Source organism: Methylobacterium sp. Leaf91 (assembly GCF_001422815.1).
Classification (GTDB): Bacteria; Pseudomonadota; Alphaproteobacteria; order Rhizobiales; family Beijerinckiaceae; genus Methylobacterium.
Map to the genome: position 1 here is coordinate 171117 of NZ_LMMP01000023.1, position 55961 is coordinate 227077.

The 55961-nt window shown below is 65.3% G+C and carries 56 protein-coding genes, 1 tRNA gene and 1 pseudogene (1 of these 58 only partly in view); 38 read left to right on the plus strand and 20 right to left on the minus strand.

From position 1 onward, the window contains the following. Positions 1-23: 23 nt before the first annotated feature. The 11 genes from ASF32_RS25450 (at position 24) to ASF32_RS15515 (ending at position 11592) form a co-directional block, all read left to right on the plus strand. The gene (locus ASF32_RS25450) at positions 24-197 is read left to right on the plus strand and encodes a hypothetical protein (RefSeq protein ID WP_156467843.1); all 174 of its coding nucleotides are present in this window, start codon (positions 24-26) and stop codon (positions 195-197) included. A 109-nt stretch (positions 198-306) separates the two neighbouring features. Further along, positions 307-1515, plus strand: a complete 1209-nt coding sequence (locus ASF32_RS15470) for an aminotransferase class V-fold PLP-dependent enzyme (RefSeq protein WP_056430067.1) — start codon at positions 307-309, stop codon at positions 1513-1515. Positions 1516-1623: 108 nt separating this feature from the next. Next, positions 1624-2568, plus strand: a complete 945-nt coding sequence (locus ASF32_RS15475) for a D-2-hydroxyacid dehydrogenase (protein ID WP_056430070.1) — start codon at positions 1624-1626, stop codon at positions 2566-2568. A gap of 230 nt (positions 2569-2798) precedes the next feature. Beyond that, positions 2799-3662, plus strand: coding sequence for an NADP-dependent methylenetetrahydromethanopterin/methylenetetrahydrofolate dehydrogenase (locus ASF32_RS15480; RefSeq protein WP_056430072.1), 864 nt, complete (start codon positions 2799-2801; stop codon positions 3660-3662). 3 nt (positions 3663-3665) lie between these two features. Continuing rightward, complete coding sequence (gene fchA / locus ASF32_RS15485) at positions 3666-4307, plus strand: methenyltetrahydrofolate cyclohydrolase (RefSeq protein ID WP_056430075.1); 642 nt, start codon at positions 3666-3668, stop codon at positions 4305-4307. 180 nt (positions 4308-4487) lie between these two features. Then, the gene (locus ASF32_RS15490) at positions 4488-5666 is read left to right on the plus strand and encodes a malate--CoA ligase subunit beta (protein ID WP_056430078.1); all 1179 of its coding nucleotides are present in this window, start codon (positions 4488-4490) and stop codon (positions 5664-5666) included. 19 nt (positions 5667-5685) lie between these two features. Then, positions 5686-6579 carry a succinate--CoA ligase subunit alpha gene (sucD, locus tag ASF32_RS15495; protein ID WP_056430080.1) on the plus strand — a complete coding sequence of 298 codons (894 nt, stop codon included), beginning with the start codon at positions 5686-5688 and terminating at the stop codon, positions 6577-6579. Positions 6580-6805: 226 nt separating this feature from the next. Further along, entirely contained in the window at positions 6806-9565 is a 2760-nt protein-coding gene (locus ASF32_RS15500) for a phosphoenolpyruvate carboxylase (protein ID WP_056430083.1), read from the plus strand. Positions 9566-9700: 135 nt separating this feature from the next. Further along, entirely contained in the window at positions 9701-10675 is a 975-nt protein-coding gene (locus ASF32_RS15505; RefSeq protein ID WP_018042403.1) for a CoA ester lyase, read from the plus strand. A 191-nt stretch (positions 10676-10866) separates the two neighbouring features. Further along, entirely contained in the window at positions 10867-11301 is a 435-nt protein-coding gene (locus ASF32_RS15510; protein ID WP_018042404.1) for a heme-binding protein, read from the plus strand. 111 nt (positions 11302-11412) lie between these two features. Further along, entirely contained in the window at positions 11413-11592 is a 180-nt protein-coding gene (locus tag ASF32_RS15515; protein WP_056430086.1) for a hypothetical protein, read from the plus strand. Between the two features lie 27 nt (positions 11593-11619). On the opposite strand, the gene ASF32_RS25455 is transcribed toward ASF32_RS15515, so the two are convergent. The 3 genes from ASF32_RS25455 to ASF32_RS15530 form a co-directional block, all read right to left on the minus strand. After that, entirely contained in the window at positions 11620-12135 is a 516-nt protein-coding gene (locus tag ASF32_RS25455) for a hypothetical protein (RefSeq protein ID WP_156467844.1), read from the minus strand. A 155-nt stretch (positions 12136-12290) separates the two neighbouring features. Beyond that, positions 12291-13148: a formate/nitrite transporter family protein gene (locus ASF32_RS15525; RefSeq protein WP_056430092.1), complete on the minus strand. Its 858-nt coding sequence runs from the start codon at positions 13146-13148 to the stop codon at positions 12291-12293. A gap of 57 nt (positions 13149-13205) precedes the next feature. Next, positions 13206-13961 (minus strand): molybdopterin-binding protein, encoded by a 756-nt coding sequence (locus tag ASF32_RS15530; RefSeq protein ID WP_056430095.1) that lies wholly within the window; start codon positions 13959-13961, stop codon positions 13206-13208. 156 nt (positions 13962-14117) lie between these two features. Here ASF32_RS15530 and sfsA point away from each other — a divergent pair, with 156 nt between their 5' ends. Together sfsA and ASF32_RS26900 are read left to right on the plus strand one after the other, a co-directional pair. Beyond that, on the plus strand, positions 14118-14843 hold the full coding sequence (gene sfsA / locus ASF32_RS15535; protein WP_056430097.1) for a DNA/RNA nuclease SfsA: 726 nt from the start codon (positions 14118-14120) through the stop codon (positions 14841-14843). An 88-nt stretch (positions 14844-14931) separates the two neighbouring features. Next, positions 14932-15054: a hypothetical protein gene (locus tag ASF32_RS26900; RefSeq protein WP_280136565.1), complete on the plus strand. Its 123-nt coding sequence runs from the start codon at positions 14932-14934 to the stop codon at positions 15052-15054. A 23-nt stretch (positions 15055-15077) separates the two neighbouring features. Here ASF32_RS26900 and ASF32_RS15540 read toward each other — a convergent pair whose 3' ends face one another. The 3 genes from ASF32_RS15540 to ASF32_RS15550 all read right to left on the minus strand — a co-directional run bounded on the left by ASF32_RS15540 (position 15078) and on the right by ASF32_RS15550 (position 18102). After that, a complete protein-coding gene (locus ASF32_RS15540) occupies positions 15078-16019 on the minus strand; it encodes a metallophosphoesterase (protein WP_056430098.1) in 942 nt (313 codons plus the stop codon). 160 nt (positions 16020-16179) lie between these two features. Beyond that, positions 16180-16395, minus strand: a complete 216-nt coding sequence (locus tag ASF32_RS15545) for a hypothetical protein (protein WP_056453941.1) — start codon at positions 16393-16395, stop codon at positions 16180-16182. A gap of 321 nt (positions 16396-16716) precedes the next feature. Next, positions 16717-18102 (minus strand): aminotransferase, encoded by a 1386-nt coding sequence (locus tag ASF32_RS15550; RefSeq protein ID WP_056430104.1) that lies wholly within the window; start codon positions 18100-18102, stop codon positions 16717-16719. A 137-nt stretch (positions 18103-18239) separates the two neighbouring features. Between ASF32_RS15550 and ASF32_RS15555 the strand changes: the two genes are divergently transcribed. The 3 genes from ASF32_RS15555 to ASF32_RS15565 all read left to right on the plus strand — a co-directional run bounded on the left by ASF32_RS15555 (position 18240) and on the right by ASF32_RS15565 (position 21247). Then, complete coding sequence (locus ASF32_RS15555) at positions 18240-18767, plus strand: hypothetical protein (protein WP_056430109.1); 528 nt, start codon at positions 18240-18242, stop codon at positions 18765-18767. Beyond that, positions 18764-19537 (plus strand): HAD family hydrolase, encoded by a 774-nt coding sequence (locus tag ASF32_RS15560; RefSeq protein ID WP_056430112.1) that lies wholly within the window; start codon positions 18764-18766, stop codon positions 19535-19537. Before ASF32_RS15555 ends, ASF32_RS15560 begins: the two co-directional genes overlap by 4 nt. Positions 19538-19738: 201 nt before the next feature. Further along, positions 19739-21247, plus strand: coding sequence for an NAD(P)/FAD-dependent oxidoreductase (locus ASF32_RS15565; protein WP_056430115.1), 1509 nt, complete (start codon positions 19739-19741; stop codon positions 21245-21247). A gap of 20 nt (positions 21248-21267) precedes the next feature. Here the strand turns inward: ASF32_RS15565 and ASF32_RS15570 are convergent, their stop codons facing one another. Further along, positions 21268-21747, minus strand: a complete 480-nt coding sequence (locus tag ASF32_RS15570; RefSeq protein ID WP_056430517.1) for a MarR family transcriptional regulator — start codon at positions 21745-21747, stop codon at positions 21268-21270. A gap of 157 nt (positions 21748-21904) precedes the next feature. Here ASF32_RS15570 and ASF32_RS15575 point away from each other — a divergent pair, with 157 nt between their 5' ends. Then, positions 21905-22684: a DUF1499 domain-containing protein gene (locus tag ASF32_RS15575; RefSeq protein WP_056430118.1), complete on the plus strand. Its 780-nt coding sequence runs from the start codon at positions 21905-21907 to the stop codon at positions 22682-22684. 4 nt (positions 22685-22688) lie between these two features. On the opposite strand, the gene ASF32_RS15580 is transcribed toward ASF32_RS15575, so the two are convergent. After that, complete coding sequence (locus tag ASF32_RS15580; protein ID WP_056430121.1) at positions 22689-23624, minus strand: MBL fold metallo-hydrolase; 936 nt, start codon at positions 23622-23624, stop codon at positions 22689-22691. 89 nt (positions 23625-23713) lie between these two features. Next, the gene (locus ASF32_RS15585) at positions 23714-24670 is read right to left on the minus strand and encodes a DUF2865 domain-containing protein (RefSeq protein ID WP_056430124.1); all 957 of its coding nucleotides are present in this window, start codon (positions 24668-24670) and stop codon (positions 23714-23716) included. A 373-nt stretch (positions 24671-25043) separates the two neighbouring features. Between ASF32_RS15585 and ASF32_RS15590 the strand changes: the two genes are divergently transcribed. From ASF32_RS15590 to ASF32_RS24655, 3 genes are all read left to right on the plus strand, one after another. Next, positions 25044-26390, plus strand: a complete 1347-nt coding sequence (locus ASF32_RS15590) for an Nramp family divalent metal transporter (RefSeq protein WP_056430127.1) — start codon at positions 25044-25046, stop codon at positions 26388-26390. Positions 26391-26754: 364 nt separating this feature from the next. Continuing rightward, positions 26755-27960 carry a carbohydrate porin gene (locus ASF32_RS15595; RefSeq protein ID WP_244478094.1) on the plus strand — a complete coding sequence of 402 codons (1206 nt, stop codon included), beginning with the start codon at positions 26755-26757 and terminating at the stop codon, positions 27958-27960. 518 nt (positions 27961-28478) lie between these two features. Continuing rightward, entirely contained in the window at positions 28479-28655 is a 177-nt protein-coding gene (locus tag ASF32_RS24655) for a DUF1328 domain-containing protein (RefSeq protein WP_003599466.1), read from the plus strand. 147 nt (positions 28656-28802) lie between these two features. Here the strand turns inward: ASF32_RS24655 and ASF32_RS26590 are convergent, their stop codons facing one another. Further along, on the minus strand, positions 28803-29039 hold the full coding sequence (locus ASF32_RS26590) for a NepR family anti-sigma factor (RefSeq protein WP_082470391.1): 237 nt from the start codon (positions 29037-29039) through the stop codon (positions 28803-28805). 180 nt (positions 29040-29219) lie between these two features. On the opposite strand from ASF32_RS26590, the gene ASF32_RS15605 reads away from it, so the two are divergent. After that, positions 29220-30020 (plus strand): response regulator, encoded by an 801-nt coding sequence (locus tag ASF32_RS15605; protein WP_056430130.1) that lies wholly within the window; start codon positions 29220-29222, stop codon positions 30018-30020. Positions 30021-30984: 964 nt separating this feature from the next. Here the strand turns inward: ASF32_RS15605 and ASF32_RS24660 are convergent. Then, on the minus strand, positions 30985-31179 hold the full coding sequence (locus ASF32_RS24660; RefSeq protein ID WP_082470393.1) for a KGG domain-containing protein: 195 nt from the start codon (positions 31177-31179) through the stop codon (positions 30985-30987). 326 nt (positions 31180-31505) lie between these two features. Here ASF32_RS24660 and ASF32_RS15615 point away from each other — a divergent pair, with 326 nt between their 5' ends. After that, complete coding sequence (locus tag ASF32_RS15615; RefSeq protein WP_056430138.1) at positions 31506-31949, plus strand: cyclic nucleotide-binding domain-containing protein; 444 nt, start codon at positions 31506-31508, stop codon at positions 31947-31949. A 10-nt stretch (positions 31950-31959) separates the two neighbouring features. Here ASF32_RS15615 and ASF32_RS15620 read toward each other — a convergent pair whose 3' ends face one another. Beyond that, entirely contained in the window at positions 31960-32403 is a 444-nt protein-coding gene (locus ASF32_RS15620) for a VOC family protein (protein ID WP_056430142.1), read from the minus strand. 639 nt (positions 32404-33042) lie between these two features. Between ASF32_RS15620 and ASF32_RS15625 the strand changes: the two genes are divergently transcribed. The 7 genes from ASF32_RS15625 (at position 33043) to greA (ending at position 40832) form a co-directional block, all read left to right on the plus strand. Next, the gene (locus ASF32_RS15625) at positions 33043-33720 is read left to right on the plus strand and encodes a L,D-transpeptidase (RefSeq protein WP_056430145.1); all 678 of its coding nucleotides are present in this window, start codon (positions 33043-33045) and stop codon (positions 33718-33720) included. 355 nt (positions 33721-34075) lie between these two features. Then, positions 34076-36754 (plus strand): pyruvate, phosphate dikinase, encoded by a 2679-nt coding sequence (gene ppdK, locus ASF32_RS15630; RefSeq protein ID WP_056430148.1) that lies wholly within the window; start codon positions 34076-34078, stop codon positions 36752-36754. A gap of 209 nt (positions 36755-36963) precedes the next feature. Next, positions 36964-37221: a hypothetical protein gene (locus ASF32_RS15635; protein WP_156467845.1), complete on the plus strand. Its 258-nt coding sequence runs from the start codon at positions 36964-36966 to the stop codon at positions 37219-37221. Between the two features lie 223 nt (positions 37222-37444). Next, positions 37445-38416 carry a cell wall hydrolase gene (locus tag ASF32_RS15640; RefSeq protein ID WP_200919155.1) on the plus strand — a complete coding sequence of 324 codons (972 nt, stop codon included), beginning with the start codon at positions 37445-37447 and terminating at the stop codon, positions 38414-38416. A 207-nt stretch (positions 38417-38623) separates the two neighbouring features. Beyond that, the gene (locus ASF32_RS15645; protein ID WP_056430154.1) at positions 38624-39229 is read left to right on the plus strand and encodes a hypothetical protein; all 606 of its coding nucleotides are present in this window, start codon (positions 38624-38626) and stop codon (positions 39227-39229) included. A 112-nt stretch (positions 39230-39341) separates the two neighbouring features. Then, on the plus strand, positions 39342-40328 hold the full coding sequence (locus ASF32_RS15650) for an MDR family oxidoreductase (RefSeq protein ID WP_056430160.1): 987 nt from the start codon (positions 39342-39344) through the stop codon (positions 40326-40328). Between the two features lie 42 nt (positions 40329-40370). Further along, positions 40371-40832: a transcription elongation factor GreA gene (gene greA, locus ASF32_RS15655; protein WP_056430530.1), complete on the plus strand. Its 462-nt coding sequence runs from the start codon at positions 40371-40373 to the stop codon at positions 40830-40832. 1 nt (position 40833) lies between these two features. Here the strand turns inward: greA and ASF32_RS15660 are convergent, their stop codons facing one another. Next, the gene (locus ASF32_RS15660; protein WP_082470395.1) at positions 40834-41706 is read right to left on the minus strand and encodes a LysR family transcriptional regulator; all 873 of its coding nucleotides are present in this window, start codon (positions 41704-41706) and stop codon (positions 40834-40836) included. Positions 41707-41850: 144 nt separating this feature from the next. Between ASF32_RS15660 and wrbA the strand changes: the two genes are divergently transcribed. Then, positions 41851-42450: an NAD(P)H:quinone oxidoreductase gene (wrbA, locus tag ASF32_RS15665; protein WP_056430536.1), complete on the plus strand. Its 600-nt coding sequence runs from the start codon at positions 41851-41853 to the stop codon at positions 42448-42450. A gap of 192 nt (positions 42451-42642) precedes the next feature. Here wrbA and ASF32_RS15670 read toward each other — a convergent pair whose 3' ends face one another. After that, positions 42643-43635, minus strand: a complete 993-nt coding sequence (locus ASF32_RS15670) for an L-threonylcarbamoyladenylate synthase (RefSeq protein WP_056430164.1) — start codon at positions 43633-43635, stop codon at positions 42643-42645. Positions 43636-43822: 187 nt separating this feature from the next. Here ASF32_RS15670 and ASF32_RS15675 point away from each other — a divergent pair, with 187 nt between their 5' ends. The 6 genes and pseudogenes from ASF32_RS15675 to ASF32_RS15700 all read left to right on the plus strand — a co-directional run bounded on the left by ASF32_RS15675 (position 43823) and on the right by ASF32_RS15700 (position 50011). Continuing rightward, a complete protein-coding gene (locus ASF32_RS15675; RefSeq protein WP_056430167.1) occupies positions 43823-45589 on the plus strand; it encodes an acyl-CoA dehydrogenase in 1767 nt (588 codons plus the stop codon). An 80-nt stretch (positions 45590-45669) separates the two neighbouring features. Further along, positions 45670-46428 carry an enoyl-CoA hydratase-related protein gene (locus tag ASF32_RS15680; protein WP_056430170.1) on the plus strand — a complete coding sequence of 253 codons (759 nt, stop codon included), beginning with the start codon at positions 45670-45672 and terminating at the stop codon, positions 46426-46428. A gap of 38 nt (positions 46429-46466) precedes the next feature. After that, complete coding sequence (locus ASF32_RS15685) at positions 46467-47276, plus strand: SDR family NAD(P)-dependent oxidoreductase (protein ID WP_056430538.1); 810 nt, start codon at positions 46467-46469, stop codon at positions 47274-47276. Between the two features lie 10 nt (positions 47277-47286). Next, positions 47287-48153 carry an NAD(P)-dependent oxidoreductase gene (locus tag ASF32_RS15690; protein ID WP_056430174.1) on the plus strand — a complete coding sequence of 289 codons (867 nt, stop codon included), beginning with the start codon at positions 47287-47289 and terminating at the stop codon, positions 48151-48153. A 10-nt stretch (positions 48154-48163) separates the two neighbouring features. Further along, positions 48164-49168 (plus strand): magnesium transporter CorA family protein, encoded by a 1005-nt coding sequence (locus ASF32_RS15695; protein ID WP_056430177.1) that lies wholly within the window; start codon positions 48164-48166, stop codon positions 49166-49168. An 85-nt stretch (positions 49169-49253) separates the two neighbouring features. After that, positions 49254-50011: pseudogene (locus tag ASF32_RS15700) on the plus strand (SOS response-associated peptidase). A gap of 17 nt (positions 50012-50028) precedes the next feature. Here the strand turns inward: ASF32_RS15700 and ASF32_RS25985 are convergent. From ASF32_RS25985 to ASF32_RS15710, 3 genes are all read right to left on the minus strand, one after another. Continuing rightward, a complete protein-coding gene (locus tag ASF32_RS25985) occupies positions 50029-50184 on the minus strand; it encodes a hypothetical protein (protein ID WP_200919147.1) in 156 nt (51 codons plus the stop codon). 173 nt (positions 50185-50357) lie between these two features. Continuing rightward, entirely contained in the window at positions 50358-51623 is a 1266-nt protein-coding gene (locus tag ASF32_RS15705; protein WP_056430180.1) for a methyltransferase, read from the minus strand. An 11-nt stretch (positions 51624-51634) separates the two neighbouring features. Further along, a complete protein-coding gene (locus ASF32_RS15710; RefSeq protein ID WP_056430183.1) occupies positions 51635-52381 on the minus strand; it encodes a TlyA family RNA methyltransferase in 747 nt (248 codons plus the stop codon). 209 nt (positions 52382-52590) lie between these two features. Here ASF32_RS15710 and ASF32_RS15715 point away from each other — a divergent pair, with 209 nt between their 5' ends. Next, positions 52591-54138 (plus strand): CYTH and CHAD domain-containing protein, encoded by a 1548-nt coding sequence (locus tag ASF32_RS15715; protein ID WP_056430186.1) that lies wholly within the window; start codon positions 52591-52593, stop codon positions 54136-54138. Between the two features lie 10 nt (positions 54139-54148). Here ASF32_RS15715 and rlmB read toward each other — a convergent pair whose 3' ends face one another. Next, on the minus strand, positions 54149-54964 hold the full coding sequence (gene rlmB, locus ASF32_RS15720) for a 23S rRNA (guanosine(2251)-2'-O)-methyltransferase RlmB (protein WP_056430189.1): 816 nt from the start codon (positions 54962-54964) through the stop codon (positions 54149-54151). A gap of 155 nt (positions 54965-55119) precedes the next feature. Here rlmB and ASF32_RS15725 point away from each other — a divergent pair. Then, a tRNA-Glu gene (locus tag ASF32_RS15725) sits at positions 55120-55194 on the plus strand. A gap of 148 nt (positions 55195-55342) precedes the next feature. On the opposite strand, the gene ASF32_RS15730 is transcribed toward ASF32_RS15725, so the two are convergent. After that, on the minus strand, positions 55343-55567 hold the full coding sequence (locus ASF32_RS15730; RefSeq protein ID WP_056430194.1) for a hypothetical protein: 225 nt from the start codon (positions 55565-55567) through the stop codon (positions 55343-55345). A gap of 212 nt (positions 55568-55779) precedes the next feature. Continuing rightward, positions 55780-55961: the 3' end of a sigma-70 family RNA polymerase sigma factor gene (locus tag ASF32_RS15735; RefSeq protein WP_244478095.1), read on the minus strand. 583 nt of this gene lie beyond the right edge of the window; 182 of the gene's 765 nt are visible here — the last part of the coding sequence; its start codon lies off the right edge, out of view; the stop codon is at positions 55780-55782.

The following is a 55961-nucleotide window of genomic DNA, read 5'->3' on the forward strand; positions in this document are numbered from 1 at the left end:
CGCCCCGGCCAACGGAGAGAGGCTTGATTCAGTCGAAGGCGGTTGCGTCGAGCATTCCGGACCTCGCGGGCATCGAAGATGCCTCGGGGCTGGCCTCACGCCACCCGTCGATTGACGCGGACCATGCCATCGCATCCGGCCGGAAAAACGTGAGCCGGGCGTTCGGCAACGTTGTCGTATCCTCATCCAAAGCTTAGGAACCGCACTGGCGTCGACCCAAGCCGGATCGCGACCTTAGACTACCGTATTCGAACCCAGCGTCGTGCGCTGCGTGCACGCGAACCAAAGAAGAACCGGAGACACAACATGGCGGCAACGAGACGACCGGGTCGGAATCATCTGTTCGTTCCGGGCCCGACGAACATTCCTGACCGCGTTCAGCGGGCGATGATCGTCCCCTCGGAAGATCACCGTTCGGTCGACTTCCCGACGCTGACCAAGCCCCTGTTCGAAGAGACCAAGGCGGTCTTCGGCTCCACCGAAGGCACCATCTTCCTGTTCCCCGCGTCCGGCACCGGCATCTGGGAATCCGCGCTGACGAACACGCTGCACCGTGGCGACAAGGTTCTGACCTCGCGCTTCGGCCAGTTCAGCCACCTCTGGATCGACATGGCCCAGCGCCTCGGCCTGAACGTGATCGTTCAGGAAGAAGAGTGGGGCACGGGTGCGAACCCGCAGCGGATCGAGGAGGCGCTGCGCGCCGACACGAACCACGAGATCAAGGCCGTCATGACGGTCCATAACGAGACCGCCACCGGCGTCACCAGCGACATCGGTGCCGTGCGTAAGGCGATCGACGCGGCCGGCCACCCGGCGCTTCTCTTCGTCGATGGCGTGTCCTCGATCGGCTCGCTGCCGTTCTACGCCGACGAGTGGAAGGTCGATTGCGCCATCGCGGGCTCGCAGAAGGGCCTGATGCTCCCCGCCGGCCTCGGCGTGATCTGCGTCAGCCAGAAGGCTTTGAAGGCTGCCGAGTCGTCGTCGGGTCCGAACGATCGCCTCGCGCATGTCTACTTCGACTGGGCCGACCACCAGAAGCAGAACGGCGCCGGCTACTTCCCCTACACCCCCGCTTTGCCGCTTCTCTACGGCCTGCGCGAGGCACTCGCCTGCCTGCGGGAAGAAGGTCTCGAGAACGTCTACCACCGCCATGCCGTGCTCGCCGAGGCGACCCGTCAGGCCGTGGCGGCCTGGGGTCTCAAGACCTGCGCCAAGGAAGCCAAGTGGAACTCCGACACGGTGACCGCGATCCTCGTTCCCGAAGGCGTCGATGCCGCCGCGATCATCAAGCACGCCTTCGTGCGCTACAACCTCGCCCTCGGCGCTGGTCTGAGCCAGGTGGCCGGCAAGGTGTTCCGTATCGGCCACGTGGGTGACCTGAACGAGCTCTCGCTCCTCGGCGCCATCGCGGGCGCGGAAATGGCCATGCTCGACAACGGCGTGAAGGTGCAGCCAGGCTCCGGCGTCGCCGCTGCCTCCAGCTACCTGCGCGAAAACCCGCTCGCGAAGTCCTGATCACCGTGATTTCCCGGGGCCGGCCTCTCGCCGGCCTCGGGGCATCGTCTATAGAAGTGTGTATCGCGTAACGTCGCGCTTGGCGCGGAACGTCGCTTGAGGGTTCCAATGGCGCACAAAATCGTCTTCCTCGACCGTGAATCCCTCGATGCCAAGGTGCGCGAATTCAATTTTCCGCATGAATATACCGAATACGAGTCGACTTGGACGCCGGAAGAGATCGTCGAGCGCCTGAAGGGTGCCGAGATCGCACTGATCAACAAGGTGCCGATGCGCGCCGACACGTTGAAGCAGCTGCCCGATCTCAAACTCATCGCTGTCGCCGCCACCGGCACCGACGTCGTCGACAAGAAGGCCGCCAAGGAACTCGGCATCACTGTCGTCAACATCCGTAATTACGCTTTCAACACCGTCCCCGAGCACGTGATCGGCCTGATGTTCGCCCTGCGGCGCGCCATCGTGCCCTATGCGAATTCGGTGCGCCGGGGCGATTGGGCGAAGTCCACCCAGTTCTGCTACTTCGATTATCCGATCCACGACATCGCCGGCTCGACGCTGGGCATCGTCGGCTACGGGGCTCTGGGCAAGTCGATCGCCAAGCGCGCGGAAGCGCTCGGCATGAAGGTCATTGCCTACGATGTGTTCCCGCAGGAAGGCCTCGTGGATTTCGAGACGATCCTCACCGAATCCGACGTCATCACCCTGCATGCGCCGCTGACGCCGGAGACCCGGAACATGATCGGCGCCGAGCAGCTGGCCAAGATGAAGAAGCACGCCATCCTGATCAACACGGCGCGTGGCGGCCTCGTCGACGAGGAAGCTCTCGCCGAGGCGCTCAAGGCCGGAACGATCGGTGGCGCCGGATTCGACGTGGTGATGACCGAGCCGCCCAAGAACGGCAACATCCTGTGCGAGCTCGACCTGCCGAACCTCATCGTCACGCCGCACGTGGCCTGGGCGAGCAAGGAAGCGATGCAGATCCTGGCCGACCAGCTCGTGGATAATGTCGAGGCCTATGTTGCGGGCAAACCGCAGAACGTGGTCGAAGGCTGAACGCGACGACGAGTCGGCTCCCCGGAGCCGTAATCATTCGGGGGTCGCAAGGCGATACCCCGGACACCATGAATGCGGACGCCGATCGAGTCCGCACCGAGGGCGAGCCGGAATTACGGTCTCGCCGGCGGCGCCCCACGACGATGGGGACGGTCCATCGCGCGATATGACGAGACGCGCCAATGACAACGATACGTCAGCCGCGCAGCGACGCGGGCAGAGGAAACGACATGACCAAGAAGCTGCTGTTCCAATTCGATACCGATACCGTTCCGAGCGTGTTCGACGTGGTCGTCGGCTACGATGGTGGCGCCGATCGCATCACCGGTTACGGCAACGTGACGCCCGACAATGTCGGCGCCTTGGTGGACGGGACCATCTACACCCGCGGCGGTTCCGAGAAGAAGTCCACGGCGATCTTCGTGGGCGGCGGCAGCATGGCGGCTGGCGAGGCCGTGTTCGAGGCGGTGAAGAAGCGCTTCTTCGGCCCCTTCCGCGTTTCGATCATGCTCGATTCGAACGGCTCGAACACTACGGCCGCCGCAGGCGTCGCTCTGGTTCAGAAGGCTGCCGGCTCGCTTCAGGGGAAGAAGGCCGTCGTTCTGGCCGGCACCGGTCCGGTGGGCATGCGCTCGGCCGCACTCCTGGCTCAGGAAGGCGCCACCGTGGTTCTCTGCGGTCGCTCTCTCGATAAGGCTCAGGCTGCCGCCGATTCCATCAACAAGCGCTTCAAGGTCCAGATCAGCGCCGCCGCCACGCCGGACGCCGCGTCTCGCGCCGCCATCGTCAAGGGCCAGAACCTGGTCTTCTCCGCCGGCGCCATTGGGCTCGAACTTCTGGCCGAAGCCGACTGGAAGGACGAGGCCAGCATCGAGTTCATCGCCGATTACAACGCCCAGCCGCCCCTCGGTTTCGGCGGCATCGACGCCATGGACAAGGGCAAGGAGCGCCACGGCAAGAAGGTGTTCGGCGCCCTCGGCATCGGCGGCCTGAAGCTGAAGCTTCACCGCGCCTGCGTCGGCCAGCTCTTCGACAGCGCCGAGAAGGTCTTCGACGCCGAGGAGATCTACGCCCTCGCCAAGACGATGGCCTGACCCATGAGCGAGAAGACCTCACCTGCCAACGAAACCATCCAGAGCTTCCTCGACGGGCTGGCAAGCTCGGCCCCGACTCCCGGAGGCGGCGGAGCCGCCGCCATCTCCGGTGCCATGGGTGCCGCGCTTCTCAGCATGGTGTGCAACCTCACCATCGGGAAGAAGAAATACGTCGAGGTCGAAGGCGAGCTGAAGGAGATCCTCGGCAAATCGGAGGCGCTCCGGGCCGAACTCACCGGCATGATCGCCGATGACGTCGAGGCTTTCGATGCCGTGATGGGGGCCTACGGCTTGCCCAAGGGCACCGACGAGGAGAAGGCGGCTCGCGCCGCAAGGATCCAAGAGGCCCTCAAGGTCGCCACCGACGTGCCGCTCGCCTGCTGCCGCGCCTGCCGCGAGGTCATCGACCTCGCCGAGGCCGTGGCTGAGAAAGGCAATCTCAACGTCATCTCCGATGCCGGGGTCGCAGTTCTCTCCGCTCATGCCGGCCTGCGCAGCGCCGCGCTCAACGTCTATGTCAACGCCAAGGGCCTGGACGATCGCGGATTTGCCGACGAGCGCCTGAAGCAACTCGAAGAATTGCTCGGGCCGGCAGGACCACTGAACGAAAAGATCTACGAGGTCGTAAAGGCCAAGGTGAACTAAGATCAACGACAGGCCGGCGAGAACAAACTCAGCCGGCCTTTTTGTCTACAAAATACATTCCAGCCGCCATTAAAGGCGGACTGAAAGAGAATGTAAAAAAATATTACAGCAGAAGCTCTTTCCGTGAAGTGAAATTTACGAGAGTGTCTGTCCCAGGGAAAAACGCCGAGGAGAACGCACATGGACGTGCATGAGTATCAAGCCAAGGAGCTGCTCGCCGGATTCGGCGTTGCGGTTCCGAAGGGCGCGGTGGCCTTCAGCCCCGACCAGGCGGTTTACGCCGCCACCGAACTCGGTGGCTCGTTCTGGGCGGTGAAGGCACAGATCCATGCCGGTGCGCGCGGCAAGGCCGGCGGCATCAAGCTGTGCCGGACCTACAACGAGGTCCGCGATGCCGCCAAGGACCTCCTCGGCAAGCGCCTCGTGACGCTCCAGACCGGCCCCGAGGGTAAGCCGGTTCAGCGCGTCTATATCGAGACCGCCGATCCATTCGAGCGCGAACTTTATCTCGGTTACGTCCTCGACCGTAAGGCCGAGCGCGTCCGCGTCATCGCCTCGCAGCGCGGCGGCATGGATATCGAAGAGATCGCCGCCAACGAGCCCGAAGCCCTGATCCAGGTCGTGGTCGAGCCGGCTGTCGGTCTGCAGCAGTTCCAGGCCCGCGAGATCGCGTTCCAGCTCGGCCTGAACATCAAGCAGGTCTCGGCGGCCGTGAAGACGATCATGAACGCCTACCGGGCGTTCCGCGATTGCGACGGCACCATGCTGGAGATCAACCCTCTCGTCGTCACCAAGGACGACCGCGTCCTGGCGCTCGACGCCAAGATGTCCTTCGACGACAACGCCATGTTCCGCCGGCGCAACATCGCCGACATGCACGATCCCTCGCAGGGCGATCCGCGTGAGGCCCAGGCCGCCGAGCACAACCTCAGCTATATCGGCCTCGAGGGTGAAATCGGCTGCATCGTCAACGGCGCCGGCCTCGCCATGGCGACCATGGACATGATCAAGCATGCGGGCGGCGAGCCCGCCAACTTCCTCGATGTCGGCGGCGGCGCCAGCCCCGACCGCGTGGCCACGGCCTTCCGCCTCGTTCTCTCGGACCGCAACGTCAAGGCGATCCTGGTGAACATCTTCGCCGGCATCAACCGCTGCGACTGGGTCGCCCAGGGCGTGATCCAGGCGGCGAAGGAAGTGAAGATCGACGTGCCGCTCATCGTCCGGCTCGCCGGCACGAATGTCGAGGCGGGCAAGAAGATCCTGGCCGAGAGCGGCCTCGACCTCATTACCGCCGACAGCCTGTCGGACGCCGCCACCAAGGCCGTCGCCGCCTGCGACGCCGCCAAGCGCAGCCACTGAGACGAGGGGAGGATACGTCATGAGCATTCTGATCGACGAGAAGACCCCGATCATCGTCCAGGGCATCACCGGCGATAAGGGTACGTTCCACGCCAAGGAGATGTTGGATTACGGTTCCAACGTCGTCGGTGGCGTCACCCCCGGAAAGGGCGGCAAGACCCATCTCGGCGTGCCGGTGTTCAACACCGTCAAGGAGGCCGTGGAGGCCACTGGAGCCACGACCTCGATCACCTTCGTCGCTCCGCCCTTCGCGGCCGATGCGATCATGGAAGGGGCCGATGCCGGCCTCGCGCTGATCTGCTCGATCACCGACGGCATCCCGGCGCAGGACATGATGCGGGTGAAGCGGTATCTGCGCCGCTACCCCAAGGACAAGCGCACCATGGTGGTGGGCCCGAACTGCGCCGGCATCATCTCGCCGGGCAAGTCGATGCTCGGCATCATGCCCGGCCACATCTACCTCAAGGGCAATGTCGGCGTGATCTCGCGCTCCGGCACCCTCGGCTACGAGGCCGCCGCTCAGATGAAGGAGCGGGGCATCGGCATCACGACCTCGGTGGGTATCGGCGGTGACCCGATCAACGGCTCGTCCTTCCTCGACCATCTCGCCCTGTTCGAGCAGGACCCCGAGACCAAGGCCGTGCTGATGATCGGCGAGATCGGCGGTCCGCAGGAGGCCGAGGCCTCGGCCTGGATCAAGGAGAACATGACGAAGCCCGTCATCGGCTTTGTCGCCGGCCTCACCGCCCCGAAGGGTCGCCGCATGGGCCATGCCGGCGCGATCATCTCCGCCACCGGCGACAGCGCCGCTGAAAAGGCCGAGATCATGCGCTCCTACGGCCTGACCGTCGCCCCGAGCCCCGGCGATTTCGGTTCGACGGTCGAACAGGTGATGCGCAAGATCGCGGCGTGAGCCGACGAACCCTCCCCCTCAGCGGGGGAGGGTGGTGACTGAGCGAGCGGAAGTGAGGGGCAGCGCCACCACTTCCGGTAAAGCGTTGCTCGCCTCGCCCAACCCGCTAGACCACCCCCTTGATCGCTCCGGCGCTGCGTTCCATGCTGCCGAAGCGGCTGCTCTTCACCGTTGCCCGCACGATGTCGGCGGCCATCGGCTCAACTCTGTTCGAGGTGGCCATCCGATGACCGATACTCTCCACGCCCCGGTCGGATCGCTCGACCACCCCTTCGCGCCGCCGGTCATCACCGGCACCTCGTCGAAGGAAGCGCTCGACATACTCTTCCACGCCCTGCTCGAAGTCGCCCGCCGCCACGAGCCGGAACTCGAAGCCGTCCTCCTCGGCACGGCCAACATCTCGGATTTCTCGCCAGAGCTTCTTGCCCGCGCGCTTCAGGTCCAGGGCATCTGGTTCCAGCTCCTCTCCATCGCCGAGCAAAATGCCGCCATGCGCCGGCGTCGCCATGTGGAGCGCAGCAAGGGGCGGGCGGAACTCTCCGGCAGCTTCAGCGCGGTCCTGGCGGATGCGGTCAAGAACGGCATCAAGGCGCCCGAGATCCACGCCCTTCTGAAAGACCTGCGCATTCGCCCGACCATCACGGCGCACCCCACCGAGGGAAAGCGCGTGACGGTGCTGGAGAAGTTCCGCCGCATCTATCTCGTCCTGCGCGAGCTCGAACTGCCGCGCTGGACCGAGCGTGAGCGCAACGGCCTGATGAACGAGCTTCGGGACCAGATCGAGCTCGTCTGGATGACGGGCGAACTCCATTTGGAGAAGGCCACCGTCGAGCGCGAGGTGGCCTGGGGCCTGCACTTCTTCGACGAGACCCTGTTCGAGATGCTGCCGGAAGTCCTCTACTCGCTGGAGGAATCCCTGGCCGAGTATTACCCGGACGAGAAGTTCGAGGTGCCGGCCTTCTTCCAGTTCGGCTCGTGGATCGGCGGCGACCGCGACGGCAACCCCTACGTCACATCGTCGGTGACGCGCGCCACACTTCAACGCAACGCGCTCGCCTCCCTCCGGCGCTATCGCGATGGCGTCACCGCACTCGGCCGCACGCTCTCCCTCACCGAGCGCTCGCTCCCCGTGCCGGCATCGTTCAAGTCGGAACTCGCCCAGCTGCTCACCGAGAGCGGCGACGGGCGCGCCATCGCCAGCCGCAATCCCGGCGAGGCCTATCGCCAGTTTCTCACCTGCATCCTGCGCAAGATCGAGGCGACGATCGCGCGCAACAAAGGCTTACGCTCGACCGGCCCGGATTATCCCAGCGCCGATGGTCTCATCAACGACCTGCGCCACCTCGAGGCCGGGCTCGCCGACGCCAATTGCCCGTCGCTGGCCACAGACCTCGTGCGCCCGGTGCGCCGCATGGTGGAAATTTTCCGATTCTCCACGGTGCGCCTCGACCTGCGCGAGAACACCACGCGCACCACGAAGACCCTGCACGCGCTCTGGCACCAGGCCAACGGCCAGAACAAGACGCCGCCCGCCCTCGATTCGGCGGAGTGGAAGAACTGGCTGCTGGCCGAGCTGGCGAGGCCGATGCACGGCGAGCGCTCGTTCGAGAGCCTGCCTGACGACGCCCGCGAGACGCTGGAGACTTTCGCCCTCGTCGGCGAGATGCGCGAGCAGCTCGACCGCGAGGCCTTCGGCTCCTTCATCCTGTCGATGACCCGTTCGGTCCCCGACATCCTCGGTGCGTACCTCCTCGCCAAGGAAGCCGGCAACTTCCTCGATGCCACCGGCACCGAAATCTGCTGCCTGCCGATCGTTCCGCTGTTCGAGACCATCGACGATCTTCGCGCCGCGCCCGCGATCATGAAGGAGCTGTTCTCGATCCCGGTGGTCCGCCGCTCCACCCGCTGGCAGGGCGGCGTGCAGGAGGTGATGATCGGCTACTCGGATTCGAACAAGGATGGCGGCTTCGTCGCCTCGAATTGGGAGCTCTACAAGGCGCAGGACAAGCTGACCCAACTCGGGAAGTCGTCCGGCGTGCCGATCGCGTTCTTCCACGGCCGCGGCGGTTCCGTGAGCCGAGGCGGTGCGCCGACGGCACGAGCCATCGCCGCCCAGCCGCCGGGCTCGATCAACGGGCGTTTCCGCACCACGGAACAGGGCGAAGTCGTCTCGTTCAAATACGCCAACCGGGGCACGGCGGCCTACCAGATGGAGCTTCTCGCGTCGTCGGTGTTCGACCACGCGCTGAAATCCGAGCGGGAAGCCATCAAGGTCCCGCGCAACGAGTTCGACGACTCGCTGGAAGCCCTGTCCGGCGCGTCGCGCGCGGCCTATGTCAACCTGATCCAGCATCCCGACCTCGTGACCTATTTCCAGGCCGCGAGCCCGCTGGACGAGATCGCGCTCCTCAACATCGGCTCACGCCCTGCGCGGCGGTTCGGCGCCCGGTCCCTGGCGGACCTGCGCGCGATCCCATGGGTCTTCGCATGGTCGCAGAACCGGCACGTCATCACCGGGTGGTACGGTGTCGGGTCCGGCCTGAAGAGCTTCCTCGACGTGCGTGGCGCGCAGGGCGAGGAACAGCTGAAGCGGCTTTTCGCCGAATCGAAGCCGTTCCGCCTCATCCTCGACGAGGTCGAGAAGACGCTGCTGATGGTCGATCTCGAGATCGCCCGCGACTATGCCGGTCTCGTAGCCGACGAGAAGGCTCGCGCCAGCATCTTCCCGCTGATCCAGGCCGAGTATGAGTTGACCCGCGAGATGGCGCTTCGCGTCAGCGGCGGCACCGAACTCGCGGAACGCTTTCCCCTGTTCCGAGATCGCCTCAACGGCCGCCTGCCCACGATCAACCAGGTCAGCCGCGAACAGGTGGAGCTGCTTCGCCGCTTCCGCGCCGAAGAGGATGAGGACAAGCGCGAGGCGGTGAAATCCGCCCTGCTGCTCTCGATCAACTGCATCGCCGTCGGCTTCGGTGCGACGGGCTGACGGTTTTGTAAGGATACCGAGGGCCGGGCACGGCCCTGGGACAGGCGCGAAAGCGTATCCCGACCGGTATGGTGGACCGCGTTTTGCGGTCTCTCACCAACGACCAGAACACGAACCCAGAGGAAGGATTCCCCAATGAGCTTTACCCTGATCCAGCAGGCCACCCCGCGCCTGCACCGCTCGGAACTCGCCGTTCCCGGGTCCAACCCGACCTTCATGGAGAAGTCCGCTTCCTCCAAGGCCGACGTGATCTTCCTCGACCTCGAAGACGCCGTCGCTCCCGATGACAAGGAGCAGGCCCGCAAGAACATCATCCAGGCGCTCAACGACCTGGATTGGGGCACCAAGACCATGATGATTCGCATCAACGGTCTCGACACCCACTACATGTACCGCGACGTGGTCGACATCGTCGAAGCCTGTCCGCGCCTCGACATGATCCTGATCCCCAAGGTCGGCGTGCCGGCCGACGTCTACGCCATCGACGTGCTGACGACCCAGATCGAGCAGGCCAAGAAGCGCGAGAAGAAGATCGGCTTCGAGGTGCTGATCGAGACCGCTCTGGGCATGGCCAACGTGGAGGCGATCGCCACGTCGTCGAAGCGCCTGGAAGCCATGTCTTTCGGTGTCGCCGACTACGCCGCCTCGACCCGCGCCCGCTCCACCGTCATCGGCGGCGTCAACAAGGACTTCTCGGTGCTCACCGACAAGGACGAGGCCGGCAACCGCGAGACCCATTGGCAGGATCCCTGGCTGTTCGCCCAGAACCGCATGCTGATCGCCTGCCGCGCCTACGGCCTGCGTCCGATCGACGGCCCGTTCGGCGACTTCTCCGATCCGGATGGCTACACCTCCGCTGCGCGCCGCTGCGCCGCTCTCGGCTTCGAGGGCAAGTGGGCGATCCACCCCTCGCAGATCGATCTCGCCAACGAAGTGTTCACCCCGTCGGAAGCCGAAGTCACCAAGGCCCGCCGCATCCTCGAAGCCATGGAAGAGGCCGCCAAGGCCGGCAAGGGCGCCGTGTCGCTGGACGGCCGCCTCATCGACATCGCCTCGATCCGCATGGCCGAGGCACTGATCGAGAAGGCCAACGCGATGTCGGCCAGCTGATCGGGTCGCTTCGTAGACATCGCTAAGCAGGACGGCCGCTTCCGAAAGGGGCGGCCGTCCTCGCTTTAGGCCCGAAATGTCCTATCGTCCGCAGCGTATCGCCGGGAGAACAGGCGCCGGGGCTACGTCTTCCCCCTTGGGCAGGACAGCCAAACGGCTCCGATCTCGTCGATCGACAGGGAGAAACCACCATGCATGTGACCATCGAAGACGCTCACAAGGCCATCGAGGCCGCCCGCGCCAAGGCAGTGGAGCTCGACACCCAGATGTGTATCGCCGTCGTCGATTCCGGCGGTAACCTCAAAGCGTTCTACCGGATGGACGGGGCCTGGGTCGGCTCCATCGACATCGCCCAGAAGAAGGCCAAGACCTCGGTTTTCTTCGGCATGATGACCGGTCAGATCGGCCAGTTGTCACAGCCCGGCGGCCCGCTCTTCGGCATCGAGCATTCCAATGAAGGCCTGATCACCTTCCCCGGCGGCATCCCGATCGTCGACAAGGACGGCGAGATGTCCGGCGCCATCGGCGTCAGCGGTTCGAGCGTCGAAAACGACCACGCGGTGGCTCTGGCCGGCGCCAGCGCCGTCGGCGCGACCGAGCTGCCCGCCCACCCCTGGCGGACCTGAACCGGCGAAACCGACGACGCGCATCGGGTGCAGCGCACGCGATGAATACCGTCGGTTAAGCATGCGCGCCCTATCACGGTCGCATCACCCCGAGCCGTGACAGGAGCGCCGATGACCCGGGACCAACTCGCCGCCGAACTGAAGCGCATGGCCAATGCGCAGGTCGCCGACATCGAGCGTGCGGTCAAGGACGGCCACCGGACCATCGCCCTCAACGAACTGGCGGATCTGAACCGCCAGTTGAAGGCCTTGGCCGCAGCCGTGAAGGCCCGGCCCGTCGTACGGGCCTGACACGATGGCGTCGGACGCGAGACCGCTTCAGTAGCGCGGATCGCGTCCACGTCCCTCCAAGGGCGGCTCTTCGGACAGTCGCTCCTCGCCGGCGAGACCCTCCGCAGGGGGCTCGCCGCCGACGTAACCACGCTGATCCGGACGAGCCTCGTCGGCAAACGGAACTTCCCGAGGTGGAATCGGAGGCCGCCGGTAAGGCCTCGGCTCACCGTATCCCCCCTCCGGCTCGCGCTCCGATCTGAAGCGGTCCGAATGCTCCTCGCAGATCGTCACCCGCTTGATGATTTCCTCTCCCTCCGGTGTGATCCGGCGTCGGATGACGGTCCGGCACGGCTCCGCGAGGCGAGACGGTTCGCGTCCGGGGCGGAAATCCTCGACCGGGGGAGGGGGTCGGCGCTCTCCCGGGAATTCGCGCGGCGCTCCATAGGGCTCCGGGAAATCGGCGGCGAGCGCAGGGACACCGCAGAGCGCCAGGGCCAGGAGACCGCTGAAGATAGGCGGCCTACGGCGCGTAGCGACGGACAGGAACGGGTTTGCAGCCACGGAACGTCTCCGGAGAGATGACCGCCCCCGCCATGGGTATGCGGCACCGGATCATCCTGCAGCCGAGCCGCTGAACCAGAGCAGACGCCACCACTCGGAAAGTATTCATCTGGACGCGCGCCGCGATGGCGCCAACGACCGGCTTGCCTCGACGCTCAACTTTCGCCGTCGGCGGCTTTCTGCTTCTCCACCTCGGGCGCGACCTGCCCGAAGTTGAGGACGGCGACCAGGGCGGTCCCGCCAAACACGTTGCCGAGAAGAGTCGGAATGAAGAAGCGCGAGACGTAATCGCCCATCGAGGCATGGCCGCTGAAGACGAGATAGAACGTGTCGACGGATCCGGCCACGATATGGGCGAGGCTGCACATCGACACGAGCCAGGTCATCAGGATGACGATGAACGGCGCCGCCGAGCCGGTGGCAGGCAGCATCCACACCATCAGGGCGATGAGCCAGCCCGCGAACACAGCTTTGATCAGAGTCGTCCAGAACGCCGACTCGATCGTATGGTGGCTGATCGCGGCGAAGGCGGTGTGGATCTCGGATGCGAACGCATCCGAATAGGCTAGGACCGCAGCGATGGCAGCGGTGGCGACCATGTTGCCGGCCAGAACGATGCCCCACAGGCGCAGGACGCGCATGAGGGTGGCGACGCTCCGGTCATGAAGCAGAGGCAGAATCGGCGTCAGCGTGTTTTCGGTGAAGAGTTGCTGGCGGCCGAGGACGACGATGAGGAAACCGGTCGCGTATCCCAAGCTGGTGATGAGTCCGGCCCATTGAGCCTCCGGGAGATGAGCCTTCAGCACGCCGGGGACGATGAGCGAGAAGCCCATGGTCAATCCCGCGGCGAAAGCCGAGAGGAACAGCGCCCCGCCCGTGCGCCGAAGCTCCTCGTCACCCTCCCGGCGGATCACCTCGTGTAGGATGAAGGCGTCGGGCCGCAGGCCTTCCGCTACGGATTCCTCCCGCTCGACTGCCTCATCCCGCGTGGAGCCTTCGTCTCGCTGCCCCATTCGAGGGACCTCCTGAAAACGGGCTCTATTCCCGCCTTCGACAAGGAAGCCATGGACTCAGGCGACGGTTCCGTCCTTGAGCCGGGCGACGAGGGAATGGACATCTGCCTTCGCCCTCGCCACCGCTTCGGCATCTTTTCCGCGCACTACGATGCGATTGGCGAATCCCTGCTGCGTCATCGACGGATAGGAGCCGATGGATACGCCGTCATGGACCTTGGCGATCTCGGCCAGGGCCGAAGCGTAATTGCCTTCGGGCAGGTTGCCGGCCTCGATCGTCTCCGACAGCACGCGCGCGCCGGTCTCGAGGGTAGGGCCGATCTCGTCGAGCATGGCCTGCATGATCGCCGGCACGCCGGCCATGACGAACACGTTGCCGATGCGAAAGCCCGGCGCCTTCGAAATCGGGTTGGCGATGAGATCGGCACCCGCCGGAATGCGCGCCATGCGCAGCCGGGCCTCGTTGAGATCTTCGGGCTTGTGGCGCTCAAGCAGCATTGCCTTCGCGCGCGGATCGACATCGATGGTCACGCCGAAGGCGGCGGCCATGCAATCGGCGGTGATGTCGTCATGGGTCGGGCCGATCCCGCCGGTGGTGAAGAGGTAGGTGTAGCGGGTCCGAAGGGTATTGACCGCGTCGACGATCTCTTCCGCCTCGTCCGGGACGATACGGACCTGCCGCAGGTCGATGCCGACGGCCGTACAATAATCGGCAATGGTGCCGATATTCCGGTCTTTGGTGCGGCCGGACAGGATCTCGTCGCCGATCACCAGAATGGCGGCGGTGATGGTAGGGGAAGTGGGGGAAGTCATCGTGGTCCGTGGCGAGCGCGAGGCGGTGATACCCCTGACCTAGCGCGACGATGCCGAACTGACCATGGCGGGCTCCCTGGCCTGCGTCGGCGCCAGCTGATAGGCGCACGGCGTCGTAGCCGTTTCGCGTGCCATTCCCGTCAGGAGGTCCTGCCGATGAGATTCCCCGGTCCGCTGATCGAGGGCCGGCTGGTCCGCCGTTACAAGCGTTTTCTCGCTGATATCGAAGTGGCGGATGGCAGCCTCGTCACGGCGCATTGCGCCAATCCCGGCGCGATGCTCGGCCTCAACCAACCCGGTTCGCGCGTCCTCCTTTCGGCTTCGACAAACCCGGCGCGTAAGCTCGGCTTTTCGTGGGAACTGGTGGAAGCCGACTTGCCCGGCGGCCTGCAATGGGTCGGCATCAATACGATGCGTCCGAACGCGCTGGTCGCGGAGGCCTTCGCCGAAGGTCGCCTCGCACCACTTTCGGAATACGCTTCCCTGCGCCCCGAGGTGCGTTACGGACGCGCCAGCCGGGTCGATTTCCTGGCGACCGGGGAGGGCGTGCCACCCTGTCATGTGGAGGTGAAGAACTGCCACCTCCTGCGCCAACCGGGCCTCGCCGAATTTCCCGACTGCGTGGCCGCCCGCAGCGCGCGGCATATGGACGATCTCACGGAGGTCGTCGCTCAGGGCGGGCGCGCGATGCTGATCGTCGTGGTGCAGATGCAGGCAGACAGGTTCGATGTGGCCCGCGATCTCGATCCGGCCTTCGACCGTGCCTTTGCCGCCGCCATGGCGGGCGGAGTCGAAATCCATGCCTATCGCTGCCGGATCGACCCGACCGAGGTCACCATCGCGGAAGCGATTCCCGTGGTTTCGCGGCTATCCGGCGGGTGATCGATCGGCGCGTCGGTGGGGCGCGCGATTTCATGGGGCCATCGGCGGATTTCGTGCCATGCTCCCAGCCCTACGACCCAAGGAGACGATGATGGCGACTGAGAAACCACGCGGTGGCCGCGAAGCGAAGAAGCCGAAGAAGCCCGTCGTCAAGACGATCGCCGCTGCCCCCTCTACCAAGGGCACCGTAAGCATCGGCGCCAAGAAGTAGGACCCACAGCCCCGTCAGGCCGGCTATACGCCGCCTGGCGTGGCTTTCGGGCCGGGATCTGGCAAGGTTCGGCCAAGTTCGAGAAGTACGATTTCCGGCGGCACTCCGATACGGATCGGGACGCGGCTCACGCCGAACCCGCCGGACACGATCATGTGTCGTCCCTCATCGACCACATGGCCGTAGGAAAGGTCCTTGCCACGCACGAAGGGTACGAGCGGCGAGGCACCGAAAAACCGGATCTGGCCGCCATGGGTATGGCCGGCCAGGGTCAGGGAGACACGCTCGGGTACACGGGGGAAGATGTAGGGCTCGTGCGCCATCAGGATGACCGGCGCATCGTCCGTGACCTGAGCCAGCGTGCCGGGGAGATCGTCCCGTCCTCGGCGATCGCCGCGCAGTAGGAACGGCTCTTGGTCCCCAAGCCCTGCGATCCAGAACGGATAGCCATCCTTTTCCAGCCGCCGAGCGATGTTCTCCATGACCGGGATGCCGCGAGCTTCCAGCACGCGCTGGGATTCGACCGGCCCGCGCCGCGTCGTTTGGGCGATGGTGTCGTCCCACCAATCGTGATTTCCAAGAATGGCGTAAACGCCGAGCGGCGCCCGCAGGCCGTCCACGACGCGGGCGAACTCGACCAGCGGCACCTTGCGTGTCGTCACGCTGGGACCGGATGGATAATCGCCGAGCAGCAGGATGAGATCGGGTTCGAGCCGGTTTGTCGCATCGACGATCTCGGCGATCCGGTCGAGCGGCATGGTCGGCTCGCCGACATGGAAATCGGCGAGGACAGCGACTTTCAGGCTCAACCCATGTGTCCAGCCAGGCAGAACCGGAGCGTATCGCGTCACAACGAGACGGTGGCGCGGCTCGATCACGAAGCCATAGGCGCCCGCCGAGGCCACCAGGGCCGTGCTCGCACCGATCCCGGTTAGGAGCTGCCGTCTTGTCGGCAGAATCAGCATGTCATCGTCCCCGGCGGCAGAGTCGATGCGGATCCATCGTCCCGGGGCGACTACACATCCAGCGCAGCCAAGTTCCGATGGTTCGACGTCGGTGACCAAGCCCGTGAAGGCTTGGTCGCAATGTTTGGCCGGACGGCGTTCGTCTTAAGAAGGATTGGCCTCAGACGAGGGGCGCATCCTCGTGCTGGAAGCGGGAGAGCTGCCGACGAGCGGCAATCTTCCGGGCCGCCTCTTTGGCAGCGGATGCCGAGACGTGAACCGCTGCGGCGAGGGCGGGCAGTGCCACGGGGCGGAAACCTTCGCGATCCGTTACCAGACCGGACGCACGGGGCGTCGACGAAATGGCTGCGCGCTGGTTCTGTTCGGGGCGGGACATGGGAACGGGTCCTGTTTCACGGTGTCGGAACGCCACCAGATCCTCGTTTGTCTGGTTGGCGATCACGCCGGTCTCTCGGGCACCCTCAAGAGGTTCGACCCGGACCGACGCTGTGCGGCACGAGATCCATATGCGGCGAAGGATCATGAACGGGAGCTTAAGGCTAGCCAGAGATGAGCAGGATAGAGTTGTCCAACATCGTCGCTGAGTGACTTTCGACACAGTCAAAGAATAGTGGAAATATAAAAAATTCAATTCCGCAGTGCAATCTAATCTCGCACGCACTGCGAAAGATCTAGACTTTTCTGTGGCGAAGCCGCCCTAAACCACGGGCCTCAGACCTTCCGACGCGATCCAGGCCTCGGTTCGATCCAGGGCACGGGCGAGGCGGTCGAACAACGTGTCGATCTCCTCGTGCGAGATGACCAGGGGAGGGCAGACCGCGACCCGGTCACCGGCGAGGAATCGCACGATCAGGCCCTCGGCCTGCGCGAACGCGACGCAGCGGGCCGCGACTCCGGCCTTCGGCTCGTACTGACGCTTGGATGCCTTGTCGGCGACGATCTCCAGCCCACCGATGAGACCGATCCCTCGCGCTTCTCCGACAATGGGGTGGTCGGCCAAGGCCGAGAGCCGGGCCTGGAAATGAGGGGCCTTCTCGGCAACGCCTTCGACGATGCGGTCGCGTTTGTAGATTTCGATGGTCTTCAGCGCGACGGCGCAGGCGACGGGGTGACCGGAATAGGTGGTGCCGTGGCCGAACGTGCCGAGCTTGGCGCTCTGCGTCACCAGCGCCTTGTAGAGCGGCTCGTCGATGCTGATGCCGCCGAGCGGCATGTAGCCCGAGGTCACCGCCTTGGCGAAAGACAGGCTGTCGGGGCGCATTCCCAGGGCTTCGGAACCGAACCAAGTGCCGAGCCGGCCGAAGCCGCAGATCACCTCGTCGGCGATGAAGCGCACGTCGTAGCGGTCGAGGACGGCCTGGATCTTGGTGAAATAACCGGCGGGCGGGGCGATGGCGCCCCCCGCTCCCATGACCGGCTCGGCCACGAAGGCCGCGACGGTATCCGGCCCCTCGCGCAGGATCAGGGCTTCGAGTTCGTCGGCGAGGCGCTGCGAGAATGCCTCCTCGGTCTCACCGGCCTCGGCGAAACGATAGTGGTGCGGGCATCCCACATGCAGGAACCCTGGCAGCGGCAGGTCCCAATCGGCATGGTTGGCGGTGAGGCCGGTCATGGAGGCGGTCGCGACCGTGACGCCGTGGTAGCCCTTGATCCGCGAGACGATCTTCTTCTTGGCCGGGCGGCCGAGGGCGTTGTTGAGATACCAAGTCAGCTTCACCTGGGTGTCGTTGGCCTCCGACCCGGACGAGGTGAAGAAGATCTTCGAGGTCGGGATCGGCATCAACTCCTTGAGCGTCTCCGCGAGCTCGATCGCCGGATCGTGGCTACGCCCCGAGAACAGATGGGTGAAGGGCAGGCGCGACATCTGCTCGCTCGCCGCTTCCACCAATTCCTCGTTCGAATAGCCGAGCGCTGTGCACCACAGGCCGGCCATGCCTTCGAGATAGGGCCGACCGTCGCTGTCATAAACCCAGACACCGTGGCCGCGCTCCAGCACCAGCGGGCCGGTCTCGCGAAAGGTGGAAAGGTTGGTGTAGGGATGGATCAGCGTTTCGACGTCGCGGGTCGCGAGGTTCGAGAGCATGGGCCTGCCGTTACCTGTGGAAGCGGGCCGGTTCGGCCCCGTGTTCATGCGATGCCACACTAGCGACCCGGACCGTCGGTAGAAACCCGTCCGCACAATGCATCGTCGCCCCGTCTTTCGCACCGATTGTCCCGCGCATGCTCGATCCCGCTACTTTCGTGGCCCATCCGGCGCCAGGCCGCGTTTGCGGAACCTGCACCCTGTGCTGCAAGGTCTACGATGTTCCCGCCGTGGGGAGCGTCGCCGGCCAATGGTGCCGGCACACCAAGCAGGGGAGGGGCTGCGCCATCCATCCGACGCGGCCGGACCATTGCCGCGCCTTCCATTGTCTCTGGATGACCGAAGCCTGGCTCGGCGCCGAGTGGAAGCCGGAGAAGGCCAAGATGGTGCTGGCGCTCGATCCGGTGACGAAGAACATGAACGTCCAGGTCGATCCCGGCCAACCGAATGCGTGGCGGCGCGAGCCGTATTACGGGCAGCTGCGGCGCTGGGCCGCCGCATCGCTGGCGCAGGACCGCCTCGTCCTCGTCCATCTCAACAAATCCACCACCGTCATCCTGCCGGATCGTGACGTCCCACTCGGCGTGTTCGAGCCCGGCGACAGGATCGTGCGGCGGGATCGCGCCGGAACCTTCGACGTCGAGAAGGTGGGAGCCAGCGCGTGAGCGCGACGCGTCCACGCCGTCTCGCCGGCATCCTGTTCGACAAGGACGGCACGCTCATCGATTTCGACAGGACCTGGGGGCCAGCGGCCCATGCGGTCATGGATTGCCTGTCCGGGGGCGACCGTACCCGCTTGGAAGACCTGATGGCGGTGAGCCATTACATCGAGGAGGAGCGACGCTTCCTGCCGACCTCGCCCCTCATCGCCGGCTCGTCCGCAGCCTATGGGCCGCTCTGGGCGAAGGTTCTCGGCCGGCCTGCCGGACCTGATCTCTACGGGGAGATGGACCGGCTGTTTCGCCGCGAAGGGTTGGCGCATCTATGCCCGATCGGTGATCCGGCCGGGATGGCACGCCATCTCGTCGGTGCCGGTTACGCGCTCGGCATCGCCACCAACGATGCCGAAGCCTCGGCGCGGGCGCAGGCTGATGCCCTCGGCCTCACACCCCATCTCTCCTACGTCGCGGGCTACGATTCGGGGCATGGGTCCAAGCCGGAACCCGGCATGGTCAGCGCCTTCGCCGCGCATCTCGCCGTCGCCCCGAGCCGCATCGTCATGATCGGCGATTCGCCTTACGACCTCGTCGCCGGGCGCGCGGCCGGTGCCATGACCATCGCGGTTCTGACCGGGCCCATGGGGGATGCAGCCCGCGAGATCATGACGCCGCTCGCAGACCATGTGGTCGCCTCGATCGCCGATCTCGCCGACTTGCTCGATGGGATCGCCGATCACGCGCGAGGGAGCGAAGCCGGGGCGCAACCAGGACGCTGAGTGAGGTCTCCCCCCCCGATCCGGCTGCCGCTGATGAAGGGAAATATTTACCCGGAAACGTCACAACTACCCGCGTCGTTTCCCGACGACAGGCCCGGCCGATCCGGCCCCTCCGGCGATGGCGGCAAAACGATTTCGCGCTGGCATGTCTCGCCCGCGCGTCCTCCCCGATCATTGCCTCGACTGCGTGAGTTTCTGACGATGCCTCCTCACGACCGCGCCGGCCTCGATAGCGGCAGGCCGAACGCTCCGACGAAGCGTGACATTCTCCGTGGCGCCGTCGGCTCGGCCTTCACCGCCGCGTTCCCGTTCATCGCCGCGCCCGCCCTCGCGCAGACGGGGAACGCACCGAAACACGTGCTCGTCCTCGGCGCGGGCATGTCCGGCTTGACGGCCGCCCTGGCGCTACTCCGCAGAGGCCACCGCGTCACGGTGATCGAGTACCAGGACCGCATTGGCGGCCGCCTCTACTCGCTTCCGCTGAAGAACGGGCAGTTCACCGAGGCCGGCGGCGGGCACTTTCGGTCCAACATGCCCTACGTGCTGAGCTACGTGCGGCGCTTCAACCTGCCCCTCCTCAGCCTCAACGATGGCCTTCCCCGCTACATCGTCGGTGGCAAGACCGGGACGGGCGCCGATCTCGCCAACTGGCCATGGCCCGTTTCCCGCGAGGAACGCAACGTCAGCGTCGCCACCAGCCTCAACCGCTATCTCTACCGAGCCGGACTCGACACCGATTCCGTCCTCGATTCACGGTGGCCCGACCCGGATTCCCTGGCTCGCTACGACAACGTGACGGTGGGCGACCTCGTGAAGGGTGTCGGCGCCTCGGACGCGTTCTGCCAGCTACTCGATGCCCATGGCGGCACCTTCACCAGCCGCTCGCAGGCGCTGGGGGCCATCCCCGACCTCGCCTATCATTTCGGCGACCAGAACGTGTTCCGCATCGAAGGCGGCAACAACCGCCTGCCGATGGCCCTCGCGGGAGCGATCGGCCCAACCAACATCGTCTTGAAGGCCGAGGTGGTCAGCATCGAGCAGACCGATGGCGGTGTCCGTGTCGGCACCCGCGATGGACGCGACTTCTCCGGCGATGCGATCGTATCCACGATCCCCTTCAGCGTCCTCGGCGATATCGAGATGAAGCCCGGCTGGTCGGAGGGCAAGCGGCGCATGTTCGCCGAGATGGAATGGGACAAGACCGTCAAGGTCATCGTCCAGACCAAGACTCCCTCTTGGCTCTCGAAGAATGTTCATGGCTGGCCCATGGCCGGCGGCGACAGGCCCTGGGAGCGGGTCATCGACATCACCGGCAACGAGACCGGCTCGCACGGGAACGTCTTCTTCTACCTCAATGGCGCGAACGCGGAGGCGATCCTGGCCCGCCCCCGCGAGACGCGCGCTCAGGTGACGGTCGATCAGTTCCGCGCCGACATGCCCGACCTGTTCGACGAGGTGATCACGGTAAAGGACTTCGCCTGGACCGAGCAGCCCTGGATCAAGGGCTCGTTCGGCTCGCCGCCGCTCGGCGGCGGATGGATGATCCGGGAATGGACCATGCCCGAAGGCCGCATCCATTTCGCAGGAGATTTCACCAGCCTGAAGACCGGCTGGGTCGAGGGGGCGATCGAAGCGGGCCTGCGAGCGGCCCGGCAGATCGACCCGCTGGTCCAGGCGGAAGGCCGCCCGGTGATCCGTCAGAGGCTCTGACGGAGGGACACCGAAGTAACTCAGCCGCTGGAATCGGCGCGGGCGACGTCGCGCCATTTCAACACGAGCTGCTCGAAAGCCGCGATGTCGTCCGGAGGCAGCGTCCCGAGGGTACGGGCGACATAGGCTTTCTGCGCGGCGATCCCACGGGCTGCGATCTCCGTACCCGCCGGGGTGAGATGGAGCGCATGCGAGCGCCGGTCACCCGGGATGGCGTGGCGCTCGACGAAGCCGGCCTGGACGAGGCGGTCGATCAGGCCCGAGACATTGCCCTTGGTGACGTAGAGCCGCGCGGCGAGATCCTGCTGTGTCAGCCCCTCGCGTTCGGTGAGGGTCGAGAGGACGTCGAATTGCGGAATGGAGAGCCCGAGGCCGCGCAGCTCGGTCGCCATCGCGGCGGTCACCCTCCGGTTGAGGCGGATGAAGCGGAACCAGACCCGCAGCGGGTCGTCCGATCGAGCATCGGTCACGGGATTTCCGGTCGCTGCGGTAAAGTTCATGTCGACGCCGCTATAGCAGAAGCAGGCGGCATCGAAAGCACGACGTAACTCGCGGGTGGCGTCGCCATGCGAGGCCCGGTAAAGCTCATCGCTCAGGCGCGCGGGCACGACCTCCCTGCGGCGCGGCGATCTCCCGGACAGCGATTTCATCCGTATCATGCGTCGTTCGCTTATCGAGGAGCCCATCACCCGCGCCGGTCCGCTCTCGCGCGGCACGGCGATCCTGTCGGTCCTCGTCACCCTGTTCGCCCTCGTTCTGGTGCGTGATCCGCGGGCGGAAGAAGGGCCCGCGCTGGTCACGCTCGGGTCCGGCCTATTCCTGGCGGTCCTGGCAATCGGCTTTGCCCTCTTCGCCTTCGTCCGGGTGTGGCGCGAGGGTGCGCGCGGTTTGGGCGGAGCGATCGCGGGTCTCTTCCTCGCGGTGATACTCCTCGGATATCCGGGCTTCGTCGGGCTGCGCAGCCTGCGCCTTCCCGCCATCACCGACGTCACCACCGATACCGAGAACCCACCCGCCTTCTCGCGCTCGCATGCCGCCTTCGCCGCCCGCGAAGGGCATTATCCTCCTGATCCCGGGCCGGAAGCGCGAACTGCACAGCGCGCCACCTATCTGCAGGTCGCCCCACTTACCCTCGACCTCGACGCCAACGCCGCGTTCGAGCTGGCTCGCAAAGCAGCGGTGAACCGTAAATGGCAGATCGTCGAGGCGATCCGCCCCGGTGGCAGGATCGGCAATGGCCGGATCGAGGCTGTGACGCGCGGCCTCATCCTCAACCTCGCCAGCGACATCACGGTGAGAGTGCGACCGCGGGCGGACGGAGCCCGGATCGACGTGCGTTCGGCGTCCCGCATCGGCGACCGCGATTTCGGCGCCAATGCCGACACCATCCGGGCCTATCTCGACGAGGTCGCGAACCTCGCCATCGCCGTCAAGTGAGTGGTCAGGCCGGCGCGTAGACACCTTCCAGCCTGGCCGGACCATCGGTCACGATGAGCCCGCGCTCCACCAGGTCTTCCAGATGGGCGAAGACGGATAAAGCCGCAGCGCCCTGCAGGGCCGGGCTCAGGCCCTGATAGATCGTGCCGACGATGGAGCGGATGTCGCGGTCGCCCGCCTCGATCCGGCTGCGGATAGCATTTTCGCGCTGGCGCCGATGGGCGGCGAGGCCCCGGACGAAGCGCCGCGGATCGCGGACCGGGCCGCCATGGCCGGGCCAATAGATTGTCTCGTCACGTCCGCGCAAAGCCTCGAGCGACGCCATGTAGGCACGCATCGATCCATCGGGTGGCGCTACGATGGTGGTGGACCACGCCATGACGTGGTCGCCCGAGAACAAGGTCGCCTCCTCCGGCAGGGCGAAGGCGAGATGGTTCATGGTGTGGCCGGGCGTTTCGACCGCCTGAAGCGTCCAGCCCGGCCCCTCGAGCGTGTCGCCCTCTCCCATCTGACGGTCGGGTCGGTGGTCCCGGTCGGCGCTGGCGTCGAGATGCGGAAACTCGCCCTCCGCCAGATCCCTCGCGGCGCGATGCGGCCCGCAACCGATGATGGGCGCACCCGTCTCCGCTTGCAGCAGGCGCGCGCCGGGGGAGTGGTCGCGATGGGTATGGGTGACGACGATGGCAGTGAGCCGCTCCCCGGCGATGGAGGCGATCAGAGCCGCTACGTGACCGGAATCGGCCGGACCCGGATCGATGATCGCGACCTCGCCCCGTCCGACGATGTAGCTGCAGGTGCCGCTGGACGTGAACGGGCTGGCATTGGGACAGATCCGCCGGCGTACCAACGGCGAGAGGCTCACCGTCTCGCCGTTTGCCGGCGCGGCGCCGTCGAAATGCGGATCCGTTCGTGCCTCGCCGTCGTCACTGGTCTTGGTCATGCGGCACCCGGAACGATCACACTCTCGTCCGGCCCTACGCCATAGCGGACCGAGCCACAACGCACCCCGAGCTGTCCCTGAGACCGGTCTCAGCGCGTGAAAGGCGAGGACACCACGACGCGGACGTCGGCGAAGCCCGCCGCACGGTCCTGTCCTCGCTGGACTTCACCGAAGCCGCCTGTCCCCGCCGTGGTACCCACCTGGGCCAGCCGGACGCGCGGCGCGCCGTCAAACGCCCGCCCGGCCTGCCGAGTATCCCCACCGGAGGCGCGGGCATCCGCCTCTCGCCGGACGACGTCGATCTTGCGGCCGATCAGGCGACGCTCATGGCGGGACAGGATGCCCGTCTCGCGGAAATCCACCATCGTGAAGCCACCAGGCCGCGTGGAGACCACGACACGGGCACTCGATGGGGTTGCGACCACGTCGCCCACCCGCGCAGTCAGATCGCGTTCGATCGGCAGCGGCGTCGCCGCCACGCCTTCGAGCTGGCAGGAGCATTGGTCGACGAGCTTCCTGCGGTAGAGAAGGGCAACCTTGAGAACTCGGTAGGGCTGCCCGTCGAGGCTGACGGCCCGGTCCAGTTCGTTCTGCCGGGCGCCGAGCGTGTAGAGGCTGGTTGCCGCGTTGGGGCAGGCCGCCGCACAGGCTGCCTCGTGAAGAGGAATGTCGGCGCGCGAGGCCAGCCGCCCGAGCGGAAACAGGTAGCCGTCGCAAGCCCGGACGCAGACCGTACGGGCCCCGAGCGCCGAGGCGACCAGGCCAGCCGATGACGAGCGGCTCTTCCGATCAGCGGATGGCCGGTCGAGGCGCATCATGCGAGGCGTGTGACGAGGCGGGGCGGGCCTCGTGATACCGTTGGTATCGGGCAGGGACGCATAGCGCGGACGCGCCGGGCGCGGCACGGGAACGGGTTCCGGCCGGATCCTTACGGCCGGTCCGCGGAAGATGTCCTCGAAGAAGCTGAAGATACCCCCCTGCTCGGAGGCCCGAACGAGGCTCGATCCGGCGACGACACCGCCGATGCCGAGGATCACGCCCGCCATAAGAGGGCCGACGACTCGCTGACGCGGCGCAATGGCCGTCCTCGCGACATGTGGGTATGCGACCCGCATCGCTTCCTCATCCTTCAGTAACCATCCGGTAGGACGTGCGTCCTGCCTAGGCTGGAGGAGAAGGGCTTCGCAACGGGGCAGACCACCGAGCCGCATGAAACCTTTGGTTGAGTTGACGCCTCCCAGGTCGCGAGAAGACGTCCCGCGGCACGGCGTTTTGAGCACGCCATGAACACACGCTGCCACACCGGTGGAGACGGAGACGCCCCCGCTATCTTAGCCTTTGTTTTCCATTATAGCCGATGCTATATGGCTCGCAGGGTGCAGTGCGGCATTCGTGATTCGGCTCGTCGGAAAACGCGGTATGGACAGGCTCAACGAGGATCGGGCGTGGCGCTTCAGCCGCGACACGCAGGAACAGCCGAGCCTCGGTCGCATGAACGGCAGCGTACCGGTTCTCGCGAACGGGAGCTGGCTGCGACGCCTGCTGGCCTTCCTGGGCCCCGGCTACATGATCTCCGTCGGCTACATGGATCCGGGAAATTGGGCCACCGACATCGCGGGCGGTTCGCAGTTCGGCTACACGCTTTTGGCCGTCATCCTGCTTTCCAACTTGATGGCGATCGTGCTGCAGGCCCTCTCGGCCCGTCTCGGCATCGCCACCGGCCGCGACCTCGCCCAGGCCTGCCGTGATCATTATCCACGGCCCGTCAGCTTCGTCCTATGGATCGCCTGCGAAGCCGCCATCGTCGCCTGCGACCTGGCCGAGGTCATCGGCACTGCCATCGCCCTCAAGCTGCTGTTCGGCATCCCTCTCGTCATCGGCGCGATCATCACCGCCCTGGACGTCTTTCTGATCCTGCTCCTCATGCGCCGCGGGTTTCGCGCGCTCGAAGCGTTCGTCATCGCGCTGCTGCTGGTGATCTTCGTATGCTTCGGCATACAGATCGCCCTGGCCGCGCCTCCGGTCCAGGCCGTGCTCGCGGGCTTCATCCCCTCGTCGCAGATCGTCACCAATCCGGCCGCGCTCTACATCGCCATCGGCATCATCGGCGCGACCGTGATGCCGCATAATCTCTACCTGCACTCGTCCATCGTACAGACGCGAGCCTATCCACGTACCGAGGAGGGGCGTCGCGGCGCCCTGCGGTTCGCGGTCACGGATTCGACCATCGCGCTGATGCTGGCGCTCTTCGTCAATGCCGCGATCCTGATCATGGCCGCCTCGGTGTTTCATGCCACCGGGCGAACGGACGTGCAGGAGATCGAGCAGGCTTATGAGCTGCTGTCGCCGTTGCTGGGGGCCGGCATCGCCTCCACCTTGTTCGCCGTGGCGCTGCTCGCTTCGGGACTCAACTCCACCGTCACCGCGACGCTGGCCGGCCAGATCATCATGGAAGGCTTCCTGCGCCTGCGTATTCCCGACTGGGCTCGGCGCCTGATCACGCGCGGCATCGCCATCGTGCCGGTCGTGATCGTGACGGGACTCTACGGGGAAGAGGGCACGGCCCGATTGCTGGTGCTGAGCCAAGTCGTTCTGTCGATGCAATTGCCCTTCGCCGTCATCCCCCTGGTCCGCTTCGTATCGGACAAGCAGAAGATGGGTGCGCTCGTCATTCCCGCTTGGCTGAAAATCCTCGCCTGGGTGATCGCCGCGATCATCGTGGGCCTCAACGTCAAGCTTCTGGTGGATACCGTCAGCGGCGCCTGAACCAAGTCAGTCATCGCCGGTCTTCTTGAGGGAAGGGCGGAGTACAGCGTTTCCGACCGTTACCGACCGGGCTGCCCAGCGGGCCCGGACGCAAAAACTTTATCTAAAAACATAGCATAGGCTATACTATCGAGGTCAGGCGTCGATGATCAGCAGAAGGGCTTTTCGGAGGTGGCGGGTGGGATTGGTGGGCACTTTCGCCGTGAACCTCGCTTACCCGATCGCCTCGCCCGCTTGGTCGGAACCCTCGGCGACAGGAGCCCTAGACGATCGCCCGGCGCAGTCCGCCGCTCTGGACGACGACCGACCGCCCTCGATCCAACCCTCACTCGGTACATTCGGCGATCCCGGCGGATTCCGCCGAATGCTGGCGCCGCGCGGCATCACCTACAACCTGCTTTATACGAACGAGGTTCTGGGCAACGTCAACGGCGGGGTGAGGCAAGGGCCGATCCATGCCGGCAAGTTCGAGGCGGCGATCAGCGTCGATCTCGACCGGTTTGCCGGTTGGAGGGGCTGGAGCGCGTTCGCCAACGTCTTCCAGATCCACGACACGGGCGGCCTGCGTGATCGCAGCTTTCATCGCCTGATCACGGTGAGCAATATCGAAGCCTATCCCTCGACACGCCTTTCAGAACTCTGGCTGGAGCATGCCTCGGAGGACCAGCGCTTCAACTTTCGGATGGGGCAACTCGTGGCGGATGGCGAGTTCTTCGCCTCCGAAACCGGAAAAATCTTCCTGAGCAACGATTGGCCGACCATCACCGGAGCGAACCTACCAAGTGGCGGCCCTGCCTATCCCCTATCGACTCCCGGACTTCGGATGCGCTGGACGCCCAACGCCTCAATGAGCGGGCTTATTGCGGTGTTCAACGGCGACCCCGGCGATCAGGCCAGCGTCAACCGGACCGGATTGAATTTTCGCCTGAACGATCCGCCGCTGCTGATGGGCGAGATCCAGCTTCGTGCAGTACCCGGCCCGAGCGGGCTCACTCGAAGTGTGAAACTCGGAGGATATGAGCATTTCGGGCGTTTCGACGATTACCGCTACGACCGGAGTGGGCTTTCCCTGGCGAGCATCCATAGCAGCGGATCACCGCGCCGACATGGTGGAACGAGCGGCGCCTATGCGGTGATCGACGCGCAACTCTACCGACCGGAGGGCGCTGATCAGGCCGACGGCGTGGCCGTTTATGCCCGCCTATCCGGCAGCCCGTCGGACCGGAACCTCATCGGCCTTTGGGCGGATGGCGGCATCGTTTTCTCGGGGATGGTGCCCGGCCGGCCGGAAGACACCTTCGGCCTCAGCTTCATCTACGCGCGTATCGGCAACCATGCCCAGCGCTACGACCGGGACCGATTGTCTTTCGACACTGACTTCCACCCGGTCCGCAGCTACGAAGCCTCTATCGAACTGACATATCAAGCAGTAGTGGTGCCCGGTTGGACGATCCAACCGGACATCCAGGTCGTCATCAATCCCGGCGGGGGTATCGCAGACCCCACGCGCCCGAACCAACGGGTCAAAGGTGGCGTGGTGCTCGGACTACGCTCCACACTCACCTATTGAGCGCACTGTATCAGCGCCGATCGTTGCGACGGACGCGGACCGGTACGGGCTGGGGAGCAGGCGACCCATTTTCGATCGCCTCTACGACTCCGCGAGCGGCCGCAGCGACCGCATCGAGAAGGCGTCGTGCAAGGGATGCGGCCAGCGACTCTCTCATCAGAATGTATCCGTGTTCGGGAACAGGTGACGAACGCTACATCGGACACCGGGTTCCACATCAGCGTCAACCACTATGTGGGTCGTCACTCCCGAAACCGACAAGAGTCTCGCCGATATGACGCATGTGAGCACTGCGCTGGGCAACGGATCGTCTCGGCGCAATCCGGGCCAGGACGATGTTCAGATCTTTTCCAGGGTGCGTCGGCGTGTCTGTCTGCGCTTCCGCGACCCGCTGGTTTCGCCTCGGTAACCAATCGTGACCGCTTTGTGTCAAAGTCAGGAACCGGTCGGATAACTTGGCGTTATTGATGTCATGAGGTCGCGGCACAGGTCGCACCAGCTTCACAAGGATCGAGACCATGCTTGGTTGGGCTGTAACATTTCTCGTCGTGGCCCTCGTGGCCGCTCTGCTTGGTTTTGGTGGTATTGCCGGCACCGCGATGGAGGCCGCAAAGCTCGTCTTCTTTGTAGCCATCGTTCTGTTCGCCATCTCGGCCGTCATTGGCCTGATGCGCGGCCGCTCGCCGACACTCTGACGATTGGACGTGTCGGTGCAGTCAGACCGACAACCCAGACACCAAGAAAGCCGCCGGATCGCTTCGGCGGCTTTTCTACGAAGCGAAGACCATCACACACTCCACCCGTGCCGGTGCACACTTTAGCGCTGAGGCAGGTGAGTTAAATTATTTTTCATCGAAGGGCTGACCGGAGGCATCGTCCATCCGGGCGATGAGATCTCGAAAGCGATCCGGAACGGGTTGCTGGACAATCGTGTCGTACATGGCACGCAGATGCATGCCGATCCGTTTCTGGGTGAGGTCACTCAGGCTGTGAGTTTCGGGGCTATGTAGTTTCGGCTCACGTTCCAGCTCCAATCGCGTCTCCGCCAGGGAGATGCGGACCGTTTCGTCCTCGTCCATTCGGTTATCCCCTTGATGCCACGCAGTGGCATCGCCGCGATTGTTTTGCGGCTTGACATAAGTCATGGCTGCACCTGCAACGCAGCGCGATACAAACGGTTCCGGGCTCGCGGAACACAGCCCATCGAACCGCGTTATGGCGGTGGCGACCATAAAGAACGGCAGTGCCAAGGGGATCTAATGTCGACAGCTCAACTCGTCGTGCAACATCTGCCGTATCTGCGCCGCTACGCGCGGGCACTGACCGGCAGCCAGGTCGCCGGCGATGCCTATGTGGCCGCCACGCTGGAAACGCTCGTCAACGAGCCGGACACGCTCGGACGCAGCACCAACGTCAAGGCGGACCTTTTCCGAGTCTACACCCGCATCTGGAATTCCCTCTCGGTCAACGGCCAGAGCGATCAGGTTCAGCATGATCTACCGGCCGAAGTTCGGCTGGGGCAGATCACCCCGCTGCCGCGCCAGGCGTTCCTGCTGTCGTGCCTCGAAGGCTTCTCCGAAGAGGACGCTGCGGTAATCCTGGAAGTCGACGTGACACAGGTGCGTGACCTCGTCGACGAAGCGGGACGCGAACTGGCGGCCGACATGGCCACGGAAATCCTCATCATCGAGGACGAGCCGCTCATTGCCATGGACTTGGAAGCCCTGGTCGAAGGGCTCGGCCACAACGTCATCGGCGTCGCCCGGACACGGACCGAAGCGATCAAGATCGCATCAGAGGGATCGCGTCCTGGTTTGATCCTCGCGGACATTCAGCTTGCCGATGGCTCTTCGGGGCTCGACGCGGTGAACGATCTGTTGAAGACATTCGAGGTGCCGGTGATCTTCATCACCGCCTATCCCGAGCGCTTCCTCACCGGCGAGCGGCCCGAGCCCGCCTTCCTGATCGCCAAGCCGTTCCAGCCCGCCAACGTTTCGGCGGTGATCAGCCAAGCTCTGTTCTTCCAGCAGAGCGCCCGTCGCCGCGAGAAGACCGCCTGATCGTCCGACAGTCACAGACATCACCGGCGAATCAGAAAGCCCCGATCCTCGATCGGGGCTTTTCCGTTTTCGCTCGGTCAACCGATCAATAAAAACGGGCCGGACGAATGTCCGACCCGTGAAAAGTTTCCGGCCAATGCACAAGGGGAATGCGGGGGGAGGACCAGGCGGCCGGGTGATTTGGTAACGAACTTGATGCAACAGGGTTCCAAAAAATGCGGCTTCGGCCATTTTTACCACGCGCGTGGTTTTTCCGCCACGCGCCTTAACGGGAGGTACCCGGGTCCCGGAAAAATGTTTGCAACAACGAGCCCGTCGTTTACTGGCCGTAAAGTTTTTAGACCAGTCAAGGAACTCGCGACGATCAGGTCGCGTTGTCCAGCATCCTGTCAAGCTCCGGTTGGAGATTACGACAATGCTTCGGTCTGGATTGATCCTGAGTGTCGGTGGACCGGCTGCCCTCCTGACGATGCTTGTCTTGCCGGTCGTTCAGCGCGAAGCAGACCGCTGGTCGCATCCCGTTGCGACGAGCCAGCAGGCTCCCGCGAGCTTGACGCCGGCCATCATTCACTCACCGGCGCAGATCGGTGGAAGCGACATCGCCGTGCTCCGTGTGACGACGGCGGTCTCGAATGAGCGCAGGGCACCGGCGTTCTCGTCGGACCAGGATACCGTGTCAACGGAAAAGCCCGTGCTGAAGCCTCGCAGAACCATGAGGGATGGTTGTGAGGGAGCAATCAGCTCTTTGGCCGGCCCGGAAGCACGCCGCATGATCCCAGGCCGCTGCATCGCGTAAGCAACAGACCGACACTGAACGTCGAGACCCGCAAGCCCTTCGTTGATGACGGAGGGCTTTTTACTGTTGCGCCTAAAACGGCGGACGAATTAGATATTCGGTCGCCTCAAACAAGAAAGGCGCGCACCGGATCTCGGTACGCGCCTTGTCTCTTCCAACAAATGGAGTTTAGTCTTCGCCGGACCGGCCAGGTGTGGTCGACTGACCGCCCTTGCGTCCCGCGGACGAAGCAAGCTCGCGATCCTGAGAAAACGATCGCTTTTCCGCCGGAACACTCCGTCCACCTTTGCTCGCGATCTCGCGTTGCCGCTCCAGATCCATCGATGCAAAACCTCGCTTTGAGGTAGAATTTCCTGATGCCATCAGCGCCTCCTCAGCATGTGGTTCTCGAAGATGACAACCTTCGCCAATATCGATGGTTCCTCGGCCAACCTTGCTGAAGACAAATGCCTGCCGCCATTTAATCCATGCCGGCTGGTCATTGCGAGAAAGCGCCTGGATACCGCGACAACCCGCCTCAGATGCAACGAATCATCGACGGTGACGTATGTCAGCGCGCGAGGCCGCCCCTCTTCGCCGTGAGAATGCGCAGGGCTGGACAATGCCTGGGCAAACCGCATGGATGCGCGGGATGAAGGCGCCCATCGGTCGGCGTCTTCCAGCGGAGCGCTCAGAATGGTCGTCCCATCATGACCCTCGACACCGAGGTCTCGTCACTCCGACAGGTGCCGCTCTTTCGCGGAGTAGAACCGTCCCGCCTGAAGCTCCTGGCCTTCACCAGTGAGCGGGTGCATTTCGAAGCGGGGCAACAGCTCTTCGCCCGCGGCGATGTGGCGGATGCCGCTTATCTCATTCTCGACGGTTCAGCCGCCGTCACCATCGACGGGCCGTTCGGCCCATTCCGGCTCGCCCTTCTCGGGGCGAACGCGTTGGTCGGCGAAATGGGCATCCTGGCCGACCAGCCGCGCTCTGCCACCGTGCAGGCCGACACAGCGATCACCGCCTTGCGGATCGACAGGACGGTGTTCCTCGAATTGCTGGCTCAGTTTCCGCAAATCAGCATCGCGGTGATGCGTGAACTCGCCCTGCGTCTCGAACATACGAACCAGCAGCTGGCGGAACGGCGCAGCTGAGGCGGCACCGTCAATCCGTCGGATAGGTGATGAATTCCATCAACGAACCATCGGGGTCGCGAAAATAAACGCTGATCCCCGTACCGGCGGCGCCATTGCGCTCGACAGGACCGAGTTCGACGGGGACGCCCTTCGCCGCGAGATGCGTGAGCGCGTCGTCGATGGACCCCGACCACCGAAAGCAAAGATCGCTGCCGCCCGGCATCACCGGACGTTCGGCCAGCGGAGTCGGCGACAGGCCGGGGCCGTGGACGTTCAATTGAACGCCGCCGAACCGATAGGCGAAGCCCTTCCCGCGAGCGATCACCTCCGCGCCCAGCACGTCGCGATAGAAGGCAGTCGAGCGCTCCCAATCGGAGACGTGGATGACGCAATGGTCGAGATGAATCGCCGGCGCGAGGTCGGCGAGGGGCTCGTCGACCTCGGTCGTGGTGAAGGTTTGCGTATCGGCCATCGCGTCGTCTCGGTTTCCGGCGGCCCTGCCGCATCGGGGTCGAGCATGCCCCGCCCGGCCCGGCGGAGCAACGCAGCTTGCCTCACCGCATCGACCAGACTCAACCTGAGATAAAGTTATCGAGCTCGAGAAGGGCAACTCAACCGGGAACACCACTCGATGGGATGGGAGCCCTAACCGAAAGTTCGGTTTCAGGGCACACTCGAGATCGCGATGCTTGTCGTCCGCATGTACGGCGCCCCGGAGACCATCGTTCGTCACGATATCAACGCAACGTGAAGATGGGACAGCGGCCCAGCCTTCGACATTCCGTAGCTCCGCAGCCTCGTCCTCGGTGGGCGGGCCGATAGCGATGGGATCAGCCTGACGGTCGATGTCGCGAAAGACCCGAACCTGCGGGCCGGGCTCGGAACGACATTCCCAGTGATCAGGCCTTCCTGCCGGCACACAGCTTGAGACGAGCGAGCGGGACGGAAAACGGCTCGGCGTCAGCGTGCCGAACGATCAAGATCAGCTGAGCCAGACGAGCTGAATCCGCGAGCACTGCCTCTCGTAAAGCGGAGATGGCGGGCATGTTCCCTCCGTCTGCGGCGTGAAAGACACAACATCGTCGGCCATCGGACGGTAGTCATGAGGGCAATGATCCGCCCGACGACCACTTTCGTGGAGCCCTCAATGCATATCCGCCGTGTCCTTCTCAGCCTGCTCGTCATCGCTCCATTGGCCGCATGCAATTCTCGTGGGCCCATGACCGTGGCGCAGGATGACGAGGCCGCTTGGTATACGGGTTCGATGCCGGATAAGCCTTACGACGTGCCGCTGGTGGATACGTCGCGGCTCGATCCGAAATATCGTCGGCAGGTCGTTCGCTATACCGGGGCGGAAAAGCCGGGCACCATCGTGGTCGATATCGACAACCGCCAGCTTGCGCTGGTGCAGGAGGACGGTACGGCCCAGCAATACGGCATCGGCGTCGGCAAGCTCGGCTTCTCCTGGAAAGGCGAAGCGAAGGTCGGACGAAAGGGCGTGTGGCCGGATTGGAGCCCCACCACCACGATGGTCTCCCTCAACCCCGACCTGCCGAGGACCCGCAAGGGCGGGGTGGACAATCCGCTGGGGGCCCGCGCCCTCTATCTCTACCAGAACAATCGGGACATCCTGTTCCGCATCCATGGCACCAACGAACCCTGGAGCATCGGTGAGCAGATGTCTTCCGGCTGCGTCCGCATGCTGAACGAGGACATCGTCGATCTGTTCGAGCGCGTCCCCGTCGGCACGCGGGTGCTGGTCAAGCGCAACGGAAAATATCGCGCCTGAATGCCAAGCCAAGCCGTCGGCATGGCGGGTTCGACCCACGTTCCTGGAGTTTTGGAATGCGGTTTCGTGCGAATGACGGGTGATGTTCACCGGGTCATTCGATGATGCCGCCCGATCCCCGTCGGGGGGCCTCAGCAACCAGCCACGAGCCGACAGATAGACGAATCAGCTTCTCGCTCGTCGAGCATAGGCAGGAAGATGTCTTAACCCTGTGTCATGATCGCATGACAAATCCGGCTGCCCGTTACGCGTGATGACCGGCTAAGGGCCGTTCATCTTGCATTGCAGCATGCAATGGTTCAACGGGGCATCTAGGGGTATGACATCCCCGATTGTTGCAAGCGGATCATTGGCGATGGCGAAGTGGGTCTACTCGTTCGGCGACGGCAAGGCGGAGGGTCAATCCTCCATGCGCAACCTCCTCGGAGGCAAGGGCGCAAACCTCGCCGAGATGTCCAATCTCGGTCTCCCAGTGCCTCCGGGTTTCACCATCACGACTGAAGTCTGCACCTGGTATTACGACAACGATCGTCAGTACCCTGCGGAACTGAAGGCCGAGGTCCAGGCCGCGCTCGATGCTGTCGGAGCTCTTACCGGCCGCGGCTTCGGTGACCCGAAGAACCCGCTTCTCGTCTCGGTCCGCTCCGGTGCTCGCGCTTCCATGCCGGGCATGATGGACACGGTGCTGAATCTCGGCCTGAACGACACCACCGTCGAAGCCCTGGCCGAAGGCTCCGGCGATCCGCGCTTCGCCTACGATTCCTACCGCCGCTTCATCACTATGTACTCGAACGTGGTGCTCGATGTGGAGCACCACGCCTTCGAAGAGGCGCTGGAGCATTACAAGGAGACCAAGGGTTTCAGCCTCGATACCGAACTCGGTGCCGAGGACTGGAAGCATATGATCGGTCTCTACAAGAAGATCGTCCGCGACGAGCACGGCGCCGACTTCCCGCAGGGTGCCGAAGACCAGCTCTGGGGCGCCATCGGCGCGGTGTTCAGCTCGTGGATGATTCCGCGCGCCAAGAAGTACCGCGAACTCAATAACATCCCCGAGAGCTGGGGCACGGCGGTCAACGTCCAGGCCATGGTGTTCGGCAATATGGGCGACACCTCGGCCACGGGCGTCGCCTTCACCCGCAACCCCTCCACCGGCGAGCGCGCGCTCTACGGCGAGTTCCTCATCAACGCCCAGGGCGAAGACGTGGTGGCGGGTATCCGCACCCCGCAGGACATCACTGAGAAGGCACGGATCGAGGCCAAGTCCGACAAGCCGTCAATGGAGCGGGCGATGCCCGAATCCTATGCCGAGCTGGTACGGATCTATGGGCTGCTCGAGACCCATTACCGCGACATGCAGGACATGGAGTTCACCATCGAGAGCGGAAAGCTCTGGATGCTCCAGACCCGCAACGGCAAGCGCACCGCCAAGGCGGCTCTGCGCATCGCCGTGGATCTCGCCGCCGAAGGCTTGATCACCGAAGAGGAGGCGATCGGCCGGGTCGAGCCCGCCGCCCTCGACCAGCTGCTCCACCCCACCATCGACCCGAAAGCCGAGCGCAAGATCATCGCCTCCGGCCTGCCGGCATCGCCCGGCGCGGCCACCGGCGAGATCGTGTTCAATTCCGAGGATGCCGAGGCCGCCCGCAAGGCCGAGCGCAAGTGTATCCTCGTGCGGATCGAGACGAGCCCCGAGGACATCCACGGGATGCACGCCTCCGAGGGCATCCTCACCACGCGCGGCGGCATGACCTCGCACGCCGCCGTGGTCGCCCGCGGCATGGGCAAGCCCTGCGTCTCGGGCGTCGGCACGATCCGAGTCGATTACAAGGCCGGCACCCTCACGGTGGCGGGTACGACGCTGAAGGCCGGCGACAAGATCACCATCGACGGCTCCACCGGCCAGGTCCTCCTCGGCGAAGTGAAGATGCTGGAGCCGTCGCTTTCCGGTGAATTCGCGACCCTGATGGGCTGGGCCGACAAGGTCCGCACCATGAAGGTGCGCACCAATGCCGACACGCCCACCGATGCCCGCGCCGCCCGCAACTTCGGGGCCGAGGGTATCGGCCTGTGCCGCACCGAGCACATGTTCTTCGAAGGGGACCGCATCGTCGCCGTTCGCGAGATGATCCTCGCCGACGACGTCGAAGGCCGCCGTTCGGCCCTGGCAAAGATCCTGCCCTATCAGCGCCAGGACTTCGTCGAGCTGTTCACGATCATGTCGGGCCTGCCGGTGACGATCCGTCTGCTCGATCCGCCGCTGCACGAGTTCCTGCCGCATACCGATGCGGAAGTGCAGGACGTCGCCAAGAGCACCGGCGTGTCCGAGGAGAAGCTCCGCCGCCGGATGACCGAGCTGCATGAGTTCAATCCGATGCTCGGCTTCCGTGGCTGCCGCCTCGCCATCGCCTTCCCGGAGATCGCGGAGATGCAGGCCCGCGCCATCTTCGAGGCCGCCGTCCAGGCCGCCAAGGAGACGGATGCCCCCGTCACCGCCGAGATCATGGTTCCGCTGGTCTTCACCCAGATGGAGTTCGACATCGTCAAGGCGCGCATCGACGCCATGGCGAAGGCCGTCACCGACGAGACCGGCGCGACGCTGTCCTATCAGGTCGGCACCATGATCGAACTGCCGCGCGCAGCCCTTCGCGCCGGGGACATCGCCAAGACCGCCGAGTTCTTCTCCTTCGGCACCAACGACCTGACACAGACCGCCCTCGGCATCTCACGCGATGATGCCGCGACGTTCCTCGGGGCCTATACCCAGAAGGGCATCCTGTCCGCCGATCCCTTCATCTCGATCGATCAGGAAGGCGTGGGCGAACTCGTTCGCATCGGCGTCGAGCGGGGCAGGGCGGTCCGCCCCGACATCAAGCTCGGCATCTGCGGCGAGCATGGCGGCGATCCGGCCTCGATCCATTTCTGCCAGGAGGTCGGGCTCGATTACGTCTCCTGCTCGCCCTATCGCGTGCCGATCGCGCGCCTTGCTGCGGCCCAGGCAGCCCTCGCGACGCGGGACAAGACTCGCGGCTGAGTGCCGGTCCTTCAGGACAGGAAGACCTGAAAGGGCGGCCGATGGCCGCCCTTTTTCGTCGCGCTGCGCCAGGAGAAATGTCGTTGAATAAATCTCCGAAGACCCCTTGAACCGATGTCGCTTCGGCACGTTGAGTGCTAGTGCCAGACCAAAGCGCGACGACGCTCCCGGCTGGGTGGGATGGCTTTGAACGCGCGGGAACGCCGACCATGAGCGACTCGAGCCAACCCCCTGTTTTTCTCTCTGAAACCTCGCATGCCGTGCCGGTACCGCGGGTCGTCCAGCAGGCCTATTTCTGGGTCGTCTCGGCGCTCGGCGGCCTTGCGACCATCGCCCTTCTCGTCTTCGCTGTCGCGACCCAAAGCAATACTGATGCAGAGCGCATCGCCGAAACCAAGGGACGCTCCAGCATCAATGCTCTCGTAGGCGCCCTAGCGGTCACACACGGCCGGCCCGGAAGCCTTTAAGAGACGTGTTGCAGGTTTTCGTGCGGGCCGATCAAGGTCTTCGCGGCACGCGATCCCGCGCGTCATCTTAAGACACTCGCAACCATAACGCCCGATAGTTTGGATCGTACCTTCTGCTCCCCCATGCGCGGCGACAGTGAGGTCAGGTCCTTAACCGGGTTGTTTGGTCGTGAGTACGAAACGCGTTCGCCGCCCTAGCCAACGGCCCTGGTTTCGCGCCTCCATGGTGCCCTGGACCCTCGCCCTGGGCTTCATCGTCTCCTTCACGGCAAGCGCCGGAACCGACCCTTCCGCCTCCGGTCTGACGGGACAGGGCGTGGCCAGGATCGCCCTGCGGCTCCCCCACGATACGCCGGGAATCCGCCGCCGTGTCGATGCGAAGGCGACGGAGCGGCTCTATCCGAACCACGAGGCAGGCGCCGGCCAGATTGGGAGAGCGCCCGTCGTCAACGTAAACCTTTCGGGCAGCGATGCGGGAATGCTGGTTCCCGGCTCCGCGATCTGGTCGCCAGACCTGGAGCCGAATTCCGGCTTCACCCTCCCGCAGGAAGCGGCCAGCGACGACGAAGGCGATGAGCCCTCGGACGGTGCCACACCCGCCATCCCGCGCGCCGTCGCCTTGTCGTCGACGACACCGGCCCCGGCTGATGCCACGCCCATCGAAGTCGCGGCGGCGAGCCTGATGATCCCCGGCTTCTCGCCAAGGAAAGACTTTGCACCGGGCATCGCCGACGCCACCCCCGAGGACGCCCGGCATCGCTATGCCGACCTGATCGGCCCCGATTCCATCGATCGGGAACAACGCTGCCTCGCCGAGGCTGTCTATTTCGAAGCCCGGAGCGAGCCCGAGGACGGTCAGGCCGCCGTGGCCCAGGTGGTTCTGAACCGCGTCAAGAGCGGCCTCTACCCGTCGAATGTCTGCGGTGTCGTCTACCAGAACCGGCATCGCTACATGGGCTGCCAGTTCTCCTTCGCCTGCGAAGGCAAATCGCTGCGCATCACCGACGGCCCGTCCTGGCAGAGCGCCAGCCGCATCGCCAGCGCGGTCATCGAGGGGCGGACCTATCTCAGCGAGGTCGGTGGCGCCACGCATTATCACGCCGATTACGTAAAGCCGGGCTGGTCGAGGCGCCTGAAAAAGATGGACGTGATCGGACGCCACATCTTCTACCAGCTCAAGCGCGGTCAGACCTGAATCCGGTTTAACGCCCCGTGAATCGACATCGCACGCTTTACTTAAGCAGAGTGAAAATTGCGTAGTCTTAAGCCAGGGTTAATTTTACCCTGATCTGCAATACAGCTTGCTCCGAGCGCAACTTGACCGCCTCTAATACGTCGAGGGGTGTGTGCCGTCATGGGCCGCACGCCAATCACATCGCGTTTTAGAGTCGAGGATTTCATCATGACCGCGCCGGTCGCCCATTTCACGCTGTCCGCCTTCGCCCTTGCCGGCGCCTTGCTCGGTACCTCGATTCTCGCGACATCGGCCCAGGCCGGAGGCTGTGGCGGCGCCGAATGCTACCGTCACGTCACTACGCCGCCCGTCTACGACACCGTCTCCGAGCGCGTGCTCGTTCGCCCGGCGCGGACCGTCTACCGCTCCATTCCCCCGGTGTTCGAGACTGTCGCCGAACAGGTCCAGCTCTCCCCAGGCGGCCGAGTCTGGCAGACACGCAGGGACGCCTACGGCCAGATGATCGGCTGCTGGGTCGACGTTCCGCCGCGCTTCGCAACGCGCCATCGCCGGATTCTGGCCCAGCCCGGCCAGACGATCCCCGAGACGATCCCTGCGGAATATGCCAGCGTGCAGCGCACCGTTCTGGTCTCGCGCGGACGGTCGGGCTGGGTGCCCGCTCATGGAGGTGGCTATCGGAGCGGCTATGCCGGCTCCCCCCGCGCTCCTCTGATCGGCTCCATTCCCGATGCGTTCGGCATCACCGGTGCGAGTTCGGCCGATGTCGGTGTCGGCCTCGGCTTCTCCACCGGCAGCATTTACGACGGATATTGATCTGATCCGAGGCGACATCGTCTCGGCCTCGGGCGTCTCACCGCCCGGGGCCGTCTTGATTCAGGGCGCCCTCGACACAGGTCACCTTCGAGGCGAGAGGAGACCGGCGGATATGGCGACGTTCAAGGCGTGGGTGATCGAAAAGAGCGAAGCGGGACAGAATCTCCGCTTCACGGATTTCGACGAAGCAGATCTCATGGACGGCGACGTCACCGTGCGGGTCACGCATTCGACCCTCAACTACAAGGACGGATTGGCCATGACCGGCCGTTCGCCCGTCGTGCGACGTTTCCCGATGATCCCCGGCATCGACTTTTCCGGCATCGTGGAGACTTCGGACCATCCCGACTACAAGTCCGGCGACGCCGTGGTGCTCACCGGCTGGGGCGTCGGCGAGAGCCATCTCGGCGCCTATGCCGAGCGAGCGCGGGTGAAGGGCGACTGGCTCGTGCCGTTGCCGGATGGGCTGAAGCCCGAAGAGGCGATGGCGGTGGGGACCGCCGGCTATACCGCCATGCTCTGCTTCATGGCCCTCGATTCCCACGGCCTCACCCCTGCCGACGGCCCCGCCATCGTTACGGGTGCGTCCGGCGGTGTCGGATCAGTCGCCGTGGCGCTGCTAGCCAAGGCTGGATGGCATGTCATCGCCGTGACTGGTCGTTCGGGCGAGGCGGATTACCTGACGTCGCTGGGCGCTGCCGAGATCATGGACCGGAGCGAGCTCGCGAATCCCGGCAAGCCTCTGGCGAAAGAGCGCTGGGCAGCGGGCATCGATGCCGTCGGCTCGACGACGCTCGCCAATCTCCTCGCGTCCACCAAGGCCGACGGTGCTATCGCGACCTGCGGCCTCGCCGGAGGCATGGACCTGCCGACCTCGGTGGCCCCCTTCATCCTGCGCGGCGTGACACTGTTCGGCATCAACAGTGTCACCACCCCGTTGCCAAAGCGCAGGGAAGCCTGGGCGCGGATCGCGCGAGACCTCGACCGAAGCCTCCTCGCCAAAATGACGAGCACAGTGCCACTCTCGGAGGTGGGAACGCTCGCCGAGGAAATCCTCGAGGGGCGGACGCGTGGCCGCACCGTCGTCACCATCGGGTGACCCGGAGCGGAACCGTTATGCTTGCGGAGCATTGCCGTCTTCATGAGCAGTGCATTTGTCAAAGAGCGTGAAGGCGGAGAAGCGTTTGAGGATCTTCCCGATCGCCCCATCTCGCCCCACACCAATTTCGTCACCCCCCAGGGTCTCGCCCAGCTGGAAGCCGAAGTCGCTCGGCTGCAGTCGGAATTTTCCGCGCTGACGCCTGGCGCCAAGGCCGATGAGGCCCGCGTCACCCGTGAACTGGCCTATTGGACCGCGCGTCTCGGCTCGGCCGAACTCGTCGAGCCGATGGATGGTGAGACGGTCCATTTCGGGTCGACGGTCTCGATCCTGAAAGAGGACGGTGCCAAGCAGAAATTCCGCATCGTTGGCGAAGACGAGGCGGATCCGACCAAGGGCTCGATTTCCTACGTTTCACCGATGGCGAAGGCTCTGACGGGGAAAAGCGTGGGCGATACCGTCGAGGTGAACGGCCACGAAATCGAAATCGAAGCCATCGGGTGAATTAGGAACCGATCCCTTCGATCAATGGCCGCATCGCCGCGATTTCGGTGGCGATGACATCCATGAGCGCTCTGACCCGTGGAGCATGACGCAGTTCGGCGTGGGTCAGAACCCAGAGCGAGGTCGCGAGTTCGGGTTCGTTCTCTGAAAGGCGGAACAGGGTCGGACGAGTATCCGCCTCCCAGCGCGGTAGCGGTCCGATACCGCACCCGGCCTCGATCGCCTCACGCAGGCCCAGCACCGTGTTGATCGAAATGGCGACGTTTCCCGCCGCGATGCGGGACTTCGCGAAGGCGGCGAAGCGTCCGCCTGCCACGGTAGCGCTCGGATAGACCCATGGACTGTCGGCCATAGCGCGACCCACGTAATCCTGTGTCCCGTAGATGGCCCAGTTGCTGGTCGCTAAGCGTCGTCCGACGAGGTTGGGCGGCGGTCGATCACTGGCTCGGATCGCCACATCGGCATCCTTGCAGAGATTGAGCGATCCCTCGGCCAGAACGAGTTCGAGGCGGATACGCGGGTAGCGTCGTCGAAACCCCGCGAAGATCGGCATCAGGACTCCGGTTGCGAGGCCCGCCGGTGCGGTGATGCGCACATCACCGGCAGGCTCCGACGATTGGCCCGCAAGTTCACGGTTGAACTGCGCGACAGTGTCATCCATCCGACAGGCGGCGAGGATCATGGCGCGACCCGCCTCAGTGGGAGCATAGCCCGACCGGTGCCGCTCGAAGAGCCGTGCCTGGATCGACGACTCGATGGCAGAGAGGCGGCGGAACGCAGTCGAATGATTGATGCCGAGATGATCGGCGGCACGGGTCAAGCCACCCTGCTCGGCGATCGCGCGCACGAGGCGGAAATCGTCCCAATCGGCCACGCAGCACCCCATCGAACCGTTGCGACCTTGCATTGACGCAAGACGAATTTTGCAGAGTAGGGCATTTCCGCAAGGCCCGTCCTCACCGATATCGGCCACTGCACAAAGCTGCGTTGCGGCGTTTTTCGATCTGGAGTGAGAATGATGGCGAAGGTTCTGGTCCTCTATTACTCGTCCTGGGGACATGTGGAGCAGATGGCGAACGCCGTCGCTGAGGGTGCCCGCGAAGCCGGGGCCGATGTCAGCGTCAAGCGTGTCCCGGAACTCGTTCCCGACGAGGTCGCCAAGCAGTTCCACTACAAGCTCGACCAGCAGGCCCCCATCGCCACCGTGGACGAACTGGCCGATTATGATGCGATCATCTTCGGTACGCCCACACGCTACGGCAACATGGCTGCCCAGATGAAGCAGTTCATCGACCAGACCGGCGGCCTATGGGCGCAGGGTAAGCTGGTCGGAAAGGTCGGCTCGGTCTTCACATCCACAGCGTCACAGCATGGCGGCCAAGAGACGACACTCACCAGCTTCCACACCGTGCTCCTGCACCACGGCATGGTCATCGTGGGATTGCCCTATTCTTTCCCCGGCCAGAACGGTGTCGAGCAAGTGAAGGGGGGCACGCCCTATGGTGCCTCGACGATCGCCGATGGCGATGGAAGCCGTCAGCCGAGCGGTGTCGAACTCGATGGTGCCCGGTACCAGGGCAAGCATGTCGCCGGCATCGCCGCCAAGCTCGCCGTCTGAACGACGTCGGGTCAAGAACGAGCCTCGCACATGGTGCGAGGCTCGTTTGGTCGTTCACCAATTGCACACAAGAAAAAAGGCTCGGACGAATCCGAGCCTTGAAAGGGAGAAGGTCATTTGGGGGCTGAACTGACCTTCGTGATCGTTGAACGCCTTCGCGCCGACTCGGTTCCCTGAAACCGAGAAATAATTTCAGCGGGGCGCCGCCGCCCGGCGTAGCCTGTCGTTGATCGCCTCGCCGAGGCCCGTCCGGGGGATCGGAGCGACCGCGATGGTCCCGGTGCCGGCGGCGTCCAGATGGCGTAGAGCGGAGAAGAGAGCGGACGCTGCCTCTTCGAGGCTGCCGGTCTCACTGAGGTTGAGGCGCACTTTCGCTGCGTCCGTACCGGGCGGTACATCTCGCCCGAACAGCAGAACCGCCTCATCCGGCTCGATCCGCAACGCATCCAGTCGCACGGCCGCCCGAGGGGCGTAATGCGAAGCGAGGAGACCGGGGCCGATCGGTGCCTCGCCAGGATGGTCTCCGGTATCGAGGGCAAAGCCCAACATGGCTTCCGCCACCTCCCGCGTCACACCGCCGGGGCGGAGCAGGCGTGCCCGACCGTCGAGACAAGCGATGACGGTGGATTCCAGGCCGACCGAGGTGCTCCCGCCATCGAGGATCGCGGCGATACGACCGTCGAGATCGGCGAGGACATGCTCGGCTCGCGTCGGGCTCACACGTCCCGACCGGTTGGCAGAGGGCGCCACCACCGGTCGCCCGACCTTCTCCAGAAGGGAGAGGGCGACGGGGCTGGCCGGGACGCGCAGGGCCACGCTGGGAAGACCGGCGCGGCCGAAGTCACTGACCGTCCCCCCCGGGGCGACCGGAACGACGAGGGTCAGCGGTCCCGGCCAGAACGCGGCCGCGAGACGCAGGGCGATCTCGTCGAAGACGCCTTCGCGACGGGCCGCGTCGAGACCTCGAACATGGGCAATCAGGGGGTTGAAGCTCGGGCGATTCTTCGCCGTGTAGATCCGCGCGACGGCATCGGAGTCGGTGGCGTCGGCGCCGAGCCCGTAGACGGTCTCCGTGGGAAAGGCGACCAGAGCGCCCCCGCGAAGGAGATTCGCGGATCGCTCGATTCCAGCCTCGTCGATACCGAGCATCAAGGTCTGGCCGGGGATTGACGCGAGATCGTTCATATCTAAACTATCTCCTGCCCGGATGACGTGCGGCGTCGTGCGGTGTGCCGCTCCAGCGACTGCCTATCCCCGCGATGCGGTCTTGCCTATGCCTATCGGCGAACGACGTGACCGACCTGTCGCCGGGTCGGCTCGTGCACCAAACACAGGGTGAAGCGTCGCTCGAGACGACGCGGGAGATACGTCCATGAGCTATCGCACGCCGGTTGCCGAGATCAGCTTTGCCTTGCGCCATGTCGCTCGGCTCGATGCCGCCATCGCCTCGGGCGCCCATGGCGACCTGACGTTGGAGGACGCTGACGCGATCCTGCACGAGGCCGGCCGGGTGGCCGACGCCGTGATCGCGCCCCTCAACCCCATCGGGGATCGTCAGGGCGCGCGCCTCGAGGACGGTGCCGTGACCACGTCGCCGGGCTGGCCCGACGCGTATCGCACCTGGATCGAGGGCGGTTGGAACGGCCTGAGCGCCGAACCCGAATATGGCGGTCAAGGGCTTCCACTGCTCCTCAACGCCGCCTGCAGCGAGATGTGGAATGCCGGCAGCATCAGCTTCGCGCTGTGCCCGCTCCTGACGGCCGGCGGGATCGAAGCGCTGACGAAACACGGTTCCGAGGACCTGAAGGAGCGCTATCTCGAAAAACTCGTCTCCGGCGAGTGGACCGCCACGATGAACCTCACCGAGCCCCAGGCGGGTTCGGACCTGTCCCTTTTGCGCAGTCGCGCCGAGCCGGCGGGGGACGGGAGCTACCGCATCGTCGGGTCGAAGATCTACATCACCTATGGCGAGCACGACATGGCGGACAACATCGTCCATCTCGTCCTCGCCCGGCTGAAGGACGCCCCGGCCGGAACGCGCGGCATCTCCCTGTTCCTGGTGCCGAAGATCCTTCCCGACGGCAGCCACAACGACCTGCGCTGCTCGGGGCTGGAACATAAGCTCGGCATTCATGGCTCGCCGACCTGCTCGATGGCCTTCGGCGATAACGGCGGCGCCACGGGCTGGCTGATCGGCGAGGAGAACCGTGGCCTCGCCTGCATGTTCACGATGATGAATTCGGCCCGGCTCAATGTCGGGCTGCAGGGGGTGGGCGTCGCCGAACGGTCGTACCAGCAGGCGCTGACCTATGCCCGCGACCGGCGCCAGGGCAAGGCGGCGGGCTCGTCCGATCCCGTCAGCCCCATCGTCGAGCATCCCGACGTGCAGCGGATGCTGCTGACGATGAAAGCCTATACGGCGGCCGCCCGCGGCATCTGCTACCTCACGGCCGAAGCCCTCGATGCCGCGCGCGGCTCCGAAGGCAAGCAAGCGAACGACCGAGCATCGTTGCTGACCCCCGTGGCCAAAGCCTTCTCCACCGACATCGCCAACGAGGTCGCTTCGCTGGGCGTCCAGGTCCATGGCGGCATGGGCTTCGTCGAGGAGACGGGCGCGGCACAGCACATGCGCGACGCACGCATCCTGGCGATCTACGAGGGCACCAACGGCATCCAGGCCATCGACCTCGTGGCGCGCAAGCTGCCGCTGAATGGCGGGGCCACCGTGCGGGCGCAGCTGGCCTCCATGCGTCGCGTGGCGGAGGCGGTCCAGAAGGATGCGACCCCCGCTTTCGGCCATCTTGGTCCGCGCCTGCGCGCCGGGATCGAAAGCCTCGACCGGGCGACGAGTTTCCTGCTGAAGGCCCTGGCCTCGAACCGTCCGGAGGAGGCCCAGGCCGGAGCGACGCCGTATCTGCGCCTGTTCGGCCTCGCACAAGGCGCGACCTGCCTCGCCCTTGCGGCGCTCGCCTCGAATGCCGCCCTCAAGACTGGCGAGACCGATCCCGCCCACGGCGCCCGCATCGCCCTGGCGCGGTTCTTCGCCGAGAACCTGCTCCCGGCGGCGGGCGGGTTGGAACAAAGCGTCGTCGATGGTGGCGGGTTCACGCAGGACGGTATGCTGGCCTTGGCGGGGTGAGCACGAAGACCCTCCCCCTCTGCGGGGGAGGGTGCCTGTGGAGCAGGCGGGAGAGGGATCGCCGGAAAGCGAGGACACACATGACCGAGCACATCGCGATCCATGACACATCGGACGGCGTCCGCCTGATTCGCCTCGACCGGCCGGACAAGAAGAACGCGCTCACCGGCGCGATGTACGACGCCATGCGGGACGCGCTCGCGCGGGCGGATTCATCGGAGAGCATCGGCGCCATCGTTTTCGCCGGGGCGCCGGGCGCGTTCAGCGCTGGCAACGACCTCGCCGATTTTGTCGCCGGCGCGCGACGGCCTTTCACGGAAGCACCCGCCCTGCATTTCATCCGGCAGCTCGCTCGGACCGCCACGCCGATGGTAGCGGCGGTGGACGGGATCGCCGTTGGGATCGGCACGACGCTGACGCTGCATTGCGACCTCGTCTATGCCAGCCCGGCGGCGCGGTTCCGGATGCCGTTCGTGGAACTCGGCCTCGTGCCGGAGGCGGCCTCGTCCTATCTGCTTCCGCGACGGGTCGGGCTCCTGAAGGCCACCGAACTCCTGCTGTTGTCACAGCCCCTCGATGCCGACGAGGCTCGGAGGCTGGGTCTCGTCAACGATGTCGTCGCATCCGACCTTCTGGAGGATCACGCCATGGCCCAGGCCGCCCGCCTCGCCGGATTGCCACGGGGGGCGGTCGCGGCGACCCGCAAGCTCATCCGGGGTGACCAAGCCGACGTCGAGGCCGCATTGGAAGCCGAGGCCGTGGCCTTCGAAGAACGCTTGCGAGCGCCCGAGGCGCAGGAAGCCTTCGCGCGCTTCCTCGGGAAAACGAAAGCGCCGTGAGCAGGAATGCGCCCGACCTGAGCAACGCGATCTGCCTCGTGGCCGGGGCTTCGCGCGGCGTCGGACGGGGCCTTGCACGTGGATTGGGCGAAGCCGGCGCCACGGTGATCGTCACGGCACGATCGAGCGAGACGGGGCCTCGCACCGAGGGTAGGCCGGAGACGATCGAGGATACGGCCCGTGCGGTCGATGCCGCAGGCGGCCACGGCCATCATTACATCTGCGACCATACCAGCGAGCGGGAGGTGGATCGCCTCGTCCAATGGGCTTTGCGCCGCTTCGGGCGGATCGATGTCGCGGTCTCCAGCGTCTGGGGCGGCAATGAGGGTTTCGACGGCGAGCGCTACGCCGATGGAGTAGAATGGGGCACCCCGTTCTGGCGACGCTCCGTGGAGCCGCTCTCGTCCTTCTTCGAAACCGGCCCATTACCGGCCCTGCTCCTGGCGCGTGCGGTCGCCCCCGCCATGGTCTCTGCGAAACGGGGGCTGATCGCGTTCGCCTCGTTCGATACGCAGCCCGGCTATCTGGGCGACGTGTTCTACGACCTCGCCAAGGCGACGACGAACCGTCTCGCTTATGCCTGCGCCCACGACCTCGCACCCCATCGCGTGACGGTGCTCGGGCTCTCACCGGGTTTCGTCGGCACGGAGCGAGCCCGCGACAACGGCCATGCCGACCGGGCAACGGAGAGCCCGCTCTATGCCGGCCGTGCCCTGGCGGCCCTGGCCGCCGATCCCATCGTCCATGCCCGTACCGGGCACATCCTCCATGCGGGCGATCTCGCTGCGGAATACGGCTTCACCGATCTAGACGGCACGCAGCCGCCGCGTTTTCAAATTGGACCATGAGGAAACGGGCATGACGGATTTGAACTCCCTGGCGGGAAAGACCCTGTTCATCACCGGGGCCTCGCGCGGCATCGGCCTCGCCATCGGCCTGCGCGCCGCGCGCGATGGCGCCAACGTCGCCATCGCCGCGAAGACCGAGACGCCGCATCCCAAACTCGAAGGCACCATCCATACGGCGGCGGCGGCCATCGAGGCGGCGGGCGGGCGGGCCCTGCCGCTCCTCGTCGACGTGCGCGACGAGGCCAGCGTCGCCGCAGCGATCGCCCAGACGGCGGACACCTTCGGGGGGATCGATATCGTCGTGAACAATGCGAGCGCGATTTCGCTCACCCGTACGCCGCAGACGGAGATGAAGCGCTTCGACCTGATGCACCAGATCAACACCCGCGGCACCTACATGGTCTCGAAATATGCGATCCCCTACCTGGAGAAGGCAGAGAACCCGCACATCCTGATGCTGTCGCCGCCCCTCGACATGGCGGAGAAGTGGTTCGCGCCGCATCTCGCCTACACGATGGCGAAGTTCGGCATGTCGCTCTGCGTACTCGGCCTCGCCGGCGAATTGCGTCGCCAGGGCATCGCCGTGAATGCCCTTTGGCCGCGCACAACCATCGCGACGGCTGCCGTACGGAATCTCCTCGGCGGTGAGGCGCTGATCCAGGCGAGCCGCAAACCGGAGATCATGGCGGATGCCGCCCATGCGCTGTTTCTCAAGCCTTCCCGCGAGGTCACCGGCCGCTTCCTCATCGACGACAGCTTCCTCGCCGAGCAAGGTGTCACGGACTTCACACAATACCGCGTCACACCCGGTATACCCCTTGCGCCGGACTTCTTCGTGCCGGATGCGAACACACCGCCTTCCGGGGCCCTCGCCTGAGACGTAACGCGTGATTTTCATCCATCAGCCGATCGCCGGCCCCGGGCACATCCTGCTCGATCGCCGTCCCCTCGAACTGCAGGACCCCATTCCCGACGAGACCGTCTGGCTCGACATGATCCGCCCTACGCGGGAGGAAGACCTCAAGGTCGAGGCCTTCATGGGCATCTCGGTGCCGACCCGCGAGGAGATGAAGGACATCGAGCCCTCCGAACTCCTCTATGTGGAGGATGGGGCGCGCTACATGACGGGGCGCGTGCTGAGCAAGGTCAGCGACGCGGACGAACCGGGGCTGGCCGGCATCACCTTCATCCTGCGCGGCAACCGCCTCGTGACGGTGCGCTACGAGGAGCCGCAGGCTTTCCGCATGTACACCCAGCGGGCCGGCCGCTCGACCGGCAACGGGCCCTCCGCCGCTCCGTCGGGCGAGACGATCCTCGCCGGGCTGATCGAGACCGTGATCGACCGAGCGGCCGACGTGCTTCAGCTCCAGGGCGAGCGGATCGACCGGCTCTCGGGCAAGATCTTCGAGGAGAAAGAGGACCCATCGGCCCGCAACACCGCCCTGCAGGACACACTCCGGGCACTCGGACGCCTGGGAGACCTGATCTCGAAGCAGCGCGAGAGCCTGGTCTCCATGGAGCGCATCCTGCTCTCACTCTCCGCGACCTACCGCACCACCAAGGCGCCGCGAGAGTTGCGCGAAGACGTCCGCTCGACCCTGCGCGATCTGCAGTCGCTGGAGGAGCACGCGACCTTCCTCTCGTCCAAAATCCAGTTCCTGCTGGACGCGACGCTGGGTCTCGTCAATCTCGAGCAGAACAACATCATCAAGCTGTTCTCGGTGATGGCGGTGGTGTTCATGCCGCCGACCCTCATCGCCTCGATCTACGGCATGAACTTCAAGGCAATGCCCGAGCTCGACTGGAACTTCGGCTATCCCATGGCCGTGGTGATGATGGTGGTGGCCGCTGTACTGCCATACGTGTTCTTTCGCTGGAAGAAATGGCTGTAGGACGGAATGGACCTCGAGCGATCTCGGACCATCGATACGTCGTCCCGGAAGAACCCGGCCGCCGGCGATAAGCGGGGGTAGCGACATGTGCGGTCGCTTCCTCATCCAACAGGATCCGAACGTCTTCCGGGCGTTCTATGGCTATCCCGAGCAACCGAACTTCCCGCCGCGCTACAACGTGGCGCCGACACAGCCGGTGCCGATCGTGCTGGCGGAACGCCGAGAACGGCACCGGCTGTGCGCTGGGGCTTCCTGCCGAGCTGGCTGAAAGACCCGAAGGGCTTTCCGCTCATCATCAACGCGCGCGTCGAGACGGTGCTGGAGAAGGCGACGTTCCGCGGGGCTATCCGCCACCGCCGCTGCGTCTTCCTCTCCGATGGATTCTACGAATGGCGCCGGGAGGGAACCGGCAAGACCATGACGCGGACGCCCTACATGATCCGTCGGGCGGACGGGGCGCCGATGGCTTTCGCGGGCGTGTGGGAGAACTGGCTCGGGGCCGACGGGTCCGAGATCGACACCGCCGCCATCGTCACCACGGGCGCCAACGGCACCATGGCGGCGGTCCATGACCGTATGCCCGCCATCTTGTCGCCCGATGCCATCGCGCCCTGGCTCGACCATCTCGGCACAGGACCGGAAGAGGCGGCCGCGCTGTGTCGGCCATGCCCCGACGAGTGGCTAACCCTCGATCCGGTCAGTGCGCGGGTCAATGACGCCCGCAATGAGGGCGCGGACCTCGCCGTCCCGGTCGGTCGTGCCGGACCGACCCCGATCGCGAACATTCCACCGAAAGACCGCCCGCGATCGAGTGATGAGGATGCGCAAGGAACCCTGTTCTGATCGGGACCCGCAGGTGCTCAGTTCCGGGGAGTGGACGAGGCGCGCTCTTCGGCACCATTGCGGTAGTCGCTATAGACATCGAGCAGGGCCCAACCAGCGGTCAGGAGGGAGAAACCGGCAATGGCCGTGACGAGGGCTGCGGAAACCAGCATCTTTGCGGTGAAGACGTCCACGACGAAGAATCCTGAATGGGGTGAAGTTTGGCTCCCGCTAACGTGGCGATGAGAGCCCCCGCCGACCATGGGATTCTGAGCGAGGCTGCCATGACCTCACGGCCCCCTGCCATGTGCCGCAGCGCACTGCGCCCTGGGATCGAGGTGGCCGACCGCCCATCGGTGACCGGTTCTTACCTCAGTGAGGGCCTGCGCTTGGCGACATCCTTCCGGAACACGCCCACCATTTCGAGATGGCTCGAGTATTTGAACTGGTCGACAGGAACGACCCGTTCGAGTCGATAGCCCCCCTCGATCAGGGTCGCGGCGTCGCGCGCGAACGAGCCGATGTCGCACGCGACCCCGATGACCAGGGGGATTTTCGCCTCTGCGATGCGTTTGGCCTGGGCCTGCGCGCCGGCGCGCGGCGGATCGAACACCACGGCATCGTAGGTTTCGAGTTCGATAGGGAGAAGTGGTCGGCGGAAAAGGTCGCGCGTTTCGCTCGTGATCCGGCGCAGACCGGGTGTCGACCGAAACGCCCGGTCGAGGCTGGCGATCGCCGCGGCCTCACCCTCTACAGCATGGACATCCCGTGTACGGGCCATGGCGAGAGTGAACGGGCCGGCCCCGGCGAACAGATCGACGACGCGCTTCACACGCTTGTCCAGGGCCGCGACCACGAGTTCGGCGAGCATGGCCTCGCCGGCCTCCGTCGCCTGCAGGAATCCTCCCGGCGGAGGCACGAGGCGGGCCCCGCTGGTCGTGATCGCGGGCGCGCGACGCTCCACCACGATATCGCCGTGAAGGGACAGGCGCGCGAGGTCGAGTTCGCCCGCCAGCCGCACCAGCGTGGCGCGCAGGCCTTCACTCACCGGGCCATGTCCGCGCAAGTCGACATCGAGGCCGGCTTCGGTGGCCGTGAAGGCGACGTCGAGGGGTTTGCGCCCATGACCGAGGGGAGCACTCAGTGCCCGCGCGACGGCGGGCGCACGGTGCAGTTGCTCGACCGTGATCGGGCAATGATCGATCGCCACGAGGGCGTGGCTGCGCGCCTCCATCAACCCGGCGACGCCCTTGCCGTCGATCTCGCGCACATGGAGGGTGAGCCGGCGGCGGCCCGATCCATGCGCATCGCGGGTCGGCTCGCACGGAACCTCGATTCCGGCCTGAGCCAGGCCCTGCGCGAGGTTGCCCCGCTTCCAGGCGGCGTAGGGCTCGGGTGCGAGATGCTGCACCGCGCAACCGCCGCAGGTTCCGAAATAGCCGCAGAACGGGGCGATCCTGTCCGGGGAGGGGGTCTCGACCGCCACGAGGGAAACCCGCGCCCCATCGCGGCGAACCGAAACGCGCTCGCCGGGCAAGGCATAGGGCACGATGGTGCCATCCGTCGCCATGCCATCCCCACGTTGTCCGAGACGCGCGATCTCGAGGGTGGAAAAGTTCGATTGTTCGGTCATGGTCCTATCCGTCATGGGCGCACCTGAGAGCGTGCCCCGATGAGGAACTCGCGATTGCCGTCGCCACCGGCGACGGGGGAGGGGATGAGGCCGAGGACCGACAGGCCGAGATCGGCGACGAGGTTCGTCACCTCCTCGCAGACAGCCTGGTGGACGGCCTCGTCGCGAACGATGCCGCCGCGCCCGACCCGGTCGCGCCCCGCCTCGAATTGAGGTTTGATCAAGGCGGCCAATGCCGCGCCCGGTGCCATGAGCGGCACGATTGCGGGCAGGACAAGGCGAAGGGCGATGAAGCTCACATCGATCGCCACGAGGGACGGCGCAAGCGGAATCGTCATTGCATCGAGACCGCGCACGTCCTGGCCCTCGAGACTGGTCACGCGCGGATCGCCGCGGAGAGAGGCGTGGAGCTGATCCCGGCCGACATCGACCGCATAGACGTGCCGAGCGCCCGCCCGCAGCAGCGCATCGGTGAATCCTCCCGTGGAAGCGCCGACATCGAGACAGATAAGGTCCGCCGGATCGAACCCGAACGCGTCCAGCGCGGCCTGCAGCTTCAGTCCACCGCGCGAGACGAAGGGATGAGGAGCGCTCGCCACGATACGCGCCCGCCGGTCGATCCTGTCCGAGGCACGGGTAACGGGACGGTCGTCGGCGGTGACGAGACCCGCCTCTATCGCCGCCTGGGCCTTCGCCCGACTCTCGAAATGGCCATTCTCGACCAGGAGCCGATCGGCCCTTACCCGGTCTACCGTCATCGAACCCTTACGATCCCGTGCCTATGATCCTGCGCGTCGGACCGAAGCCCGATTCATCGGGCCATCCCGCCTCAGCTACGGGATTTCTCACGTTTGTCCATCCGGCAGCGGCATAGCGCGCTTGCGCGGCCCGGGAAGCACGGGGATGATCCACAACCGGTCCTCGGGCGTTGGCACTCGTCACACCGGACCAGAGAACAGGACGACCGATGGTTACCCCGAGGGAAATCGAGCTGAAGTTGGATTGCGGCGCCGCCGAACTGCTGGAACTGGCGCGCCACCCGCTCCTCGCCGTCGAGGGGCCGACCGACCCGGAATTCCTCTCCGCCACCTATTACGACACGGCCGAGCGGGCGCTCCACCGCCAGGGAATAACCCTGCGGGTGCGCCGGCACGGGGAGCGCCATGTCCAGACGGTGAAGGCCGCCTCGTCGGCGGCCGGCCTGTTCGACCGGTCGGAATGGGAATGGGCCGTGGACGGCCCGACCCCGGACCTGTCGCTCATCGACGATACACCGGTCCCGGACGTGCTCGGCAGCGCGTCCGCGCCCGACCTCAATGCCGTCGTCACCACCGTGATCGAGCGCAGCACCCGCGCCGTGGCCCATGGAACCTCGCGCATCTCGGCGACCCTCGACCAAGGCAGGGTCGAGACGCCGGACGGGGACGCTCCCATCTGGGAGCTCGAACTCGAACTGATCGACGGCGATCCGGCCGACCTGTTCTCCCTCGCCCAAACCCTTGCAGAGACGGTGCCGCTGCGCCTCGGCGTCCTGTCGAAGAGCGAGCGTGGTTTCAGGATCCTCAGCGGCACGTTGCGCCGGCCGAGCAAGGCCGGATCGGTCAAGCTGAGCCCGGACGGGTCGGCGGCGGAGGCGTTCCGTGCCATCGCCATCGCCTGCCTCACCCATCTTCGGCTCAACGAGGATGTCTTCCTCAAGACGCGCGATCCGGAGGGTCTGCATCAGATCCGCGTCGCCCTGCGGCGCCTTCGCTCGGCCTTCACCCTGTTCAAGCCGATCCTCGCGAGCGATCCTGCCGCGACCCATCTGCGCCAGGAGATCAAGCGCGTCACCGAGCCGTTCGGGCATGCCCGCAACCTCGACGTCTTCCTCAGCGAGACCCTGGCCGGCGAGATGACCCGCAGGCCGGACGAAGCGGGGCTCGACGATCTGCGAATCCGCCTCGAAGCCGAACGCGACCGCGCCTATGGGACCGTGTTCGCGATCCTCGAATCGCAAGCCTGGCGCAGCCTGATTCTCGACCTCTCCGCCTGGATCGAAACCGGGCCGTGGCGGGGCGACGGGAAGCGGGAGCCAGTCTCGGCCCGCGACCATGCCGAAGCGACGCTCGACAAGGCCCGCCGGCGTATCCGCAAACGCGGCCGGCATCTCCATCGCATCGATGCGGAAGCCCGCCACGAGGTCCGCATCGAAGCCAAGAAGCTGCGCTACGGTGCCGAGTTCTTCGCCTCGCTCTACGCGGAGAAGTCAGCGCAGAAGCGCCACAAGGCCTTCGTCTCGGCCCTCTCGGACCTTCAGGATCACCTCGGCGCGCTGAACGACCTCGCCACCGCACACTCCGTACTGGCGAGCCTGGCCGACACCGGAAACGGTGAGACGTCCGGCGTCGACGGGCGGGCGCTGTTCGCCGCCGGTCTCACCGCCGCCGACGGAGAGGCCCGCACGGGCCAACTGCTCAAGGCGGCGGAGAAGGCGCACGAGGCGCTTCTCGATGTGAAGCCGTTCTGGCGCTGAGACCGACGCGTCAGCCGCCGCGAACGCTCAAGGCATAGAGCGTGATCGCGGCGGCGTTCGAGACGTTGATGCTGCGAATTTCGCCGCTGAACGGAATGCGGGCCAGGACGTCGCAATTGTCCCGCGTGCGCTGGCGCAGGCCCTTGCCCTCGGCTCCGAGCACGATCACCGCCGGCCGCTTCGGCCCGACGGAATCGAGGGTGGCCTCTCCCTCCGAATCGAGACCGATGCGGGTGAAGCCGCGCTTGCCGAGATCGATGAGCGCATCCGACAGGTTGCGTACGATCACGAGCGGCACGTGTTCGAGCCCGCCCGAGGCGGATTTCGCCAGCACACCCGTGGCGGTGGGCGAGTGCCGCGCCGTGGTGATGATGCCCGCGACGCCGAAGGCGGCGGCGGTGCGGACGATGGCGCCGACATTATGCGGGTCGGTGATCTGGTCGAGGGCCAACAGCAGCGCATCGTCCGGCAGGTCGTCGAGATCCGGGCCGGGGAGGGGATCGGCTTCCAGGTAGAGGCCCTGATGCACGGCATCGGGCCCGAGCAAGGCGTTGATGGCGTTGGGGCGCACGAGTTCGGCGTCGATCCTGAGCTGACCCAGCTCCTCGGTCAGGCGCGCCAAGGCGTTCTCGGTGGCGAGAAGCCGATGCAGGCCACGGCCCTCATTCGCCAACGCCTGCGACACCGGGTGCCATCCATAGAGCACGACGTGATCGCCGCTGACACCGCGGGGCCCGGAAGAGGGCGGCCCATGCCGAAACCGGTCGCGCTGGCCGCCCGGCCGGCTGGTGCGGGGCCCGCCCGGCCCGTCGCGTCGCGTATTCATGGTGTTATCCACTGCCTGAAGGCACGACAGAGACGCCGCGCGGGTGCTGAGAAGCGACAAAGCGACCGCCATGCCGTTCGTCAAGCGTGAAACACCGCGAAACACCGGTTGCCCTGCCGGGGGAAGCCGCCTATAGAACCCTCGCTCTCGAGCAAGCGCCCTTCGTCTATCGGTTAGGACGTCAGCCTTTCACGCTGAAAAGGCGGGTTCGATTCCCGCAGGGCGCGCCAACACATCGAGATGCTCAGCCATGTCGACGACTTGTTGGCGCGACAGCTTTTTGGCTTCTACATTCATGCAGATTCTGGACGTCGGCAAAACCCCGTCCCGATGCATATCCTGATGGCCGCAGGAGTTGGCCGAACAGGATCGCCAGTCTCAGATCAGTTCGAGCTCGCGTGAGACATCGGTGAGGTAAAAGGCGATCCGGCGCGCGGCTTCCGGATCGTGGCAGGTCACGGTGAAGCCGACGCTGAGCACGTTCCCCTTGTAGAAGGCGAGCAGGGACTCGGCCTTCAGGGCGACCTCCCGCTCCGTGAACGCGACGAGGCTGCGGCGTCCATCGGGTGCGAAGATATCGACGCGATACGGTGCTGTTGTCATCGGCTATCCTTCGACCGTTATCGTGAAACGGCGAATGGAACGGAACGTCGATCCCGTCAGAAAGTATCCGTCACTCTCGGCGACGATGTTCGAGGTCAGTCGCCGTTCATGTCAGCTCTGCCGTCAAGACAACCGACCTCTCGTGCGCGGCTCTGTCCCACAACCGGTCCTCAGACCGGTCGCGGTTAACTACGCATCCCGTCCCGCTGCATTCAGGCGCCGAGACCGATCTGTACCGCCGCGGGTTCGAGACTGTCGCTGGCGATCTGGCCCATGGGCGTCTTCTGGTGCACGTCCATTCCGAGAGATCCCACCAGTGACGACCGTGCGCGGCTCACCCGGCTCTTCATGGTACCGACCTGACAGCCGATGAGCTCAGCGGCGGCCTCGTATG

Bases quoted from the DNA above. Each gene is read 5' to 3' on its own strand.
- ASF32_RS15595 (WP_244478094.1), top strand. From the start codon at position 26,755: ATGCTGGCGCCGCGCGGCATCACCTACAACCTGCTTTATACGAACGAG.
- fchA (WP_056430075.1), top strand. From the start codon at position 3,666: ATGAGCGAGAAGACCTCACCTGCCAACGAAACCATCCAGAGCTTCCTC.
- ASF32_RS15545 (WP_056453941.1), bottom strand. From the start codon at position 16,395: ATGTCCCGCCCCGAACAGAACCAGCGCGCAGCCATTTCGTCGACGCCC.
- ASF32_RS15670 (WP_056430164.1), bottom strand. From the start codon at position 43,635: ATGAACGATCTCGCGTCAATCCCCGGCCAGACCTTGATGCTCGGTATC.
- ASF32_RS15530 (WP_056430095.1), bottom strand. From the start codon at position 13,961: ATGACTTCCCCCACTTCCCCTACCATCACCGCCGCCATTCTGGTGATC.
- sfsA (WP_056430097.1), top strand. From the start codon at position 14,118: ATGAGATTCCCCGGTCCGCTGATCGAGGGCCGGCTGGTCCGCCGTTAC.
- ASF32_RS15565 (WP_056430115.1), top strand. From the start codon at position 19,739: ATGCCTCCTCACGACCGCGCCGGCCTCGATAGCGGCAGGCCGAACGCT.
- ASF32_RS15540 (WP_056430098.1), bottom strand. From the start codon at position 16,019: ATGCTGATTCTGCCGACAAGACGGCAGCTCCTAACCGGGATCGGTGCG.
- ASF32_RS15505 (WP_018042403.1), top strand. From the start codon at position 9,701: ATGAGCTTTACCCTGATCCAGCAGGCCACCCCGCGCCTGCACCGCTCG.
- ASF32_RS24660 (WP_082470393.1), bottom strand. From the start codon at position 31,179: ATGGCATCAGGAAATTCTACCTCAAAGCGAGGTTTTGCATCGATGGAT.
- ASF32_RS15585 (WP_056430124.1), bottom strand. From the start codon at position 24,670: ATGGCGGGCGTGATCCTCGGCATCGGCGGTGTCGTCGCCGGATCGAGC.
- ASF32_RS15715 (WP_056430186.1), top strand. From the start codon at position 52,591: ATGGTTACCCCGAGGGAAATCGAGCTGAAGTTGGATTGCGGCGCCGCC.
- ppdK (WP_056430148.1), top strand. From the start codon at position 34,076: ATGGCGAAGTGGGTCTACTCGTTCGGCGACGGCAAGGCGGAGGGTCAA.
- ASF32_RS15620 (WP_056430142.1), bottom strand. From the start codon at position 32,403: ATGGCCGATACGCAAACCTTCACCACGACCGAGGTCGACGAGCCCCTC.
- ASF32_RS15500 (WP_056430083.1), top strand. From the start codon at position 6,806: ATGACCGATACTCTCCACGCCCCGGTCGGATCGCTCGACCACCCCTTC.
- ASF32_RS15615 (WP_056430138.1), top strand. From the start codon at position 31,506: ATGACCCTCGACACCGAGGTCTCGTCACTCCGACAGGTGCCGCTCTTT.
- ASF32_RS24655 (WP_003599466.1), top strand. From the start codon at position 28,479: ATGCTTGGTTGGGCTGTAACATTTCTCGTCGTGGCCCTCGTGGCCGCT.
- ASF32_RS15625 (WP_056430145.1), top strand. From the start codon at position 33,043: ATGATCCGCCCGACGACCACTTTCGTGGAGCCCTCAATGCATATCCGC.
- ASF32_RS15555 (WP_056430109.1), top strand. From the start codon at position 18,240: ATGCTCGATCCCGCTACTTTCGTGGCCCATCCGGCGCCAGGCCGCGTT.
- ASF32_RS15525 (WP_056430092.1), bottom strand. From the start codon at position 13,148: ATGGGGCAGCGAGACGAAGGCTCCACGCGGGATGAGGCAGTCGAGCGG.
- ASF32_RS15645 (WP_056430154.1), top strand. From the start codon at position 38,624: ATGACCGCGCCGGTCGCCCATTTCACGCTGTCCGCCTTCGCCCTTGCC.
- ASF32_RS15730 (WP_056430194.1), bottom strand. From the start codon at position 55,567: ATGACAACAGCACCGTATCGCGTCGATATCTTCGCACCCGATGGACGC.
- ASF32_RS15690 (WP_056430174.1), top strand. From the start codon at position 47,287: ATGACGGATTTGAACTCCCTGGCGGGAAAGACCCTGTTCATCACCGGG.
- ASF32_RS15605 (WP_056430130.1), top strand. From the start codon at position 29,220: ATGTCGACAGCTCAACTCGTCGTGCAACATCTGCCGTATCTGCGCCGC.
- ASF32_RS15570 (WP_056430517.1), bottom strand. From the start codon at position 21,747: ATGAACTTTACCGCAGCGACCGGAAATCCCGTGACCGATGCTCGATCG.
- ASF32_RS15470 (WP_056430067.1), top strand. From the start codon at position 307: ATGGCGGCAACGAGACGACCGGGTCGGAATCATCTGTTCGTTCCGGGC.
- ASF32_RS15515 (WP_056430086.1), top strand. From the start codon at position 11,413: ATGACCCGGGACCAACTCGCCGCCGAACTGAAGCGCATGGCCAATGCG.
- ASF32_RS15680 (WP_056430170.1), top strand. From the start codon at position 45,670: ATGACCGAGCACATCGCGATCCATGACACATCGGACGGCGTCCGCCTG.
- ASF32_RS15710 (WP_056430183.1), bottom strand. From the start codon at position 52,381: ATGACGGTAGACCGGGTAAGGGCCGATCGGCTCCTGGTCGAGAATGGC.
- ASF32_RS15650 (WP_056430160.1), top strand. From the start codon at position 39,342: ATGGCGACGTTCAAGGCGTGGGTGATCGAAAAGAGCGAAGCGGGACAG.
- ASF32_RS15550 (WP_056430104.1), bottom strand. From the start codon at position 18,102: ATGCTCTCGAACCTCGCGACCCGCGACGTCGAAACGCTGATCCATCCC.
- greA (WP_056430530.1), top strand. From the start codon at position 40,371: ATGAGCAGTGCATTTGTCAAAGAGCGTGAAGGCGGAGAAGCGTTTGAG.
- ASF32_RS15675 (WP_056430167.1), top strand. From the start codon at position 43,823: ATGAGCTATCGCACGCCGGTTGCCGAGATCAGCTTTGCCTTGCGCCAT.
- ASF32_RS15510 (WP_018042404.1), top strand. From the start codon at position 10,867: ATGCATGTGACCATCGAAGACGCTCACAAGGCCATCGAGGCCGCCCGC.
- ASF32_RS15590 (WP_056430127.1), top strand. From the start codon at position 25,044: ATGGACAGGCTCAACGAGGATCGGGCGTGGCGCTTCAGCCGCGACACG.
- sucD (WP_056430080.1), top strand. From the start codon at position 5,686: ATGAGCATTCTGATCGACGAGAAGACCCCGATCATCGTCCAGGGCATC.
- ASF32_RS15575 (WP_056430118.1), top strand. From the start codon at position 21,905: ATGCGTCGTTCGCTTATCGAGGAGCCCATCACCCGCGCCGGTCCGCTC.
- ASF32_RS15580 (WP_056430121.1), bottom strand. From the start codon at position 23,624: ATGACCAAGACCAGTGACGACGGCGAGGCACGAACGGATCCGCATTTC.
- wrbA (WP_056430536.1), top strand. From the start codon at position 41,851: ATGGCGAAGGTTCTGGTCCTCTATTACTCGTCCTGGGGACATGTGGAG.
- ASF32_RS26900 (WP_280136565.1), top strand. From the start codon at position 14,932: ATGATGGCGACTGAGAAACCACGCGGTGGCCGCGAAGCGAAGAAGCCG.
- ASF32_RS15490 (WP_056430078.1), top strand. From the start codon at position 4,488: ATGGACGTGCATGAGTATCAAGCCAAGGAGCTGCTCGCCGGATTCGGC.
- ASF32_RS15705 (WP_056430180.1), bottom strand. From the start codon at position 51,623: ATGACCGAACAATCGAACTTTTCCACCCTCGAGATCGCGCGTCTCGGA.
- ASF32_RS15480 (WP_056430072.1), top strand. From the start codon at position 2,799: ATGACCAAGAAGCTGCTGTTCCAATTCGATACCGATACCGTTCCGAGC.
- ASF32_RS26590 (WP_082470391.1), bottom strand. From the start codon at position 29,039: ATGGACGAGGACGAAACGGTCCGCATCTCCCTGGCGGAGACGCGATTG.
- rlmB (WP_056430189.1), bottom strand. From the start codon at position 54,964: ATGAATACGCGACGCGACGGGCCGGGCGGGCCCCGCACCAGCCGGCCG.
- ASF32_RS15635 (WP_156467845.1), top strand. From the start codon at position 36,964: ATGAGCGACTCGAGCCAACCCCCTGTTTTTCTCTCTGAAACCTCGCAT.
- ASF32_RS15475 (WP_056430070.1), top strand. From the start codon at position 1,624: ATGGCGCACAAAATCGTCTTCCTCGACCGTGAATCCCTCGATGCCAAG.
- ASF32_RS15640 (WP_200919155.1), top strand. From the start codon at position 37,445: ATGGTGCCCTGGACCCTCGCCCTGGGCTTCATCGTCTCCTTCACGGCA.